At 51.1% G+C, this 57,671-nt stretch carries 55 protein-coding genes, 3 tRNA genes and 2 pseudogenes (1 of these 60 running past the window's edge); 49 read left to right on the top strand and 11 right to left on the bottom strand.

Annotation, left to right across the window (positions count from 1 at the left end; translation table 11 throughout):
• From Q3F21_RS05690 to Q3F21_RS05585, 22 genes are all read left to right on the top strand, one after another.
• Positions 1 to 366, top strand: the end of a protein-coding gene (locus Q3F21_RS05690) for a hydantoinase/carbamoylase family amidase (protein ID WP_340250496.1). It extends 894 nt beyond the left edge of the window; the window shows 366 of its 1,260 coding nt (coding positions 895-1,260); its start codon lies beyond the left edge, outside the window; it ends in the stop codon at positions 364 to 366.
• A gap of 232 nt (positions 367 to 598) precedes the next feature.
• A complete protein-coding gene (locus Q3F21_RS05685; RefSeq protein WP_340250495.1) occupies positions 599 to 1,456 on the top strand; it encodes a carbon-nitrogen hydrolase family protein in 858 nt (285 codons plus the stop codon).
• 10 nt (positions 1,457 to 1,466) lie between these two features.
• Positions 1,467 to 2,156 (top strand): GNAT family N-acetyltransferase, encoded by a 690-nt coding sequence (locus Q3F21_RS05680; protein WP_340250494.1) that lies wholly within the window; start codon positions 1,467 to 1,469, stop codon positions 2,154 to 2,156.
• Positions 2,157 to 2,180: 24 nt separating this feature from the next.
• On the top strand, positions 2,181 to 2,852 hold the full coding sequence (locus tag Q3F21_RS05675) for a GNAT family N-acetyltransferase (RefSeq protein ID WP_340250493.1): 672 nt from the start codon (positions 2,181 to 2,183) through the stop codon (positions 2,850 to 2,852).
• Positions 2,853 to 2,948: 96 nt separating this feature from the next.
• Positions 2,949 to 3,194 carry a hypothetical protein gene (locus Q3F21_RS05670; protein ID WP_340250492.1) on the top strand — a complete coding sequence of 82 codons (246 nt, stop codon included), beginning with the start codon at positions 2,949 to 2,951 and terminating at the stop codon, positions 3,192 to 3,194.
• Positions 3,191 to 4,501: a sigma-54 interaction domain-containing protein gene (locus Q3F21_RS05665; protein WP_340250491.1), complete on the top strand. Its 1,311-nt coding sequence runs from the start codon at positions 3,191 to 3,193 to the stop codon at positions 4,499 to 4,501. Before Q3F21_RS05670 ends, Q3F21_RS05665 begins: the two co-directional genes overlap by 4 nt.
• A gap of 196 nt (positions 4,502 to 4,697) precedes the next feature.
• Entirely contained in the window at positions 4,698 to 5,774 is a 1,077-nt protein-coding gene (locus Q3F21_RS05660) for a tartrate dehydrogenase (protein WP_340250490.1), read from the top strand.
• Positions 5,775 to 5,777: 3 nt separating this feature from the next.
• Positions 5,778 to 7,223: an aldehyde dehydrogenase family protein gene (locus Q3F21_RS05655; RefSeq protein WP_340250489.1), complete on the top strand. Its 1,446-nt coding sequence runs from the start codon at positions 5,778 to 5,780 to the stop codon at positions 7,221 to 7,223.
• 13 nt (positions 7,224 to 7,236) lie between these two features.
• Complete coding sequence (locus tag Q3F21_RS05650; protein ID WP_340250488.1) at positions 7,237 to 7,995, top strand: glucose 1-dehydrogenase; 759 nt, start codon at positions 7,237 to 7,239, stop codon at positions 7,993 to 7,995.
• Positions 7,996 to 8,021: 26 nt separating this feature from the next.
• Positions 8,022 to 8,885 carry an energy-coupling factor transporter ATPase gene (locus Q3F21_RS05645; protein WP_425341217.1) on the top strand — a complete coding sequence of 288 codons (864 nt, stop codon included), beginning with the start codon at positions 8,022 to 8,024 and terminating at the stop codon, positions 8,883 to 8,885.
• Complete coding sequence (locus tag Q3F21_RS05640) at positions 8,882 to 9,742, top strand: energy-coupling factor transporter ATPase (protein ID WP_340250486.1); 861 nt, start codon at positions 8,882 to 8,884, stop codon at positions 9,740 to 9,742. Before Q3F21_RS05645 ends, Q3F21_RS05640 begins: the two co-directional genes overlap by 4 nt.
• Before the next feature lie 15 nt (positions 9,743 to 9,757).
• On the top strand, positions 9,758 to 10,594 hold the full coding sequence (locus Q3F21_RS05635) for an energy-coupling factor transporter transmembrane component T family protein (protein ID WP_340250485.1): 837 nt from the start codon (positions 9,758 to 9,760) through the stop codon (positions 10,592 to 10,594).
• Between the two features lie 125 nt (positions 10,595 to 10,719).
• The gene (locus tag Q3F21_RS05630; protein ID WP_340250483.1) at positions 10,720 to 11,277 is read left to right on the top strand and encodes an ECF transporter S component; all 558 of its coding nucleotides are present in this window, start codon (positions 10,720 to 10,722) and stop codon (positions 11,275 to 11,277) included.
• 2 nt (positions 11,278 to 11,279) lie between these two features.
• A complete protein-coding gene (locus Q3F21_RS05625) occupies positions 11,280 to 12,242 on the top strand; it encodes a P1 family peptidase (protein ID WP_340250482.1) in 963 nt (320 codons plus the stop codon).
• Positions 12,243 to 12,260: 18 nt separating this feature from the next.
• Entirely contained in the window at positions 12,261 to 13,478 is a 1,218-nt protein-coding gene (locus tag Q3F21_RS05620) for an ArgE/DapE family deacylase (RefSeq protein ID WP_340250481.1), read from the top strand.
• Positions 13,479 to 13,746: 268 nt separating this feature from the next.
• Complete coding sequence (locus Q3F21_RS05615) at positions 13,747 to 15,531, top strand: M3 family oligoendopeptidase (protein ID WP_340250480.1); 1,785 nt, start codon at positions 13,747 to 13,749, stop codon at positions 15,529 to 15,531.
• A 121-nt stretch (positions 15,532 to 15,652) separates the two neighbouring features.
• On the top strand, positions 15,653 to 15,892 hold the full coding sequence (locus Q3F21_RS05610; RefSeq protein WP_340250479.1) for a hypothetical protein: 240 nt from the start codon (positions 15,653 to 15,655) through the stop codon (positions 15,890 to 15,892).
• A gap of 317 nt (positions 15,893 to 16,209) precedes the next feature.
• Positions 16,210 to 18,417 (top strand): hypothetical protein, encoded by a 2,208-nt coding sequence (locus Q3F21_RS05605; protein WP_340250478.1) that lies wholly within the window; start codon positions 16,210 to 16,212, stop codon positions 18,415 to 18,417.
• Between the two features lie 26 nt (positions 18,418 to 18,443).
• Positions 18,444 to 19,607 (top strand): HEAT repeat domain-containing protein, encoded by a 1,164-nt coding sequence (locus Q3F21_RS05600; RefSeq protein WP_340250477.1) that lies wholly within the window; start codon positions 18,444 to 18,446, stop codon positions 19,605 to 19,607.
• Between the two features lie 19 nt (positions 19,608 to 19,626).
• Positions 19,627 to 21,042 (top strand): glycosyltransferase, encoded by a 1,416-nt coding sequence (locus tag Q3F21_RS05595; protein ID WP_340250475.1) that lies wholly within the window; start codon positions 19,627 to 19,629, stop codon positions 21,040 to 21,042.
• Between the two features lie 19 nt (positions 21,043 to 21,061).
• Positions 21,062 to 21,856, top strand: coding sequence for a response regulator transcription factor (locus Q3F21_RS05590; protein WP_340250715.1), 795 nt, complete (start codon positions 21,062 to 21,064; stop codon positions 21,854 to 21,856).
• 25 nt (positions 21,857 to 21,881) lie between these two features.
• On the top strand, positions 21,882 to 23,240 hold the full coding sequence (locus Q3F21_RS05585; RefSeq protein ID WP_340250474.1) for a nucleotide sugar dehydrogenase: 1,359 nt from the start codon (positions 21,882 to 21,884) through the stop codon (positions 23,238 to 23,240).
• Positions 23,241 to 23,366: 126 nt separating this feature from the next.
• On the opposite strand, the gene Q3F21_RS05580 is transcribed toward Q3F21_RS05585, so the two are convergent.
• Positions 23,367 to 24,287 carry a C40 family peptidase gene (locus Q3F21_RS05580; protein WP_340250473.1) on the bottom strand — a complete coding sequence of 307 codons (921 nt, stop codon included), beginning with the start codon at positions 24,285 to 24,287 and terminating at the stop codon, positions 23,367 to 23,369.
• Positions 24,288 to 24,467: 180 nt separating this feature from the next.
• Between Q3F21_RS05580 and Q3F21_RS05575 the strand changes: the two genes are divergently transcribed.
• From Q3F21_RS05575 to Q3F21_RS05565, 3 genes are all read left to right on the top strand, one after another.
• A tRNA-Asp gene (locus tag Q3F21_RS05575) sits at positions 24,468 to 24,544 on the top strand.
• A 165-nt stretch (positions 24,545 to 24,709) separates the two neighbouring features.
• Positions 24,710 to 24,785 (top strand) — tRNA-Thr (locus Q3F21_RS05570).
• A gap of 16 nt (positions 24,786 to 24,801) precedes the next feature.
• Positions 24,802 to 24,888 (top strand) — tRNA-Leu (locus Q3F21_RS05565).
• Here Q3F21_RS05565 and Q3F21_RS05560 read toward each other — a convergent pair.
• A complete protein-coding gene (locus tag Q3F21_RS05560) occupies positions 24,842 to 25,144 on the bottom strand; it encodes a tyrosine-type recombinase/integrase (protein WP_340250714.1) in 303 nt (100 codons plus the stop codon). The two genes, Q3F21_RS05565 and Q3F21_RS05560, sit on opposite strands and share 47 nt — an antisense overlap.
• Positions 25,145 to 25,324: 180 nt before the next feature.
• Here Q3F21_RS05560 and Q3F21_RS05555 point away from each other — a divergent pair.
• Positions 25,325 to 25,640 (top strand): annotated as a pseudogene (locus tag Q3F21_RS05555) (transposase); the annotation flags it as partial.
• A 244-nt stretch (positions 25,641 to 25,884) separates the two neighbouring features.
• Here the strand turns inward: Q3F21_RS05555 and Q3F21_RS05550 are convergent.
• Positions 25,885 to 27,387 carry a monooxygenase gene (locus Q3F21_RS05550; RefSeq protein ID WP_340250472.1) on the bottom strand — a complete coding sequence of 501 codons (1,503 nt, stop codon included), beginning with the start codon at positions 27,385 to 27,387 and terminating at the stop codon, positions 25,885 to 25,887.
• Between the two features lie 24 nt (positions 27,388 to 27,411).
• Entirely contained in the window at positions 27,412 to 27,813 is a 402-nt protein-coding gene (locus tag Q3F21_RS05545) for a RidA family protein (RefSeq protein ID WP_340250471.1), read from the bottom strand.
• 805 nt (positions 27,814 to 28,618) lie between these two features.
• Between Q3F21_RS05545 and Q3F21_RS05540 the strand changes: the two genes are divergently transcribed.
• On the top strand, positions 28,619 to 29,095 hold the full coding sequence (locus tag Q3F21_RS05540) for a MarR family transcriptional regulator (protein ID WP_340250470.1): 477 nt from the start codon (positions 28,619 to 28,621) through the stop codon (positions 29,093 to 29,095).
• Positions 29,096 to 29,508: 413 nt separating this feature from the next.
• On the opposite strand, the gene Q3F21_RS05535 is transcribed toward Q3F21_RS05540, so the two are convergent.
• Positions 29,509 to 29,700: a tyrosine-type recombinase/integrase gene (locus Q3F21_RS05535; RefSeq protein ID WP_340250469.1), complete on the bottom strand. Its 192-nt coding sequence runs from the start codon at positions 29,698 to 29,700 to the stop codon at positions 29,509 to 29,511.
• A gap of 388 nt (positions 29,701 to 30,088) precedes the next feature.
• Between Q3F21_RS05535 and Q3F21_RS05530 the strand changes: the two genes are divergently transcribed.
• The 3 genes from Q3F21_RS05530 (at position 30,089) to Q3F21_RS05520 (ending at position 33,863) form a co-directional block, all read left to right on the top strand.
• Entirely contained in the window at positions 30,089 to 31,576 is a 1,488-nt protein-coding gene (locus Q3F21_RS05530) for a DHA2 family efflux MFS transporter permease subunit (RefSeq protein WP_340250468.1), read from the top strand.
• A gap of 108 nt (positions 31,577 to 31,684) precedes the next feature.
• A complete protein-coding gene (locus tag Q3F21_RS05525; RefSeq protein WP_340250467.1) occupies positions 31,685 to 32,176 on the top strand; it encodes a MarR family transcriptional regulator in 492 nt (163 codons plus the stop codon).
• 670 nt (positions 32,177 to 32,846) lie between these two features.
• Complete coding sequence (locus Q3F21_RS05520; protein ID WP_340250466.1) at positions 32,847 to 33,863, top strand: pyridoxamine 5'-phosphate oxidase family protein; 1,017 nt, start codon at positions 32,847 to 32,849, stop codon at positions 33,861 to 33,863.
• Positions 33,864 to 33,885: 22 nt separating this feature from the next.
• Here the strand turns inward: Q3F21_RS05520 and Q3F21_RS27400 are convergent, their stop codons facing one another.
• Positions 33,886 to 34,137, bottom strand: a complete 252-nt coding sequence (locus Q3F21_RS27400; protein WP_425341215.1) for a ParA family protein — start codon at positions 34,135 to 34,137, stop codon at positions 33,886 to 33,888.
• A 561-nt stretch (positions 34,138 to 34,698) separates the two neighbouring features.
• Here Q3F21_RS27400 and Q3F21_RS05510 point away from each other — a divergent pair.
• From Q3F21_RS05510 to Q3F21_RS05495, 4 genes are all read left to right on the top strand, one after another.
• A complete protein-coding gene (locus tag Q3F21_RS05510; RefSeq protein WP_340250465.1) occupies positions 34,699 to 35,418 on the top strand; it encodes a PadR family transcriptional regulator in 720 nt (239 codons plus the stop codon).
• Complete coding sequence (locus Q3F21_RS05505) at positions 35,411 to 37,048, top strand: FAD-dependent monooxygenase (protein ID WP_340250464.1); 1,638 nt, start codon at positions 35,411 to 35,413, stop codon at positions 37,046 to 37,048. Before Q3F21_RS05510 ends, Q3F21_RS05505 begins: the two co-directional genes overlap by 8 nt.
• 33 nt (positions 37,049 to 37,081) lie before the next feature.
• Entirely contained in the window at positions 37,082 to 37,513 is a 432-nt protein-coding gene (locus Q3F21_RS05500; protein ID WP_340250463.1) for an SRPBCC family protein, read from the top strand.
• A 248-nt stretch (positions 37,514 to 37,761) separates the two neighbouring features.
• The gene (locus Q3F21_RS05495; RefSeq protein ID WP_340250462.1) at positions 37,762 to 39,015 is read left to right on the top strand and encodes an FAD-dependent oxidoreductase; all 1,254 of its coding nucleotides are present in this window, start codon (positions 37,762 to 37,764) and stop codon (positions 39,013 to 39,015) included.
• Between the two features lie 63 nt (positions 39,016 to 39,078).
• On the opposite strand, the gene Q3F21_RS05490 is transcribed toward Q3F21_RS05495, so the two are convergent.
• Both Q3F21_RS05490 and Q3F21_RS05485 read right to left on the bottom strand, forming a co-directional pair.
• Positions 39,079 to 39,549, bottom strand: a complete 471-nt coding sequence (locus Q3F21_RS05490; protein WP_340250461.1) for a MarR family winged helix-turn-helix transcriptional regulator — start codon at positions 39,547 to 39,549, stop codon at positions 39,079 to 39,081.
• Between the two features lie 338 nt (positions 39,550 to 39,887).
• Positions 39,888 to 40,484, bottom strand: coding sequence for a hypothetical protein (locus Q3F21_RS05485; protein ID WP_340250460.1), 597 nt, complete (start codon positions 40,482 to 40,484; stop codon positions 39,888 to 39,890).
• A 347-nt stretch (positions 40,485 to 40,831) separates the two neighbouring features.
• Here Q3F21_RS05485 and Q3F21_RS05480 point away from each other — a divergent pair.
• Positions 40,832 to 40,969 (top strand): annotated as a pseudogene (locus Q3F21_RS05480) (polyketide cyclase); the annotation flags it as partial.
• 29 nt (positions 40,970 to 40,998) lie between these two features.
• Complete coding sequence (locus Q3F21_RS05475) at positions 40,999 to 41,940, top strand: aminoglycoside phosphotransferase family protein (RefSeq protein ID WP_340250459.1); 942 nt, start codon at positions 40,999 to 41,001, stop codon at positions 41,938 to 41,940.
• 65 nt (positions 41,941 to 42,005) lie between these two features.
• Here Q3F21_RS05475 and Q3F21_RS05470 read toward each other — a convergent pair whose 3' ends face one another.
• Both Q3F21_RS05470 and Q3F21_RS05465 read right to left on the bottom strand, forming a co-directional pair.
• Positions 42,006 to 43,397, bottom strand: coding sequence for a sensor histidine kinase (locus Q3F21_RS05470; protein ID WP_340250458.1), 1,392 nt, complete (start codon positions 43,395 to 43,397; stop codon positions 42,006 to 42,008).
• Entirely contained in the window at positions 43,394 to 44,110 is a 717-nt protein-coding gene (locus Q3F21_RS05465) for a response regulator transcription factor (RefSeq protein WP_340250457.1), read from the bottom strand. The genes Q3F21_RS05470 and Q3F21_RS05465 overlap by 4 nt, the downstream gene beginning before the upstream one ends.
• Before the next feature lie 175 nt (positions 44,111 to 44,285).
• Between Q3F21_RS05465 and Q3F21_RS05460 the strand changes: the two genes are divergently transcribed.
• From Q3F21_RS05460 to Q3F21_RS05405, 12 genes are all read left to right on the top strand, one after another.
• On the top strand, positions 44,286 to 45,197 hold the full coding sequence (locus Q3F21_RS05460) for an ABC transporter ATP-binding protein (protein WP_340250456.1): 912 nt from the start codon (positions 44,286 to 44,288) through the stop codon (positions 45,195 to 45,197).
• Positions 45,197 to 45,946 carry an ABC transporter permease gene (locus Q3F21_RS05455; protein ID WP_340250712.1) on the top strand — a complete coding sequence of 250 codons (750 nt, stop codon included), beginning with the start codon at positions 45,197 to 45,199 and terminating at the stop codon, positions 45,944 to 45,946. Before Q3F21_RS05460 ends, Q3F21_RS05455 begins: the two co-directional genes overlap by 1 nt.
• An 11-nt stretch (positions 45,947 to 45,957) precedes the next feature.
• Positions 45,958 to 46,689, top strand: coding sequence for an ABC transporter permease (locus Q3F21_RS05450; protein ID WP_340250455.1), 732 nt, complete (start codon positions 45,958 to 45,960; stop codon positions 46,687 to 46,689).
• A gap of 208 nt (positions 46,690 to 46,897) precedes the next feature.
• On the top strand, positions 46,898 to 47,524 hold the full coding sequence (locus Q3F21_RS05445; RefSeq protein WP_340250454.1) for a DsbA family oxidoreductase: 627 nt from the start codon (positions 46,898 to 46,900) through the stop codon (positions 47,522 to 47,524).
• A 218-nt stretch (positions 47,525 to 47,742) separates the two neighbouring features.
• The gene (locus Q3F21_RS05440) at positions 47,743 to 48,390 is read left to right on the top strand and encodes a VanW family protein (RefSeq protein WP_340250453.1); all 648 of its coding nucleotides are present in this window, start codon (positions 47,743 to 47,745) and stop codon (positions 48,388 to 48,390) included.
• 181 nt (positions 48,391 to 48,571) lie between these two features.
• Entirely contained in the window at positions 48,572 to 49,114 is a 543-nt protein-coding gene (locus tag Q3F21_RS05435; RefSeq protein WP_340250452.1) for a hypothetical protein, read from the top strand.
• Between the two features lie 55 nt (positions 49,115 to 49,169).
• Positions 49,170 to 49,796 carry a fumarylacetoacetate hydrolase family protein gene (locus Q3F21_RS05430; protein ID WP_340250451.1) on the top strand — a complete coding sequence of 209 codons (627 nt, stop codon included), beginning with the start codon at positions 49,170 to 49,172 and terminating at the stop codon, positions 49,794 to 49,796.
• A gap of 260 nt (positions 49,797 to 50,056) precedes the next feature.
• Positions 50,057 to 50,971, top strand: coding sequence for a C40 family peptidase (locus Q3F21_RS05425; RefSeq protein ID WP_340250450.1), 915 nt, complete (start codon positions 50,057 to 50,059; stop codon positions 50,969 to 50,971).
• A 192-nt stretch (positions 50,972 to 51,163) separates the two neighbouring features.
• On the top strand, positions 51,164 to 51,712 hold the full coding sequence (locus Q3F21_RS05420; RefSeq protein ID WP_340250449.1) for a TlpA family protein disulfide reductase: 549 nt from the start codon (positions 51,164 to 51,166) through the stop codon (positions 51,710 to 51,712).
• Positions 51,712 to 52,419, top strand: a complete 708-nt coding sequence (locus Q3F21_RS05415; RefSeq protein ID WP_340250448.1) for a hypothetical protein — start codon at positions 51,712 to 51,714, stop codon at positions 52,417 to 52,419. Before Q3F21_RS05420 ends, Q3F21_RS05415 begins: the two co-directional genes overlap by 1 nt.
• A gap of 87 nt (positions 52,420 to 52,506) precedes the next feature.
• Complete coding sequence (locus Q3F21_RS05410; RefSeq protein WP_340250447.1) at positions 52,507 to 54,093, top strand: acyl-CoA synthetase; 1,587 nt, start codon at positions 52,507 to 52,509, stop codon at positions 54,091 to 54,093.
• A gap of 150 nt (positions 54,094 to 54,243) precedes the next feature.
• On the top strand, positions 54,244 to 55,050 hold the full coding sequence (locus tag Q3F21_RS05405) for a transglycosylase domain-containing protein (protein ID WP_340250446.1): 807 nt from the start codon (positions 54,244 to 54,246) through the stop codon (positions 55,048 to 55,050).
• A 551-nt stretch (positions 55,051 to 55,601) separates the two neighbouring features.
• On the opposite strand, the gene xerS is transcribed toward Q3F21_RS05405, so the two are convergent.
• Positions 55,602 to 56,714: a tyrosine recombinase XerS gene (gene xerS, locus Q3F21_RS05400; RefSeq protein ID WP_340250445.1), complete on the bottom strand. Its 1,113-nt coding sequence runs from the start codon at positions 56,712 to 56,714 to the stop codon at positions 55,602 to 55,604.
• 182 nt (positions 56,715 to 56,896) lie between these two features.
• Here xerS and Q3F21_RS05395 point away from each other — a divergent pair.
• The coding region (locus Q3F21_RS05395) for a hypothetical protein (protein ID WP_340250444.1) at positions 56,897 to 57,671 on the top strand (775 nt) is incomplete at its 3' end.

The raw sequence follows: 57,671 nt of genomic DNA, 5'->3' as shown, positions 1-57,671 counted from the left end.
GATCTGGATAGGCGCAATCAACGGGAGCGGGAACTCCGTGCCGCGATTGAACAGGCAGCGACAGAAGGCGGGCTCAGCTATACGATCACGGAGGATACCAACAGCGAGCCGCGGTACTGTGCGGACTGGATCAAAGCGTTTATGCGGGAAGAGAGCGGCCTATTGGGACTCAATCCCCCTGAGCTGATGAGCGGCCCCTTCCACGATGCCTTGGCGCTTTCGTACGTCTGTGATTACGGCATGATTTTCGTCCGCTGCAAAGACGGTATCAGTCACAATCCACAGGAGTTTTCGACGTATGAGGATATTGCGCTGGGCACCGAGCTGCTGTACCGGACCGTTCTACGGATAGCGACAAACAAATAACGATTTGACTCAAACGGTCTTCTGACTCTAAAGAAGGCCGTTTCTGCTGGAAGACAAGGTGTGTCTTTTTTGTGAAACTGTCACAATGGAAAACCAGAGAACCGATCTCCGAAAGTTCCAGTAGGGGTATCCGTCCGCGCTTCTCCTCGAATTAAGAGAGACTTTATCCGCTTTTTTTGCTATCATTTACCGTATATCTACGACTAAGCTGCGTGCTGCAAGGAGGTTTCCCATGAAGATGCGCGTTTCTGCCGTGCAGTATCACCTGCATACCATTCATAGCTTTGAGGAGTTTGCCAGTCAGGTTGAGCATTACGTGAAGACGGCTGAGGAATACGAAACCGAATTTTTGCTGTTTCCCGAGCTGTTCACGACCCAGTTGATGTCCATCGGAGACGCGCAAGGAAACGCGCTCACGATCAATGACCTCCCGTCATTTACGGAGGCGTATACAGATTTGTTTACCACGCTGGCAAAGTGCCACCAGATGCATATCGTCGGGGGTACGCACATTACCCGGGAAAACGGGCGGCTGTACAATACGGCGTTCCTGTTTTACCCCGATGGCCGCGTCGGTCAGCAGAAAAAGATTCATATCACTCCCTGGGAGATCAAAGGCTGGAATATGGGCGCCGGCGACGACCTGCAAATTTTTGAGACAGACAAGGGCAAAGTGGCGATGATCATCTGCTACGACATCGAGTTTCCCGAGCTGGTGCGGATGGCGAAAGCCCGCGGCGCCGACGTGATCTTCTGTCCATCCTGCACGGACGACCGCCACGCTTTTCATCGCGTCCGTTACACAAGCCATGCCCGCACCATCGAGAACCAGGTGTACGTGGTCGTGACAGGGACCGTAGGATCGCTGCCGACAGTCGATTTCATGCGGGCGAATTTTGGCCAGGCGGCCGTGCTCACGCCAAACGACATTCCGTTCCCGCCGCGCGGGGTTCTTGTCGAGGGCGAGATCAACAACGATATGCTGGTAACAGCGGATTTGGACCTGCAGCTGTTGTACGACGTCAGGGAGAAGGGCTCAGTCACGACCTGGCGCGACCGCAGGATCGATTTGTATCCCGATTGGAAATAGAGGTGCCGCCGTGTATCGGAAAGAACTGTTCGTGTTTCACGAGGACAAGCCGGCCAAAGCCGTTATCCGCAACTACACGCGCGAGGATTTCGCGGAGCTGATCCGCATCCAGCAGGAGAGTTTTCCTCCGCCGTTTCCCTCCGAGCTGTGGTGGAACGAAGAGCAGCTGACCAATCATGTCACACTGTTTCCGGAAGGTGCGATCTGTATCGAGGTGGAAGGCGTACTGGCCGGCTCGATGACGAGTCTGCTCGTTTCCTACGATCCGGAGCATCCGGACCACACTTGGGAGGAAGTGACCGACTCCGGGTACATCCGCAATCACGATCCCGACGGAAATACGCTTTACGTCGTGGACATTTGCATACGCCCGGCTTACCGCAAATGGCGGCTTGGCATGAGCATGATGCAGGCGATGTACGAATTGGTCGTACACAGGGGATTGGAGCGGCTCCTAGGGGGAGGCCGCATGCCCGGATACGGGCGTCATGCATCTATGATGTCGGCGGAAGCGTACCTGGAAAAAGTGGTGAAGGGCGAGCTGAAGGACCCCGTGACCAGCTTTTTGATGCGCTGCGGCCGTACGCCTGTAAAAGTGGCGGCTAATTATTTGGAAGACGAGGAATCGCATAACTATGCCGCGTTGATGGAATGGAAAAATCCATTTCGTTCTCGGCCAGCGGACCCGTTCATAAAATAGGAGAGAAATTGGGAGGAAGCACACATGCAGTATGTTCGCATTCAAAACATTTCGGACCCGCTATTCGCAAGCATGCACCGGCTCATGCAGGAAGTATTTCCGCCGGAGGAAGTGCTGGACTTTGACTTGTGGAAGGAGCCGCTTGAGGACCCGGGCATCCGTGTGTTTGTCGCTGTAGAGAACGGAGAAGTGGTCGGTGCAACCGAATACCGTTACTATACGGACCTGAACGTAGCAATGACCGACTTCACAATCATCGGCCGTGAAGGTTTGGGAATTGGCCGTTTCCTCGCCCGCGAGCGCCAGAAGGATTTGATGAATCTGGCAAAGGAAAATGGAAAAGAGCTGTACGGCATGTTTGCCGAAATTTACGATCCGTATCGGGTGCAAGAGCATGCGTTTGGCGGAATCAAGCCGATGGACCCGTTCGTACGCCGGGAGGTGCTCTCCCACCTGGGCTACAAGCGGATTGATTTCCCTTATGTTCACCCGTCCTGGCAAAACGATGGCGAAGCCGTTGCAGGCCTGGACTTGTGCTTCATGCCGACAAATGAGGACCAGCAGGAGTTAGAAGCGTCTCTCGTGAAGACCTTCCTGACGAGATACTACGCTGTGCTGCCGCAAAAACCGAAAGCTTGGCTGGATATGGTGGAAGACTTGGCCGGACACGAAACTCTGGCGCTTCGTCCGATTTAGCCAACGCGCTGCATCGACTCCTGGAAAGCGATCATGCTTCCCGGGAGTCTTTTTCCATAAACATGCGGTATTCTAGCTGATAGAAGGGGAAAAACGGTGAAAAAGCAAAATTGGGCATCGATTATACTTTATCTGGCGGTCCTTTTCCAATTGCTCGGGATGAGCGGGTGGCTGGACGCTTCCCTGACACAGCCTGTACAGCTGGCCACGCTTGTGCTCATGCTGACCGCTATCCTGACCCTGCGCAAAAAGAAACGGAAACGCAAAAAAGCTGCCAGGAAGCCTCCGGCAGAAGTAGACTTGATGCTGGATCGGGCGCAGGAAGGAGGTATTGAAAAATGAAGGATCAGATGCTGATACAGGCGATTCTGGACGCCTCTCATGACGGAATTATCGCGGTAGACCAAAACTCGACGGTCATCTGGGTGAACAAGAACGCCCTGGAAATTCTCGGCCTGCCGCCGCATATCGTCGGGGAAAAGATCACGCGCTACATTCCCCATTCCGACATGCTCCGCATTCTGGCTACAGGAAAGCGGGAGATCGGCGATATCGCAACCGTGTTGAACCGTCAAATCATCATCAACCGTTTGCCCATTTCCATAGACGGTGACATTGTCGGGGCTGTCAGCACGTTTAAAGAAATCACCGATATTCAGAAAATGGAGCTCCGCATCCGCAAGCAGAGCATGGAAAGCGGTCTGGAAGCGAAATACCGGCTGGAAGACATCGTCGGCCAGTCCAGCGCGATCCGAGAAGCGAGGGAGCTGGCAGAGACCTTCGGAATGACTGATGCGACCGTTCTGATACTCGGTGAGACCGGAACCGGGAAGGAACTCTTTGCACAAGGAATGCACCTCTGCAGCCAGCGGGCAGCCGGTCCGTTCGTCGCCGTCAACTGTGCGGCGCTGCCGGGGAACCTCTTGGAGAGCGAGCTCTTCGGCTATGAGGACGGGGCCTTTACAGGAGCGCGCAAAGGCGGCAAGCCGGGACTGTTTGAGCTGGCTCACGGAGGAACGCTCTTTTTGGACGAAATCGGCGAGATGTCCCTGCCCATCCAGGCGCTGCTGTTGCGTGTGCTGCAGGAAAAAAAGGTGCGCCGGATCGGGGGAGAGCGAATTTTTCCCGTAGATGTCCGGATTATTGCCGCGACAAACCGCGACCTGGAGGAGCTGATCGGCAGGATGGAATTTCGCTCTGACCTGTACTACCGGCTCAATGTCTTGACCCTGGAGCTCCCGCCTCTGCGCGAGAGGCCCCATGACATTCCCGCCCTAGTCTGGTCGATTATTCGCGAGATCGAAGAGAGAGATGACAGATGCATCGTAGAAGTGAGCGAGCAGGTTTTTGAGCTGTTTGCCAAACACGATTGGCCGGGTAACGTCCGGGAGTTGCGCAATGTGGTGGAGAGAATGGTGCTGCTCTGCAAGGGAGGCCGCCTGGATTTATCTGATGCTGCTTTTTTTGCGAAGAAAGTGCATCACGGCAGGAAGACGCAGGACCTCCCGCCTGACATTGACGAAGCCGATTTGATCCGCCGCGTTTTGCAGGAGACAAAAGGAAATCGGGCGGAAGCGGCGAAAATACTGGGAATGGATCGGACAACGCTTTGGCGGAAGCAAAAAAAATACGGGGTGACGCTGCCATAGTGAGTAAGAGTCGGGAAAACCAGTTTATGGAATTTGACTGTTGCACTTGCAACAAACTTGCAACACAAGTCAATGGCGTGAAACAGCGATGAAACTTTCCGGCTTATAATTGACGGAATATTTGAAATGTACTGATTTGGCATGAGCCTTGCAAGAAGTTAGTGTAACAAAACTTCATTGCAAAGGAGTCGCTTTCATGAAACATTACTCGGCTGCGGTCATTCCAGGAGACGGAATTGGACCTGAAGTAATGGAGGTAGGATTGTCGCTGCTGCAATCCATCGCTGACATTCATGGCGGCATCTCGTTTCAGACGGAGTCTTTTCCGTGGAATTGCCAGTACTATCGGGAGCACGGCCGGATGATGCCTGAGGATGGCTTGCAAAAATTGCGGCCATTTGACGTGATCCTGCTGGGAGCGATCGGGGCCCCGGGCGTGCCCGACCACATCTCCGTCTGGGAGCTGATCCTGCCGATACGCCGAAGCTTTCAACAGTACGTCAATCTTCGCCCGATCAAGCTGCTACGTGGTTTGGAAAGCCCGCTGCGCTACAAGCAGCACGACGATCTGGATTTTGTCGTAGTCAGGGAAAATACGGAAGGCGAATATTCGAACATGGGAGGACGCCTCCATATCGGCACGCCGTATGAACTGGCAGTGCAAAACAATGTCTTCACCCGCTACGGGATCGAGAGGATCGTCCGCTTTTCGTTTGAGTTGGCCAAAGCAACCGGAAAGACGAGGCTGACGGCGGCCACTAAATCAAACGGAATCAATCACTCCATGCCGTTTTGGGATGAGATCGTCAAAGAGATCAGCAGCGACTATCCGGGTATCGAAACCCAGCTAACGCATATTGATGCGCTGTCGGCGTTTTTTGTCAGCAGGCCTGAATCCTTTGATGTCGTAGTCGCCAGCAATCTGTTTGGCGATATACTGACAGACCTGGGGGCAGCGGTTGTCGGCGGATTGGGTCTGGCACCTTCCGGCAATATCAATCCGGAAAAGCAGTATCCGTCCATGTTTGAACCGATTCACGGGTCTGCGCCTGACATCGCCGGAAAAGGCATCGCCAATCCGATCGCGACGCTGTGGAGCATCAGCATGATGCTTGACCACCTGGGAGAGCGGGAGCTGGGCAAACTGGTGCTGGACAGCATCGAGGATGTCCTGATCGCCGGAGAGGTCCGTACCCCGGACATCGGGGGGAAGGCCACGACGAGAGAGCTTGGCGATGCGATCCGTGAACAATTGTACAGAAGGGGAGGATGACAGATGGAAGGGACGACAGCACAAGTGCAGCACTATCGTTTGTATATCAACGGCGAGTGGATCGAGACAGAGGAAAGCATTCCCGTCACCCATAAATACACCGGCAAGGTGATCGCCACGATTGCGAAAGCGGGCAAGCAGCACGTGGAGGATGCCGTCACCCACGCGCTGCAGACGTTCCGTACCAGTACGCTGACACCCTCCGAGCGCAGCGATATATTGCTCGCGGCAAGTCAGATCGCCGAGAAGAGAAGGGAAGAGCTGGAGCTTTCCCTCGTCTGGGAGGTCGGAAAAACGAGAAAGGACGCCCGGGGGGAGCTGGATCGGGTAATCAACACGCTCCGCCTGTCGTCTGAGGAAGTCAAACGGCTTTCCGGCGAGATGGTCCCGCTGGCTGCCACGCCAGGTTCTGAAAATCGACTGGGCTTCGCCATTCGCGTGCCCAAAGGTGTGATCGGCGCCATTACTCCCTTCAACTATCCGCTGCTGCTCAGTACACACAAGGTAGCGCCCGCGCTAGCAGGTGGAAATACCGTTGTCCTGAAGCCGGCCACTTCAACCCCGATCTCTGCCTTTTTGCTGGTGGAGATACTGGAACAAGCGGGCCTGCCAAAGGGACACGTCAACATCGTAACAGGCTCAGGCAGCCAGGTAGGCGACTGGATGCTCGACGATCCCCGGATCGCCATGTACACCTTTACCGGCTCGGCAGAGGTCGGCACGTATATCAAGCAGCGCAGCGGATTGCGCCCGGTCTCTCTGGAGCTGGGAAACAACTCGCCCAACATCGTCCACGAAGATGCCGATCTTGAGCTGGCGGCAAGACAGATCGCTCAACGCAGTTTTCACAATGCGGGGCAGGCATGCATCGCGGTGCAACGCATATTTGTAGCAGAAACGCTCCGCGAAGCGTTTACGCAAAAATTCCTGGAAGAGGTGCGGGCCTTGCGGGCTGGCGATCCTGAGGACGCCGAAACAGACGTTGGCCCGATGATCAGCGAGGCGGAAGCGATTCGGGCCGAGAGCTGGGTAAAGGAAGCTGTCGAGCAAGGGGCCGAGCTTTTGCACGGCGGAGTTCGCGAAGGCGCACTCGTTTATCCGACTGTCCTCGCGAGAACTCGGCCAGAAATGAAAGTAAACTGTCTGGAAGTGTTCGCTCCTGTCGTGACGATTATTCCCTATCAGACGATCGAGGAAGCGTTTGCCGCCGCCAATGACTCTTCGTACGGCTTGCAGGCCGGCATTTTCACCAATGACCTCAATCTGGCGATGCGAGCGGCCAGGGTATTGGAGTACGGCGGCGTCATTATCAACGACGTCTCCACGTACCGCAACGACGCGATGCCGTACGGGGGAATCAAGAACAGCGGGCTCGGCAAGGAAGGACCGCATTATGCCGTCGAAGAGATGACCGATCTGAAGATGATCGTGATGAATTTGAAGCCGTAAAGGAGAGAAGCAGATGCTGTTAAATGGGAAAACGGCGTTCGTCACCGGGGGCGGTTCAGGGATGGGAAAGGCAATCTGCCGCCTTTTTGCCAAAGAGGGAGCACAGGTAGCCGTCGTTGACTTGAACAGGGAGGCCGCCGAGGCTGCAGCAAAGGAGTGCGGCTCTCCGGCAATGGCTGTCCAGGCCAACGCAGCCGATGCGGGTTCCGTCGAAGCGGCGGTCACCCGTACCGTGGATCAATTCGGTTCGCTGGATATTGTTGTCAATTGTGCAGGTGTGCCCATGGCGTTCACGCCGGTTGAGGAAGTATCGGAGGAACAGTGGCAACGGACAATGGATGTAAACGTAAAATCGATCTATCTCACGTCAAAGTACGCTGTGCCGAGAATGAAGCAGCAGGGGAGTGGTTCTATTCTGAATATTTGCTCGATTGCGGGCGTACGTGCTCGTCCGGGACTGAATGCGTACTGTGCGTCCAAAGGGGCGGCGATCATGTTGACGAAAGCATTGGCGATCGAGCTTGCGCCCTATCGGATTCGCGTGAATGGGATCAACCCGGGGCCTGCCGAGACTCCCATGCTAAGCAAATTTATGCACGGCGATGAGGAACAGATCGAGAAGGATACGAAGGATATCTTTTTGAGCAGCGTTCCTCTGGGCGCATTGATTCAACCGGACGACATTGCACAGGCGGCTCTCTATTTGTGCAGCGATCTGGCCAAGATCGTTACCGGCGAGATCGTCAACGTCGATGGAGGACGCGGAATCTAACGGGTAAAGGAGGGGACGGCGTGTCGATGGAAGAAATCATTCGTGTAGAGAACGTCTCGTTTTCCTATCAAATGAATCAGGAACAGGTCATCCCTGTCTTGCATGGCGTCTCTTTTGAGGTGTATTCAGGGGAGTATTTGGCGATCATCGGCCATAACGGGTCTGGCAAATCCACGATTTCCAAGCATCTAAACGGCATTTTGACACCGAGTGAGGGAGATGTCTGGGTACACGGGATCAATACGCGGGAAAAAGCCCGCATTCACGAGATTCGCAGCCGGGTCGGAATGGTTTTTCAGCACCCTGACAACCAGATCGTCGCAACGATTGTGGAGGACGATGTGGCGTTCGGCCTGGAAAATATCGGCGTCGCTCCGGCTGAGATGAAGGAACGGGTTGATTTTGCTCTGGAAGCGGTTGGGATGAGTGCGTTTCGACACCGCCCTCCCCATCATTTGTCAGGGGGCCAGAAGCAACGGGTGGCCATCGCCGGCATATTGGCGATGAAGCCGCAGTGCCTCGTCATGGATGAGGCGACGAGCATGCTCGACAGCTACGGAAGGCAGGAAATTTTAGGTGTTGTCCGCAAGCTGCACAGGCAAGGAATGACGATCGTAACGGTTACCCACCACATGTCAGAGGTGGCGGAAGCGGATCGAGTGCTCGTCATGGAGGGCGGGCAAATCGTGATGGAAGGCACTCCCCGGGAGGTATTCGCCCATCAGCAGCGGCTGCAGGAGCTTCATCTGGACGTCCCGGATGCCAGCAGAATCGCCCATCTGGTCCATAGGCAGCATCCCGCTTTTTCCTCTTCGCTCATCCACAACCATGAGATCGTCGAGGAAGTAAAGCGGTTGCACATCAGAACGGCGGAGGCGAGCGGATCTTGAAACAGCCCATCCTGATTACCGAACATCTGTCACATGTGTACATGCAGGGAACGCCCATGGAACACCGGGCTCTGGATGACGTCAGCATTCAGATTGATCGAGGGGAATGCATCGCGATCATCGGACATACCGGGTCCGGCAAATCTACATTGATTCAGCACTTTAATGGTTTGATGCGACCACAGTCAGGGTCTGTGATCATAAACGGCATGAACGTCTCCGATCCAAAACTGGATGTGAAAGCTTTGCGCAGGCAAGTCGGACTCGTCTTTCAAAATCCGGAAGACCAGATTTTCGAAAAGCTGGTCGGCGACGATGTAGCCTACGGTCCGTTTAAAATGGGGCTGCCGCTCGAAGAGGTTCGGCGGCGCGTCGAGTGGGCGATGGAGCTGGTAGGACTCTCTTTTGAAGAGATGAAGGACCGCCCGACATTTGCCCTCAGCGGCGGCCAGAAGCGAAAGGTCGCTTTGGCCGGCGTGCTGTCTCTCCAGCCCAAAATACTCGTTCTGGATGAACCGACAGCAGGTCTGGACCCGCGCTCGCGCAACGAGCTGCTGGAGAGGATCAAACGGTTGAACACAGAAGAGCGCCTTACGGTTATTTTTGTTTCTCACAATATGGAGGAAGTGGCCCATCTGGCGGATCGCGTCTATGTGATGGCAAATGGGCAAGCGGTCTGCGAAGGCACTCCGCGGTCAATTTTCAGCAATCAGGAGCTTCTACACACTCACCATATCGGGACGCCCGAGAGTGTCGATATCTTGTATCGGCTTCGTGCAGAGGGCTATCAGGTCGACCCGGGCGGATACACGGTGGACGAGGCAGCAGACCAGATTGCCAATCTGATCGGGCGATGAGAGGAGGGGAGCAGGATGTCAGCAGAATTCGAACTGACGCGCAATATAACGATCGGCCAGTACCTTCCTACGGGATCAGTCATTCACCGTCTCGATCCCAGATACAAACTGGCAGCGTTTGTCATCATGATCTTGGCGATTGCGGTGTGCAATACGTACATCGGCAACCTGTTTGCGCTGGCGGTTTGCCTGATCATGTTCCGGCTTTCCCATATTCCGCTTCACTACGGGATCTCCGGGGTCAAGCCAGCGGTGCCGTTCATCATTATTCTGGCGATCATGCAGCTGCTGTTTTACGGTGAAATAGCCCGTGGCGGGACCATTTACTTCCAATACGGCTTCATCACCATATCCAGCGAGGTCATCCGGTTGGTCGTCGTTTCCGCCATGCGCTTTGTGGAAGTCATTTTTCTGTCCAGCGTCCTTACATTGAGCACCTCGACAACGGAACTTACCCATGGGATGGAGCGGCTTTTGGGGCCGCTGGAGAAGGTGAAATTCCCCGTGCATGCGTTTGCTTTGATCATCACTATCGCGATCCGCTTTGTTCCTACCTTTGCGATGGAAATGGAAAAGATGATGAAAGCGCAAGCCTCCAGAGGAGCCGATTTTGGCACAGGCGAGTGGTGGAGGATCGTGAAACGGACAAAAGACATGTTCCCGATTATCATCCCGCTCTTTAACGTGGCTCTTTCCCGGGCAGAAGACCTCATTCTCGCTATGGAAGCGCGTTGCTATACGCCTGGGGCCGCTCGTACACGCTATGCTCATTACAGAGCGACGCCAAAGGACTTTGCGGCCATCGGCATCTGTATGATTCTCGCTTTTGTCATGCTCATCATTCCGTGGTGAGGAACAAATTGGGCTGGCCCGTCTTCTGCGGGTGAAGTGTGCGGGGAAGCAGGTTTCAGCCTGCTGCGATGGGAGTCCTCCCTACTGGGGAATCCAATAAAAAAACGAACGAAGGAGGAAAAAGCATGGAAAAAGGGTTGACGGTGCGAAAGATTGTCATCGCTGGTGTGCTCGGAGCCATCGCAATTCTGCTCGGAGTCACCCGTCTCGGCTTCATCCCTGTACCGACAGCTGCCGGGAACGCGACAATCCTGCACATTCCGGCGATTATCGGCGGAATCATGGAAGGCTGGGGCGTCGGTCTGATCATTGGCCTCATTTTTGGTGTCTCATCATTTTTAAACGCAACCGTCCCTCTGTTCAAAGATCCGTTGGTAGCTATCCTGCCGCGCCTGTTCATCGGCGTAGTCGCGTACTTCACCTACGTGGGCTTGCGACAGTTTAACCAGTATGCGGCGATTGGCGTTGCAGGCTTCGTTGGTTCCATGGCCAATACCATCCTCGTCCTGTTGATGGCGGTCATCCGCGGTTACATGCCCGCGGGTGTGGCTGCGACAGTCGCCGTGACCAGCGGTATTCCGGAGGCAATCGTCTCCGTGATCGTCACCTTGGCAGTCGTGGTGGCATGGAAAAAGATTGGCTCATCAGGCAAGCAAAAGTCGAAAATTTCTGGAGATTACTGACGATGAATGGAACGATTACAGATGTTCCCGGCATTTTGGTCGGGCACGCGGAAGATACAGAAGCATTGACAGGCTGCACGGTTATTTTGGCAGAACGTCCTGCCGTTTGCGGGGTGGATGTCCGGGGCTCAGCTCCGGGCACCCGCGAAACCGATTTGCTCGATCCGATCAACCTCGTAAACAATGTGCATGCCGTTTGCTTGGCAGGCGGGAGCGCCTACGGCCTGGATGCGGCAAGCGGGGTGATGCAGTACCTGGAGGAGAAGGGAGTGGGACTTGATGTAGGCTTTGGGATTGTGCCGATTGTCCCTGCGGCTGTCTTGTTTGATTTGTCTGTCGGCAACCCGCGGATAAGGCCTGCTCGGGAGATGGGCTATCTGGCTGCATCACGGGCGAGCGGGCAGCCTCCTAAAGAGGGAAACGTCGGTGCGGGCACAGGCGCCACTGTCGGCAAGCTGAACGGCTTTGCCAAAGCGATGAAAAGCGGGATCGGCTCGGCTTCACGTACATTCCCGGGCGGACTCGTGATCGGCGCGATTGTCGCTGTGAATGCGGTAGGCCATGTCAGAGAGCCGGAGACAGGGCTCATTCTGGCGGGGCCGCGGGATGACGAAGGAAACATCCTCGACAGCCTCGATGTCATGCAAACACAAGCCTTTTCCCTCATACCGCCGGGTACGAATACGACGATCGGTGTCGTCGCCAGCAACGCAGTCCTCACGAAAGCGGAAGCGACCAAAATCGCGCAAATGGCGCATGACGGGCTGGCCCGGACCATTTGTCCCATCCACACCATGCATGACGGGGATACGCTCTTCGCGATGGGAACCGGGCAGGTAGAAGCATCAGCAGACATGGTCGGAGCGCTGTCGGCCGAGATTTTGGCTGAGGCGGTCATCCGCGCGGTTCGGGCGGCAAAGCCAGCAGGCGGGCTGCCTTCCTGCGATTCGATCAGCAGTGAATAGGAAAGGGGCGTAATCTGGATGAATCGAGTCATATCGAGTGTCGATGAAAAAGAAGTAGTGCGCTTGACGCAGGAATTGATCCGCATCCCCAGCGTCTATCGACCGGGGCAGGCGGACGGCAATGAAGAACGTGTCGCCCGGTTTGTGGCTGATTATTTGCGCCAGATGGGGCTTCAGGTTTTTTACGAGGAAGTGGTGCCGGGACGGCCCAATGTGATCGCCTTTTACGACTCCGGCCGTCCGGGCAAAACGCTCCTCTTTGAAGCCCATACGGATGTCGTTACGGAAGGTGACCGCGATGCGTGGAGCTATGATCCGTTTGGCGGCCAGATTTCAGGAAACCGCATCTATGGCCGGGGGTCCTGTGATACAAAAGGCAATCTGGCGGCTGCCATTTGCGCGGTAAAGGCCATCCAGCGATCGGAGCTCCCTTTTTATGGAAAAATCCTGCTTTGCATCCCCTGTGACGAAGAAGGCATGATGATTGGCATCAAGAATTTTATTCGGAGGGGATGGGCAAAGGGCGTCGACGCCGCGATCATTTGCGAGCCGGAGGAAAATCAGCTCTGCATTACGCAAAAAGGAGCCATGCGAGCGATCCTCCGCACCTACGGGAAAATGGCTCACGGCGCCATGCCGCTTACCGGTATCAATCCGAACACGCGAATGGCCAGGGCGATCGTGGCGTTGGAGGAGCTGGAGAGAAAAGAAATGGCGCGATTGGGCAACCATCCCATGTTAGGATGGCCCAGTATTACACCTACCATTTTGCAGGCTCCTGTCCGGGGAGAGGCACAGATCAACGTCGTTCCCGATCAATGCATGACGACGCTGGATATCCGCACAGTTCCGGGGCAGGATCACCAAACCCTGCAGCGGGAAATGAATGACATACTGGAGCGACTTGCTCGCGACGATCACAGCTTCAAAGCGACACTGGAGGTAATCGAGGAACGGCCGTGGACGCTGACTTCCATGGATGAGGAGGTAGTGACTGCTGTCAGCGGAGCATATCGGGAGCTTACGGGAAAGGAACCGGTCTACAATGGCGTTCCCGGCGCGACGGATGGCACATTCCTGCATCAGGCGGGCATTCCGATTCTGACGACAGGGGCGGGGGACCGTCACATTCCGCACCATGCCGATGAGTACGTCGATATGGATCAACTGGTCGAATCGACACAATTATTCGCCTTGTCCGCACTGATGTTTTTAAGACAGCCAGTCCGTGCATGAATTTCCGATGCAAAGAACCTTGCTTGTTCAAAGAGCAAGGTTCTTTCATCGTGTCGGAAAGGTTGGCGACTTTGAACGATCAGGCTTCTTTGAACGCATATAGCTTCCCTTCGCGAAGAACCAGCTGCTGCGAAAGGGCTTTTTAAATCGAGCTTTTCGACAGCTCAGGAGAATCGCGCTGAAAAAAGAATTTGGTAAAACTTGCTCTTCCTATAAGATTTTTTTTACAATAGTGAGAAGGCTGACATGACAAAGGGGGCGCGTCCGCATGGATATGCGTTGGAATCTGGACGTATTGTATACGTCTTTCGAAGCACCTGAATTGAAGCAAGACTGGGAGAAGCTTTCCCGGGCGATTGAAGAACTGCAAAATTGGACGAAGCAAAACCTGCAATCTCAGGCCGACGCCGTAGAGAAGATGGAAGCGTACATAACCAAGCTGACCGCGATCCTGCAGATACAGTCCCGTCTTTACAGCTTCGCCGAGCTGACGGCAAGCGTGGATGCGAAAAATGAAAAGGCGTTGCAGCTGGTGGAACGGATTCAAAACCAAGCTGTCGAGCTGGTGGAGCCAGGGGTGCTCTTTCAGAAATGGCTGGGTGGACTTGACCAGCTGGAGACTTTGATCGCAAAATCTCCCTTGCTGGAAACCCATCGCTATTTCCTTGCTGAGACGGCAGAGAAGAGCAAATATTTGCTAAGTGAAAAAGAAGAAATCGTTTTGGCCAAGATGAAAAACACGGGCTCCAATGCCTGGGCAAAGCTGCAGGAATTGCTCACCTCCACACTCTTGGTCGACATTGCGGTAGACGGGGAACAAAAACAGCTGCCTCTGCCGGTCGTCCGCAATATGGCGTTTGAAAAAGATCCGCAGGCACGGAAAACGGCATACGAAGCGGAGCTTGCCGCCTATAAGAAAATCGAGGAATCATCCGCTGCCAGTCTGAACGGGATCAAAGGCGAAGTGATCACGGTAGCCAAGCTGCGCGGCTACGAGTCTGCCTTGGACAAGACACTGCAAGACTCCCGTATGGACAAAGTGACGCTGGATGCGATGCTGACGGCAATGCGCGAGAGCTTGCCTGCCTTCCATAAATACTATCGGGCCAAAGCCAAGCTGCTGGGGCATGAAAACGGACTTCCGTTCTATGATATGTTCGCTCCCGTTGGCGAAGCCGACATGCGATTCACGTATCAAGAAGCGCGCGACTTCATCGTCAAGCACTTTGGCAGCTTTAGCGACAAGCTGGCACAGTACGCAGCGCGTGCCTTTGACAACCGCTGGATTGACGCCGAGCCGAGGGAAGGAAAGCGCGGCGGAGCGTTTTGCTACAACCTTCACGTAGTCAAGGAAAGCCGGATCATGGCCAACTTTACTGGCAGCTACAACGACGTCAGCACGCTCGCCCACGAGCTGGGCCACGGCTATCACGGAGAATGCCTCGTTGAAGAAGCCTTCCTCAATAGCGATTATCCGATGCCGATCGCCGAGACCGCGTCCATCCTCTGCGAAACGATCATTGCCAAGGCGGCTTTGGAGCAAGCTTCTGAAGAAGAGGCGTTTACAATCCTGGAAAACGATCTTTCCGGAGCGGGCCAGGTCATCGTCGACATTTACAGCCGGTACCTGTTTGAGACTGAGCTGTTTACACGCCGCGAAGAAGGCTCGCTCTCTGTCAATGAGCTGAAAGCGATCATGCTGCAGGCCCAGAAGGATGCGTACGGAGACTGCTTGGATCACGATGTGCTGCATCCCTACATGTGGGTGTGCAAGCCTCACTATTACTATGGAGACTACAATTTCTACAACTTCCCCTACGCATTCGGCCTGTTGTTTGCGAAAGGGCTGTACGCCGAGTATCGCAAGCGCGGCCAGTCTTTCGTCCAGCAGTACGACGAGCTTTTGGCTGTAACCGGCAAAGAAAAAATCGAGGATGTGGCGGCCATCATGGATGTCGATGTGCGCTCGGCTGATTTTTGGCGCGGCTCCCTCCAATTGATTGCGGAGGATATCGAGCAATTCGTCAGCCTGGCTGCATCCCGGAACAAATGACAAGATAGGAAAGAAGAGCCTGATTGATCGGGCTTTTCTTTTTTTGTATAGCAGAGAGGTCGTCAGGAGAGCATAAGAGAAGCAACGGGAATCATCAAAGAATTGTTGACGAGGTGATACTGTGTTGAACGGATTGCAGTTATTGGACCTGTTACGGGAAACGGAAAACAAAATGCTGCATTTACATAGAGCGATCGACCGAATCAGCAGCGAGCCGGACTTTAAAGAAACGGTCAGCGTGTTAACGGTTGTAGTGCGCGATTATCAGATGCAGCTGGACAAAATGAAGCATGCACTGAGAAATATCGAAATCAATCAGCAGCAAAACCATGCTGTGCAGCATGAAAACACGCAGCACTAGTTGTGAAAAGCCTTCCAATCGGAATTGGAAGGCAATTTTTTTTGGGAGCAACCTACTAATTTCGAGGGGGTTTCCGGTCCCATTTTTTGATCCGGTTTTCTCGAAAGCTATGCTTTTTTTCCGAACAGTTCTGACAATGTTGCAGGACTTGCAACAAAAAATCATGGGAGGATGGGTATAAATTTGCCGTTTGATTACATTTTCTTTACGAAGGCCAACGGAAGCATGCAGGTATGGGCGACTATGGCCGCTGGCGATATTCTTGCTTATAATGACCGACAAGCGCGTTTGACAATAACAGGAATGGAGCAATCGAAATGGGGAAGACAGTGATTCGCAGACGGATCGGGTGGCTCTTTCTCACGATTTTGGCGGGCTTGTTATGCGGGTACTTCATTTGGGGGGATCCTATCTTCGCCCGTGTGGAAACAAAGCAAACAGAGGAAGGGTACAGCCTGAAATTCCGTACGAACAAGGATCAGTTCCAGATGTACGAGGATGGTGCGTGGAAGCCCTACTTTGTAAAAGGGATCAATCTGGGGGCGTCCCTCCCCGGCCACTACCCCGGCGAGCTGCCGATCCAAAAAGCGGATTATCTTCGCTGGTTTGGCATGATGCATGAACTGGGTGTAAGGGCGGTCCGTATTTACACGATCCACCAGCCTGTCTTCTATGAAGCGCTGGTCGAGTTCAACCGAAAGCACGCGGATGACCCGCTTTATTTTATCCAGGGAATCTGGTCTCCAGAAGAAGCGCTGATCGAAAAAAAGGACGCGTTTTTGCCGGAAATACGAAAAGAATTCCGCGATGAAATTGAAGCTGCTGTGGGAGCTGTATACGGCGATACGACATTGCCTGAGAAAAGGGGGAAGGCAAGCGGAGCCTATACGGCAAACGCCGGGCAATACCTGATGGCCTGGCATATCGGAACGGAGTGGGACCCGGAGATGGTCAAGAATACCAACGGGATTCGGAAAGCGGAACCGCGTTACCAGGGGAAGCATTTTCAAGCGACAGAGAAGGCGGCTCCCTTTGAATACTGGCTGGCGGAAATGCTCGACTATGCAGCCGAACTCGAATCCAAACGCGGCTGGCAGCATCCGTTGACCTTTACCAATTGGGTGACGACAGATCCGCTGGAGCATCCAGGCGAGCCAATGATTCACGAAGACATGGTGAGCGTTGATCCGACGCACATCCAGCCAGTGAAGTGGGATGCCGGTTATTTCGCAGCCTATCACGTATATCCGTATTACCCGGACCTCTTCCGGTACGACGACACCCTGAAAAACGTCCGTAACGAAAAAGGGGAAATCGATACATACAAAGCGTATTTGCGAAAGCTGAAGGCCCACCATCCAAACATCCCGGTCATGGTGACCGAGTTCGGCGTCCCTTCGTCCGTCGGAGTCGCGCATCTGGGGACACTCGGGCGAGACCAGGGCGGGCACGATGAACGGGAACAGGGCCGCATCAATGGAGAATTGTTGCGGGAAATTTCCACAGAAGGATATGCCGGCGCCATTTTGTTTACGTGGCAGGATGAATGGTTTAAGCGCACCTGGAACACGATGCGCTTCGAGATCCCCGACGACAGCCGGGCCTATTGGAAGAATGAGCTGACGAACGAATCCTTCTTTGGCTTGCTCGCGATGGACGCGGGGCTGGAGAATGTGATCAAGATCGATGGCAGCCCAGACGATTGGGACAAGCTGAAAGAGGGAGAAAAGACGAAGCTGAATGGGGGCTTGGCGGGTGTCCGCGACATCTGGGCTGCACATGATGAGGCATATGTCTACTTTCTGGTTCACCTTGATCAAGCGCTGCAGCCAGGTCGCGAAAGCCTGGTCATCGGAATCGACACGCTGCCGGGCGGCAACAAAACATCGCCAGAGCTGCCGGGGCTGCGTCTGGATGAAGGGTTGGAAGCGATCATCCGCCTGGGAGACGACAAGGAAAGCGAAGTCAAAATCGCATCCGGCTACGATTTCCATAAAAGGCTGTACGGACAGCGCTACGGCATGATTCCGTACACAGACGCCGAGCGAAAAGGAGATTCGGGGCTGTTCGTTCCGTGGAAGCTGGCTGTCGGACTGGAAATGAGTCCGCCTGATACGAAAGGGACGCATCCTTTTGAGGATGTTGCCGTAGGCCGGATGAAACGGGGAACCAATGTACCCGGAAGAGCAGGATACAGCTCGCAAGCGAACTGGGAAACGAGCGGCGAATGGGTAGAAATCCGAATTCCCTGGATGCTGCTCGGATACACCGACCCGAGCACAAAGCAGGTGATGAGTTACAAGGACTTGATCTCAACCGCCTCGGAGGGCATCCGTGTCATCGCCATGCGGCAGGAAAAAACAAGCGGAAAAATTCTGGGTCTTACACCCGAACAAAACGTAAAGCTGACCTCCCACGGGAGCTATACATGGTCCCAGTGGAGTCTGCCCCGGTACTCGGAGCGGAAAAAGGAGAGCTACTCCATCTATCAAAAAGCGCTGGAGTCTATTCCCACTTACCGCTAGTCAAGGGAGAAAGAGGTGATTAAAAAATGTTTCAGCAATTGCAAACCGCATATCTGTTTCTAATCGTTTCATCGGTGTTGATCGCTGCGGGGATCATCGCGCTTCTGTGTTTGAAATGCAGACACTTGTACGTGACCAGGGAAAAGCAGAAATCGGCAGCAAGACTTCAGGATTACATCGCCTATGTTCTTTCTCATCTCGATGACGATCAGCCGCTGGAGTCCCCCGCATTCCAATTGGCTAAGAGAGATGTGCAGGTTTTGGAAGAAAAGCTGATTGAAATTGCCGAGCGCGTAAAAGGCAAACATCGGGAGCAGCTGACGGCCCTTTTCGAAAAGCTGGGGCTGCCCGAGCTGGAAATCAGCCGATTGAAACAGCTGCCGGGGCCGCTTCGCACCGATGCCGCCTACAAGCTGGGAGCGATGGGCCACGAAAAGGCGACGCCGGCGCTGCTTTCGATGCTCCGGGCGGAGAACGACGAAGCGGGACGGTATATCATCGCGAGGGCCATCGCCCGTTGTACGCGAAATATCTCCGACTTGCGCGAGATGGTCGAAGCGATGATCAAGTCCTCTCATGATTCGCCGAAGCTGTTGGCGGAGGTGCTGGGAGACTCGCGCCTTGATCTTTTGCCATTGCTGCGCGAGTGGATCAAGAGCGGCGACTCCCGCTTCACGTTGGTCGCTTTGGCCAGCCTGCCGGCGACGTCTCTCGATGAATCGTTGATCGACAGCTTGTGGCAGCTGCTCGACGCAGAGGAGAAAGAAGTGAGAATCCAGGCAGCCAGACTCGTCTTGTCAGATGTAAAGAGTTCGTCAGAGCAGATTCACTCCCTTATGGCAAACGAAGACTGGGAGGTTCGCGCACTCGCCGTCAAAGCAATCGGGACCTGGCAGGATGCAGCAAAGATTCCCGTCCTTCTCAAGGCGCTGGATGATCAGAATTGGTGGGTGAAATACCACGCCGCTCGCAGTCTGGTCAAGGTGGGGGCAGAAGGCTTCCAGGCTCTGTGCGAGGTCGCTTCCCGCACTACCCATAAAGAAACGGCCGATCTGGCGATGCAGCAGCTGCGGGAAGTACTGCGCGAGGAAAGGCTCGCCGGGCAGGGGCTGTCTGGCTCTGATGAGCGGGATCACAAGCTGACGATCTACGACTCCTATTTCAACCGCCAAAAAGAGCGGGTGATCTGATGAGAGGAGAGGAGGAACTATGCGCGATTTATTGCTCGGATACGGGTTGTTCGCGATGTACTACGTCTTCGTGGTCAATTCGATCTACCTGGTTATCAACATTTTTTCGCACTTGAATATTTCGACGATCATGAAGCGCTCCCGATTTTCCCGCTTTGAATCGCTGGCGGGCTCGGAAAGGGTGCCCCCAGTGTCGATTTTGGTGCCAGCCTACAATGAGGAGCTGACCATTATTGAAAATGTACGTTCCCTGCTGGCTTTGCATTACCCTCAGTACGAGGTCATTGTCATCAACGATGGATCAAAGGATGAAACGCTGAATGTGCTGATTCGCGAATTCGGGCTGAAACGGCAATCACACGTCTATGTCCGCAATGTCGTGCATTCCTCCCCGATTGCGGGGATTTACCACAACCCGCAGTATCCGCAGCTGTTCGTGATTGACAAAAACAATGGGGGCAAAGCGGACTCGCTCAATGCCGGGATCAACTTCTCCCATTATCCGCTGATCGCATCGATCGACGCGGACTCCTTGCTGGAGCGGGACGCGCTGATCAGGATGGCACAGGTCTACATGGAAAATCCGGATGAAACGGTAGCGATCGGCGGCAATGTGCGGATTGCCAATGGCTGCAAAATTGAGGACGGGATCGTCAAGGAAGTGAATCTGCCGAAGAAAATTTTGCCGATGTTTCAGACCATCGAGTACATGAAAGCCTTTCTCGGCGGTCGGATTGGATGGAGCGCGCTCAACGGGCTGATTATCGTTTCCGGGGCCTTCGGCCTTTTCCGCAAGGACGCTGTCATCGATGTCGGCGGCTACCGCGAAGGCTACCCCGGCGAAGACATGAACATCATCATCAAGCTGCACAAGCACATGCTGGAGAACAAAAAGAAATACCGCATCGCGTTCTGTCCGGATGCCGTTTGCTGGACACAAGCCCCCGACACCTTGCACATTTTGGCGAGCCAGAGGAAGCGATGGGGGCGCGGAAATCTGAAAAACATGATCGAATACCGCCACATGCTGTTTAATCCGAGATACAAGATCATGGGCTTGTTGACGATGCCCTACAACGTGTTGTTTGAGACGCTGAATCCGTACTTCAAGCTAACCGGCTTTCTCGCGCTGATCGGGTACAGCTTTTACGATATGACCCATGCCTACATTGTGCTTGTCTTCCTGGCGATCAATCTGCTGTATGGGTACTTGCTTACGATCAGCGGCATTTTGCTGGAAGAACTGGCCTTCCGACGATACACGAAGGTCAGTGACCTGATCAAGCTGCTCGGGTACGGTTTGCTGATGTTCTTCGGATACTATCAAGTGGGCGCGATTTGGCGTGTCCTTGGACATATCGATTTTCTCAGGAACAACAACACCTGGGGTGTCATGACGCGCCAAAGCTGGAAGGTAGAGACACGTCAGTCATAAGGAAGAAGGGGTGGACGAAATGCATGATGAAAAGCTGGCGTACTTTTTTCGTTACTACGAAGCAAGTGATTTGTCCTGCGGCATGATTGCTGTACGCTGCCGGGAGAGGGGAGACTCGGACTGGAAAGAACTGCAGCCGTTTCTGGCAGACAAGGAGCCAGAGCATGCCGCACAGCTTTTTTACGACGAAAAGTCAAAGCGGCTCGTCATTCTTTTGGACGGTGCCAGCCTGGCGCAAACCCATTACCTGGCCCTGTCGATGAAAGAACACCTTCAGAAAAATGAACAGCTTGCCGGTGGAATCTGCGTAGCCGGGTATCCGGAGAGCGGTGCTTCCATGGGCGAAATCCTAATGGAGATGACAGCTAGACTGACGCATTCTGTTTCATTTGCATCCGCCATTCAGGTGGTTGCCCGCCACGAGCACAAATGGGAGCGAAGGCCCCGGCTTTTGCTGGTAGAAAATGATCCTGTCATCCAGCAAATCCTGGTTGTTCGTCTCGCTCGAAACGGCTACGAAATATTTCTGGCGGGGGACGGGATGGAGGGAAAGGAAAAAGTCCAGCAGGTACAGCCGGACCTGGTTATCACCGAGCTTACGCTTCCGGTCATGAATGGCTATCAGCTGATCGATTGGCTGAAAGCGCAGCATGAGCCGGCAGCGACAGACCGCTGCAAAATCGTGGTATTGACGGACAAGCGCCTGGAAGAGGATATGTCGCAGTGCTTCCGAAAAGGAGTCGCTGACTTTTTGACAAAACCGTTTTCTCCTGTCGAATTGGATTGGCGTATCAAACGCTTGCTTGTTTCCTAGATAAATACAACCGGAGGGATGCCAGATGGATAGATTTACCGCATTGCAACAGAAAATCGAAGCGAAAACGGCAAAAGTCGGGGTCATTGGACTTGGGTATGTGGGACTCCCCTTGGCCATCGAGATGGCCAGTAGCGGATTCACTGTATTTGGGGTTGACCTGGATCTGAAAAAAATCGAGGCCTTGCAGCGTGGAGAGTCTTACATACGGGATGTGCCAAACGAACCTGTTGACCAACTGGTCAAAGAAGGAAAATTTATACCGACCAGCGATTATCGGGTGCTGAAGGAGCTGGATGCGATCAGCATCTGCGTACCTACTCCCTTGAGCGAAAATCAGGACCCGGATACATCGTACATCTCTCGCGTCGTCGACCAGATCAAGCATCATATCCAAAATGGACCGCTGATCACACTCGAAAGCACTACCTACCCGGGTACGACGGAAGAGCTGATCCAGTGGGAGCTGGAACGCATGGGCTATCAGGTCGGGAGCGACTTCTTTCTGTGCTTCTCCCCGGAGCGTGTAGACCCGGGAAACAGCCGTTTTTCCACGACGAATACGCCAAAGGTGATCGGCGGAACGACAGAAAGATGCTTGGCGCTCGGCGTGTTGTTGTACAGCAACTTCATCAGCCAAGTCGTGCCGGTGTCGTCGACCAAGGTAGCCGAAATGTCAAAGCTTTTGGAAAACACCTTCCGCAGCATCAACATCGCGTTTATCAACGAAATGGCTTTAATGTGCGAGCGGATGGGCATCGACGTATGGGAAGTAATCAAAGCGTCCTCCACAAAGCCGTTCGGTTTCATGCCGTTTTATCCCGGACCGGGTATCGGCGGTCACTGCATCCCGCTGGACCCGATGTATTTGTCCTGGAAAGCAAAAGGCTATCGCTTCTTTAGCAAATTCATCGATCTGGCACAGTCGATCAACAACAGCATGCCGGATCATGTCGTTTACAAGACGTCTGTGATCCTCAACATGTACGCCAAGTCCATCCGCAACTCGCGCGTGCTGCTGCTCGGCATGGCTTACAAACCCGATATTGACGATTTGCGCGAATCGCCATCCTTGCAGGTCTATGAGCTGTTTAAAGAAGCTGGAGCGCTCGTCGAATACTACGATCCTTATGCCAAAACATTCATAGACAAGAGTGGGAAAGAAGTCAAAAGCGTGTCATATGACCCGAAAGCGTGGAGAAATTATGACTGCATGGTGCTGCTGACGAATCATCGGGTATTCAACTACCAGGAATTCGCGGAGCTGGGTGTCGCGATTCTGGATACCCGCAACGCCTTTGACGGTGTACACCCGCCGCATCTGTTCAAGCTCGGCAATGCGGTCAAAATGGTACACGCTCCGGAAGCCTCACTGGCTATCTGAAAAACGAAAGGTCTGGCTGGAACCGCACGCAACGAGACGTGGGGCTTCCAGACAGACCTTTCTGCCTTTGTACAAGAAAAACGGCAATCGCGCATCGCTCTTGCCGTTTTCGTCCCTTGCTTGTGCTTATTCGCTAACATAACGCTTGACGCCGAAGAACGGATAAAGCTTGTGCATGTTTTCCAGCTTCTCGTAGCGAACCTCGTCGCCATTGGCATGTACCATCATGCCGTCGCCAAGGTAGATCGCGACGTGGGACACGCGTCCGTTTTTCATCGTGTCGTAGAAAATGAGGTCGCCAGGGACCGCTTTTTCCAGGGGGACGGCTTGTCCGCCGCGGAACTGCTCTTCTGAGGTGCGAGGCAAGGCAATCCCCAATTTTTTGAATACGTAGAAAGTAAACCCGCTGCAGTCAAAGCCGCCGTCTGGAGTCGTACCGCCCGTTACGTAAGGGGTGTGTAATAGGGGTTCGAAGACACGGTGCAGCTTTTTGCTAGAGAAAGAAGGGGCTTCAAGCTCCTCAGATTCATCGGAAGAGAAGGAAGACGCTTCATTCAAAAAAGCGGTGGACACAAATAATTCTCTTTGATCAAAACTGATTTTTGTCCATTCTACTCCTGGCTCCAAGACTTCTACAACCGCTCCCATTGGGAGCTTGCCGACGACTTCCGCCTCCAGGGAAGGCGACTTGCGTACATTCACGACGTCTCCCGTAATCCGGGCTTTCATGCCGGGGCGGATCGCGGATGAATGCGTAGAAGCGATGATATCCGCAGGCGCTTCGTTTTCCGATGCAGTCACATCCGCAACCGTTTGAGCAGGGGGAGCCGCTGTTCCCGGCAATGTGAGGCTTTGACCGATCGACAGCCGGTCAGAAGTCAACTGATTTGCTTGCATGAGGTCTTCAACCGTTGTCTGATTCTCCCTGGCAATTTTCATCAGTGTGTCGCCCGCCTGAACAACATACGCAGGGGAAGACGCGTGGGCGGTCATCGGCATGAGCGAACAAACGGAGAGGATGGTGAGTATTCTTGTCGTTTTTTTCATTCAGGATCGTCTCCATTTTTTACAGAATTCCGCAATGTGCTACATTAATTGTAGCGAAAAATGACTGGTAAATCTATGAAAACTTTTTAAAAGAGCTTGGAAAAATAGTTCTTGTTTTCTTTTGGAAGACATGCTATATTACAAGAGTCGCCGCCAGAAAGCGGGACTTTGTCGGAAAATGGAGCTGTGGTGAAGTTGGAGTTCACGCCGGTCTGTCACACCGGAGGTCGCGGGTTCGAGTCCCGTCAGCTCCGCCATTTTCACGAAGATGCAACGGGCCTCTCACACGTAAACGGGTTTACCCTTGCAGAATGGACAGGAAGTGTTGCTCGGGCACTTCAGATCTGGCTCGCTCGAAGCTTTTCGAGGTAGCATCGCCAGTGGAAGCGAGTCCCGTCAGCTCCGCCATTTTCTCTCAAAGCGCCGGTGTAGCTCAATTGGTAGAGCACCTGACTTGTAATCAGGGGGTTGTGGGTTCAAGTCCTATCGCCGGCACCACTTAACAGCATAACTTGCGGTCGTGGCGGAATTGGCAGACGCGCTAGATTCAGGTTCTAGTGGTGGCAACACCGTGGAGGTTCAAGTCCTCTCGACCGCACCACTTCATCAATGACAGGTTTCTGATCTGCTTTTTCTGGCAGAGCAGGAACCTTTTTGTTATTCAATATCTTTAAGCTGGTGCTCATTACCTGGGCAGAAGAAATCTTGGAACTGTAATCCAAATGAGCGTAAATATAGGCTGTAGTGGAGAAATGATTATGACTGAGCCATTCTTGAATTTCCTTCATGCTTACGCCGTTTGCGAGCAATAGGCTAGCGCAACTGTGCCGAAGATCGTGAAAACGAATCCGGCGCATTTCATGTTTCTCCAGTACAAGCGGAAAGTGCTGAGTAATATATTCCTTTAATCTGTTGCCCCAGCTTATCCAAGTAGATGTAATCTTTGTACTCGTTGCTATAAGAACTTTTGTAAAGTTCACGGTTTTTCTGCTGCTCCTGCTGAATCCGTTGCAGTAATTCCTGAAAAACCGGAACGAGAGAGTTGTCCACTTAAAGAAGCTTGCACCAAAGCTAAAGGGAATCGGGAAATCAGCGTAAGTATGGAATACCTGCGGTACAAGCAGCAAGCCCGCGAGAAACTCCGAAGCGAGGAAGGATACGCGCTGTCGGTTCGAAGGATGATTGAACCGGAGAGTGTATTTGGGCAATTGCAGAACAACCGAGGATTCAGACGTTTTCTGCTTCGAGGCTTGTCGAAAGTGAGCCTAAGAGGTCGGGTTGCTTTCGCTCGCCCATAACCTGCTAAAGAAAGCGGCGATAGACCAAAATAAAGAAATGACGGTGCCGGGATGACCTCCCTGACACCGCCATTTCTTTATTTTTGCCGATTTTTTCATCAAACGAGCTGTCTCGTCAAGTGAGCAGACTTACTTTTGGGACAGCCCCATTGAGTTTTGTCTGTTGACATGGTATACCTTGTTAACGAAACAATATTATACCAGATGATGTAATCCCATCCTCTTCTCTTCGTATGTCCTCATTTGGCACAGGTGGATCACTGAACTTTCGTATGCTCCGACGCTCTTTGATAATGGACTCAACCTTCATTTTCAATACTCCCGCACCAGCGTGCAATTCCTTCTTTGATTGTTTGCACCGGAACTGAATTAGAGAGGGATACCGCCCAAGCAATATGGCCGTCCGGTCGAATAAGTGCTGTGTGAACATCACTCCAAGCCGGTTCAAATTCAGCAAGAGTTGCATATACCACCTGAAGCGGGCTATTCGTTTTCCATGAAAGGGTATGTTGTTCATTACCGTTTAAATGCAACAGTACAAATTCACCGTGGTGCAGAAGCTGATAGGCGTCAATCGTATGTCCTTCTCTTAGCTTCAATCTTAAATCTTTGAAACGTTGCCCGTTCAAAGGATGGGAAGGTGATTTTGCATCTGAAGCATAATGCACATCCAGTGCTGAGATTTGAGCAGCGAGTTGAACATTAGCCTCCGGTATTCGAATCAGTTGGGCCAGCATCTTCCGAAGTTCCATGATAGGAGGAGTGACGTCCATAAGCAGAGTTTGAACCTCGGTGTTTCGAAGCAACGCCGTATTCCAAGGGAAGCGTTCGGTATGGTAACTATCCAGTAGCCAGTCTGGAGCCCAACCTTTGATGGCACCTGCTAGTTTCCACCCTAAGTTCATGGCTTCTTGTAAACCAACGTTCATTCCTTGTCCACCAGCAGGGAAGTGGATGTGCGCTGAATCTCCTGCCAAAAGTAGTCGATTGTTTCTATAATGTCCGGCTTGACGCGTCGCATTCCCAAATCGGGATAACCATCTCACATCGCTCAAACCTAGATCGCTTCCTGTCATGCGAATAATCGAAGAACGGAACTCCTCCAACGTCACCGCCTCATCTTTAGAGACGTTGCGCCGCTCCATATCAATCATCAACACTCGGTAGAATTGCTCGTTGATCGGCATAATGCTGATCAAGCCTTGATCCGTAATTTGCGAAATAACACTCATTGGAGATAAATCGGACAACACTGCATCTCCCAGGATGGCTGTAAAGGTGGCATCTGAACCTTCAAACGTGATACCGGCATGTTTTCGAACCATGCTTCTCGCTCCATCTGTGCCCACTACATACAAGGCTCTTAAAGTTGACTTGCCATCCGGTCCCTCAATAATAACGTCAACTCCATCTTCATCCTGGTTCAAAGCCACTGCTTCAAACCCTCGAAGTACAGTCACTTCTTGCTCATCTGCCCATGCTTCCAACACTTTTTCTGTTTCGGTTTGTGGTAGGAAAAGCGTGTAATTAGAGGTTGAATCAAGCATGGAGAAATCCAAAGGGGTATCCAATCCAGCAAAGTGACCTCGAGACAACGGGCGTCCTTTGCTCATAAGGTTTGCTTTCAGCCCGCGCATATCCAAGATTTCCAGTGTGCGAGGATGTACGGTAAGCGCTCGGGAATAAGGGTTGGTTTCTTTCAAGCGTTCAATAACGCAGGCTTTTACGCCGGCTAACGCTAGCTCTCCGGCTAACATCATGCCAACGGGTCCTCCGCCGATGAGAATGACTTCATAATTCATGTCCATTACCTCTTTTCTTTGTCATTATGGGAAAATTACGATCGCGTCTATTTCGATGAGCCACTCAGGATCTGCTAGCGATTGAACGCCAATATAAGTGCTTGCTGACTTCGACCATTTTGTACCAAACACCTGATAACCGGCATTGAAAACGATCGGAATCAATTCCGGCTTGTGGTTGACCACGTAAATATTCATCTTTGCGATGCTTAAAGGCTCGGCCCCTATAGCTCGTAATGCATGCATAAGATTAGTAAACGTTTGGATCGCTTGAGCATGATAGTCACCAGGGCCGATGAGTGCTCCTGTATCATCTACCGCGACCTGTCCAGAAATAAAGGCCAGTTTAGAAGCAGTGGTGACCACCACCTGGGAAATGACGGAGGTCATTTTATCTGTTAATGTTGTTGGATTTACGATTTCCATTTCACACATCTCCATTTCCACGTGTATTAAAGATTGAGATAATTGCTGTTATAGACCACTCCAATTCGAAATTATTGTTTCATATGAAAACGTAAATAAAACTATTTCTTACAAAGTTCATCTCGTTTTGATTAATTAAATTGATTCATGTGAAACAATTTAATTGTACTGTGTGTTATTTGGTATGTCAACAAGGGACAGCTGTGGCGGAAGAGCTGATGGTTCTGATCAAACCGAAGTGAAGAGGGCAGAGAGAAAGTATAAAGAAACCATCTTGAACTGTTCGGTAAGACTCCAGTTTAAGGTGGTCTTTTGGGTGCTTACTATAATTACGAACGTTCATGCTTGTCATTCCGGATACCGAATCGGGAAGGCATTTTTTTAGCCGAACGCCGGTCTGATTTAGTTTCGAGAACTCTACGCAGAGGTAAACGCTGGTCATATCCTCTTCATCACGTGGCAAACATCCTAAATCCGACGCTCGACCAGTCTCGCCCTCCGCCAACAGAATCCGGTTGAACGACTACAAAGCGTCAGTTACCAGGCGTACCGTGAAGAGCGTGCCAGGTGGTCAAGCCGATTGGAAGAAACAAGAAGTACCTTTTAGCAAGATCGTTACATATGAATAAATGAGAGATTCTTTTGAGATAGGGTTTATTCAAAATGTCATAATATAAATATTATCACATGAAACAAATTAGAAATATTTAGTGTCGTGAAACTTATCAATCCTAGTTGTTATCATTGTTTCTTTGGAAAACATATGATGATATAATGAGTAAAAAACCAAGGGGCGATCTGACTTATGGGGATTTCAAATAAAAATAAGGCTGCAATATATGAAAATTTCATTCAATTTCTTCAGCAAAAAGAACAATACGAAACCCGAATAACGGCATCCTATCTCGAAGGGCTTCGAAAGCATATTGACGTGGAGTTCAACTTGAACATGACCGAACTGCATACGATTGCGTGTATCGGAGAACAAGAGCCGATCAACATCACGTCCATTGCCGAGAAAATTCAGGTAAGCAAGGGGAACACTTCCAAGATCGCCACCAAGTTGCTTAAGGCAGGTTGGGTGAGAAAGACTCAGCTCAACGATAACAAAAAAGAAGTCTATTTTCGTTTGACGCCTGCCGGGAAAAAGCTGTTTGCCGCTCACGATGAGCTTCATGCAAAAGAAGAGCAGCGGATGTACGATTTTCTGGATCAATATAACAATGCTGAGCTTGAGTTTATTAATAAGTTGTTTAATGACATGATTTCCTTTTATCAATAAACAAAGAGCAATCATAGGATGGGGCTAGTAAATAACACTATGAGTATTTTCATAATATTGGTCTCACCCATAAGTGTCTACTTTTGCCTTTTACTATTTATTTCTTGAGTAGGTATCACCTATTACCCTGAAAAATCTTAAAAGTAAGACCACACGAAAAGGAGGTCGACCAATTAAGTTCTGGTGACCTCACAATGACCGACGAGACGGTATCGACAGGATTATTCATGCCGGCACACTTTTTTATATTGCTCTTAACAAATAGCAGACAACCTGATTAGCCGTTTACTGCTTAACATTGCGGATGCCAATATCCTTAATCAATAATTTACCTTTAGAGGCTTGGTCGAAGATAAAGCTGATCTTGCTAATTTGCCCCGCCATTAAACTTGGGTTAGCTTCAATAAATTCAGCTAAATCTGGGTATTGCTCATCACTTGAGCTGAAGAAAGCTTTGAGCTATGGTCAAGATGCGCAGAAATGTTCGCCGTAGTGGAATAATGGCTATGCCCCAGCCATTCCTGAATTTCCTTTAAGCTGACACCGTTAGCAAGAAGCAAGCTGGCACAACTGTGCCGAAGATCGTGGAAACGAATCCGTCGCAAGTTATACTTTTTAGGACAAGCGGAAAGTGCTGAGTAATATAACCCGGCTTGATTCGCTCTCCCGGCTTATTAATGTAAATGTAGTCCTGATATTGGTTTCTATAAGAGTCCTTATACAGGCTCCATAACGTAAGTTTAATTCGGTAATTGACAATTCATTGAACAGTGAGATCATCAAAAATGTAATTGATATTGATTTTCATTATTACATAAGCTATAATCATTATTGTTTACCGGTAAACAATAATGATTATTTGGACATTGTTATACGGCTTACACGTATATCGATCGGGCCGAAATTAAACTCTGTTTCACTTTATCTGATGCGTCAGAATCAATATTTTATTAACTATTAAACAAAATGGAGAAACGAATGGTGGAACCTGCTATGAAAAATAAGAATGTAACCAACATGGAAGAGCAACAAACTCAGAAGCCCATGAAGTTTATGCCAATAATTGTAGCGATCTTCATGGGAAACTTCCTGTCGCTGCTGAACAGCAATACGATTAATATAGCTTTGCCAGTCTTGCAGAAAGAATTTGCTTCCGACTTGAGCGTCGTGCAATGGACATTAACCGGCTTCATGTTGGCGCTCGGCACCTTCGCGCCTACATCTGGCTATTTCGGCGAACGCTTCAGTTACAAGCGATTGTATATTTTCGCCTTGCTCGGCATGACGGTTGCTTCCGTGCTGTGCGCCTTGTCTTGGAACGCGCCGATGCTGATCGCCTTCCGCATTGTTCAGGGCGCGTTCTGCGGTATTATAGTGCCGGCGTCGATGACCATGATATTCCAGATCATACCGCGACACCAGCAGTCTGCCGCCATGAGCATCTGGATCGCCGCTTCGATAGTGGCGCCAGCCATTGGACCGACTTACGCGGGCTGGCTTATCCAGCACGGCTCCTGGAAGTGGCTCTTCTGGACCAATGTGCCGTTGGGGCTGCTTGCGATCGTTGTTGCCTTTTTCTTCATTCCTTACTATCGTCTGAAAGTACCGAAGGGATTCGATTTATGGGGGCTTCTGACGGTCATCGCCGCAAGCTCGCTGCTGCTGATCACGTTGTCGCAAGGCTCTAGTTGGGGATGGAGTTCTGCCAGTACGCTGCTTTGTCTGGGAGGCGGGCTGTTGGCGCTGGCGCTGTTTCTTTGGCGCGAGATGTCAATTGAGTCGCCGCTTCTACAGCTCAAAGTGTTTCTGAACCGGCGCTTCACGTCGACAGTGATATTGCTGTGTATCGTGATGATCAACTTTTTTTCGGGCATGCTCCTTGTTCCCGTCTTCCTGCAAGATGTTCAGGGACATTCGCCACTTGATACGGGGATGATTCTGCTACCGTCTACACTTGCCATGGCGATTATGTCCTTGGTTGTCGGTCGGCTGTACAAAGTGGTTGGCCCCATGCCGCTGCTGCTTGTTGGCGTACTGTTGATGGCCGCAGGAAATTTGCCGCTCGCGTGGCTGCAGATCGACAGCTCATCCGCTTATACGCTCTTGTGGATGACCGTCCGCAGTCTAGGTCTGGCCCTGGTGCTGATGCCGGCGACGACGGCAGGGATGGAGGAGATTTCCCGCGAGTACACCGGCCACGCCTCCTCCATTCAGAACTGGCTGCGGAATGTGTTCGTATCGTTCGGTGTAGCTCTTTTCACCACTCTGCTGGCTTCACGTACTGCTGATCACGCCGCTAGGCTGACGGATGGGGACGGCGGACCGCACCTGGCTCAGTTGTCCACAACGATGGGCATCAACGATTTGAACATTTTATCAACGCTCATTGTAGTGCTGGCTCTACCATTTGTTTTTGCAATTCGCTCAAAGCGGAAGAAGGAACGGGGAACGGACGGCGCCTTGAGCAATCCCGTGCGTTAACCATCAACCATCACGTATCTTTGGTAGAGGAACGTTGCTCTCCGGCGTCGGAATGTGATACGATCGTTTCGCGGTTAACCATAAATAATGTGACTGAGGTGCGAGATGATGAATACATCGGAGACGATCAAATGGCTGGTCTATGCGCAGGTCGTTCATTTTGCGCATCTGAGCGAGCAACTGATCGAATCGGAGCAAGACAAGCTTCTTCGTTATGCGCAGGAACAGCAATTGGAGTCGATCCCGCGTCATTTGACCAGCGTGCACGTGATCGACTGCATCGGCAACAACGAGCCGATCAACAACACGGCACTTGCGGAAAAGATGGACTTGTCCAAGGCCAGCATTACGAAAATCAGCGCGAAGCTGTTGGAGGAAGGATATATAAAGCGAAGGCAACTGAATGACAATAAGAAGGAAATCTACTTCAGTCTGACGGCGAAGGGCAGACAGGTTTTTGAGCTGCATCAACAGCTTCACAAATTGAAGGAGGAGCGGTTTATGCAGTTGCTCAAGCCGTTTACGGAAGCGGAATTGCACGCTATTCTGCGATTTCTGCAGAGCGTATCCGCGCATTGGACTAAGAAAGAGCCGGAGTAGGCGAGCGGCCCGGCGTTGGCAAGCGCCAATCGCGGCCGGAAGCTTCGGCCACTGAACATTGCAATGGGAGCGTGAACGCCCCGCTACGGATTGTCCAGGTCGACTTTTTTTATTTCTAGGTTAATAATTTTAGAGCTAGTCCTAAAAAGCGCTTTTAATATGCGTTCAAAACGCTTTTTACTGCAAGTGGTCTAATCTCTACCCCCTGTCTCCAATAGGGTTGATTATTGCATGTGAAATGAAAAAAATTGACAGAACACGCACTCTACATTAATATTGTTCATAGGTAAACAATATTGGAGAAAAATTGGCCTGAATGCTGCAAAATGCCATTTAAATCTGATTCATGCACTAGAATGGTTTACAGACACGGAAATTGACGCTTTTATTCAGCAAGCAACACATGGAGCGATCGAAGACGTTTATATTCAGTTCGACGGAAAAAGGGCGAGAGGTCTTTCAACTCCGTGATCCCTTGCACCGCGTGGAAGAAGAAAAATTCTGAGGAGGGATTTAAAAAAAAGCGAACCATTTCTTCAAAGGATTAATCGCTTATGTCAACGGATGCATCGGTGATCTATAATCGGGAAGCATTCCCATGCCATAACTTGCAGGCATTCGATCCAGTAGGAAATCGTTCGAGAAAACATGATTATAAGGAGTGGTCGTAATGGAATTATTCGATCCCAAAACCGTGATCAACACGGTTGAAGCACTTGAGGCGGTCGCGGGTAGGATTCTACCTTCGATGAAGTTAAAGGTAATCAACCATCTTGATGAAGGCGCGATACGTTGGATTGCTGCATCACCACTTTTATTCGCCGGGTTCGGTGATGGTGAAACGATCGGAATCACCTTAGGCGGTGGTGATTCCGGATTTGCAACTGCCGATACGCACGAGCTTCGCGTGCCGACCGCGATGCTCGACGACCCGACGCTAGCTCGACCCGGCACGGGTTTCGGTTCACTGTTCCTGCTTCCCGGCATCAGGGAGACAATGCGCGTCAATGGTCGAGTCGTAGATGTAATTGACGGTGTGATTCGCATTCGCGTTGAGGAGTGCTATGGTCATTGCGGCAAGTCGCTGATCCGCTCCGATTTCTGGAACGCCACACCCGACGATAGAGCGCCGCAGGACGACTTTAGCTTCGTTTGCGCCAGCCGCTTTATGGCATTGGCGACAATGGACGCAAACGGCTGTGCCGACCTTAGTCCGAAGGGCGATCCAGCCGAAAAAATGGCGCTTGTTGAGAAAGGCTGCGTTTGGTTCTCCGATCGCCCGGGAAATCACCGCACTGACAGCTTCCATAACATCATCACGCAACCGCATGTCTCGGCAGTGTTTTTGATCCCAGGGTCGACGTATGTTGCCTCCGTCTCGGGAACCGCCCGTATTACGACTGACGAGGCAATACGTACACGCTTCGCCGTTCAGGGAAAGACACCGGCGCTGGCTACCGCCATCGAAAGCAATAATTTCGAGTTGAGCCAGAGCCCTGCTCTCTTGCGTGCCAAACTCTGGCCGATGTCAGAGCCTACTCACGGTATCCAGCCCACAAAGATATTCATCGAGCATATGAACATGAACAAGAACAAGGGCTTAGAAGGGGGATACGCGAACGCAGAACTGTCGATGTCCGGGTTGCAGGATCTGCTGAAGAAGGAATACAAGGAGAACCTCTACTAAATCCGGCGGATATTGGTTGCCATTATTCCGCACTATCAGGGAATAATAATTTTCCTACGAAGGCTCGCTCATTCGCAGGAGCGGGTATTAGTGAAAAATAGTTCTGTAACTGCCTGCTGCCCGAGCGGCTATTCATGATCGCATTCATGATATTGAACATGCTGATGTCCAGCTTGTAGGGCTGCTCGATACCGAAACATAAGGTCAGATTGCCCTGCGGGTCGAAATCCACCAGCAGAACCTTTTTTTCTTCATTGGATAGGGCATAAGCCAAGCTGCAGGCGGTGGTTGTTTTTCCGGTGCCACCTTTTGATTAGCAATGGTAATAGTCGTTGTCGTTTCTCATATTAACCCTCCCCGAAGCTGTCGCTTCGCTAATTTGTCAATGGCAGGGAGCAGGCTGGGTTCTTGTATCGTTCTCTCAGAGTTCTCGCAAACGTCCAAAATCAGCCGCATTTTACGGCATTTGCCGGGAACCCTTGCGGCGCTTGGATTAGAACGAAAAACCCGCAAAAAACCTTGATTTTACAAGGCTTTTGACGGGTTGTACCAATCGCGTGCGCGTTTCAGGTTCTAGTGGGCAACATCGTGGAGGTTCAAGTCCTCTCGACCGCACCACCTTTGCAATGAACAAGCTCTTGAATTTGTCCTTGTGGCGATTCAGGAGCTTTTTGCATGATTGGGAGTTGCAATGTATAGCTTATCACTTAAGCTGAAGAAATCTTCGAGCTGTAGTCGAGAGGAGCATACGGGTTAAAACAAAGCATGATGAAGACGAATGAAAATGAGTTGCAAAGTCTTATCATTGGCTCATTAACCAAAGCGGGGGGATGGGGTGAATAGGGCAGCTTTTGATTTCTTGACACGTCATATCATTAATAGTAATATTATGACTATGAAAAACACAATTAAAAAATCACCTGTCGCTTTAGCCATCCTTTGTTTTCTTATTGAGGAGCCAATGCATCCTTATCGTATGCAGCAGCTTATTAAAGAGAGGGGGAAAGACGAGGTTATTAACGTTCGCCATCGAACGAGTATTTACCAAACGATTGATCGTTTGCATCGAGACAAAGCCATTGCCATCCAAGGAAAGAAAAAGAATGAAGGGAGACCGGATTTCATTGTTTATGAAATCACGGAGCTTGGACGAAATGCTGCATACTCATGGATCCGGGAGATGATCTCTACACCGGCTCAGGAATTTTTAGAGTTCCCCGCCGCGGTTTCTTTTCTGGCCCTGTTAACGCCTGAAGATGCCTCATTGCTCTTCAAACAGAGAGTAAGCGCTCTTGAAAACACACTTGCTCGACTTGAAGATCAATTTCAGCAAGGAGCATCGATGGGTCTGCCGCGCTTAGTTTTACTTGAAGCCGAATATCAACGAGCGGTACTTGCGGCTGAAGTGGAATGGATCCATTCCGTCATCGCGGATATACAAGCTAAAAAGCTGACATGGAGCATGGAAGAGCTGCGCGAGATAGCCGAGCATCTGGATAACCGCTTGGATGGAAAACAAACTTCATATACGAAAGGGCGTAATATTGATGAATAAGCCACGACATAACTTCTCATCATTCGATGAAACGGTTCCTGTGCTTGTTGTTGGAGGGAGTCTGGTAGGCCTGTCTTCCTCCCTTTTTCTGGCCCGGCAGGGAATTAAGCCATTGGTCGTTGAGCGCCATCCAGGAACGGCCATTCACCCACGCGTTTCGAGCCTAACTGCCCGAACGATGGAAATATTCCGTTCGGCCGGGATCGAGGAGGAGATTCGCCGTGAAGAGCCCCCCTTCCCGCAGGAGTTTGGCGTCATGTTTGTAGAGAGTTTGGCCGGGCAAGTGTTTGACAACCTGATGGAAGATATGAGTGCTTACTTTACGGATGCTAGTCCTGTTGAAGGAAACGGCATCGCACAAGATCTGCTTGAGCCGGTTCTTCGGGCACAGGCCGAGCAAGCCGGTGCCGATTTGCGCTACAGCACGGAGTTGATCGAGTTTGAAGCCGACGAGGATGGTATCTCAGCCCTAATTCGTGATCGAATCAGCGGCGAAACGCGCCGTGTTCGAGCCAAGTATATGGTCGGAGCGGATGGGAGTAAGAGTGGAACCCGCACACAATTAGGTATTGGTCAACATGGAGAAGGAACGCTCTGTCATCTGATCAGCGTAATTTTCGATGCAGAAATTCATAGGCTGTTTAGAAGCCAAAGCGCGCATATGTGTTTTTTTGCCAATGATACCGCAAGCGGAAGTCTTGTACTGTACCCTGGAACTTTCAGGCGACCTCATATATACCGGTTGGACGTTATCTATGATCCCGAAGAGGAAACCATTGACGATTATCCGGAGGAACGCTGTATTGCATTAGTTAGGGCAGCAATCGGAATTCCTGACATCCCTGTTACGATCAAAAAGGTATTAACCTGGGAAATGGCCGCCCGCATAGCTGACCGCTTCCAACAAGGCCGCATTTTTTTAGTTGGCGATTCCGCGCGGGTGCAACCTCCAAGCGGCGGTTTGGGAGGCAACACCGGCATTGCCGAGGCGCAGAACCTCGCTTGGAAGCTGGCCGCCGTCTTGCGCGGTGAAGCCGGTCAGAATTTGCTTGCCACTTACGATGCGGAGCGGAGGCCCATAGCGGATTACACGGTAGAGCAGGTCGTCATGCTTTCCCAGCAGCGCGAACATGAAGGATCGGATGGGATTACTGTAAATCCCCTGCATATCAATATGGGTTATCGTTACCAAGACGGCGCCATCGTACCGGAAAGAGGCGGGCAGAAGCTCCCCTTTGTACAGTCGCCCGAGTTATGGACGGGCCAGCCGGGAACCCGCGCGGCACACATCGTTCTCGAACGGGATGGTCAAAACATTTCCGCATTAGATTTATTTGGTTCTCGATTCGTCTTGCTCGTTGGCCCCGACGGACAAAACTGGTTGGAGGCTGCACAACATGTTAAAGATGCACTCCATCTTCCAATGGATATGTATCAGATTGGCGGTCACAAAGGCGATTTCAGCAATCCCGGGAACGATTTTCTTGACGCATACGGAATCACTTCCACGGGGATTATCATCGTGAGGCCAGACGGGTACATCGGATGGCGAAAAACGGTTGCCGGGGAGAATAAGGAAGAAATGGAACAGGTCTTAACCCATGCGCTGTCAACAATCCTCTTTCGCTAAACCAACCACATCAAAAAGGAAAGGAAATTAATCATGCTTACATTTGAATACACCGAAACCTATGACCATCCTGCGTCTATCGTGTTTTTACGCCTCATTGATCTAAAGGGGCGAGCTTCCTGGATGAAAGGCATTATTGAGAATCGAGTCACCCCTGAAGGACCGGCCCAGTTGGGGACGAAATATTTCGAAAGCGGAAAATATTCGGGCTTCAAAAGCGAAAAAAACATGATCGTGACCGAGCTTGTTCAGGATCATTTGTTGACAATCGAGACAGCTCCTGATGAAAAACAATCATTTCGCGAAAGCTATCGTATTGAGCCGATCTCCGAAAAATCTTGCCGTGTTCATTTCACCATTCAAGTTGGCAACGTTCCGAAGGTAGCTGAATTTTTCATGCGTCAATCGATGAAGAAAGAGCAGCCGCAAACAGCTGCCAGATTGAAGGAGGTGCTTAAGAGCTAATTTCCATACTGCTTGCTGCCGCGAGTGCAATTCCTCATTTTAGTAGTATAAAGGCAATATATTTTTTGTTATTTATCTTAATAATTAAGATAAATAAGGATTGGACAGTTACGGTTGAAGGCGGTACAACAGGTTGGCGTAAATGTCTCGCGGCTTGAGAAAGACATGAGCTAACGAATAGGCTTAAAAGTAAGCATCTTGCAGGGGATGAAGTGATTATGTTCTGTAAAGAAAGGAATGGATAACAAATGTCTAAGATCTCAGTAGCTATTGCTGGCGCCGGATTAAGTGGATTGTGCCTAGCACATTCATTGCTTCGGGAAGGTATTGATGTACAAATCTATGAACGCGACCAGGCAGTGGACAGCCGGCGTCAGGGATATCGGATAACGGTGGATAAACATGGCATCACAGCATTGCAGCAATGTCTTCCTTCACGGTTGTTTGATCTGTTCCTTGCCACTGCTTCACCAACGGATCAGGATAGCTACTTTCGCTTAACGAACCAGAAGCTTGGTGAGGTATTCAAGTTTTCTTTTAAAGGAGATCCGAGCGGTTCCGACTTGCGGATACCGCGCCAGGCGGATCGCCAGACACTACGGACCATTATGTTAGAAGGTCTTCACCATAGAATTCATTTCGGCAAACAAGTTATTCGTGCTGAAGTAACCTCCAAAGATGCGTTTTTACACTTCTCCGATGGAGACTCGGCCCATGCCTCACTCTTAGTATGCGCTGAAGGGGTTCATTCGGCCCTTCGTAAACAGCTCCTACCGGAATGTGAACCGGAAGATACTAATTATTGGGCGATTTATGGCCGGTCACTCCTTGTTCAAAAAGACAGGATATTAGTGCCGGATTGGCTAAAAACGAGCGGAGTGCATGCTATCGGTCCTCCAGGTAGAGGGTTCTTCTTTACGACGATGGCCTTTCGTGAGGCTCCGCAGAAAGCTTTTGCTCGATTTGGAATGGAGCAATCGCCCCCAATTTTGGACGATTATGTCATGTGGGCAGTTCTTTTGCCTAAGGAACAGTTTGTTGAATTTCAGAATAACCTTCGTTCGGAGGAGTTGCTTCAATTAGCGAGGAAGACTACACAAGACTTTCACCCGGATCTCCAAAGTATTGTGGAGTCTGCTGACGTGAATTACACCATGGGGGTAAACCTCAGAGTCGCGAGGAAGCCTGTATCGTGGCCGATCTCCCGGGTAACATTCATGGGGGATGCAGTCCACGTTATGCCCCCGACCGGATCACATGGAGGCAACACAGCTCTGTGTGATACGGCACTGCTCTCTGAAAAGCTTAAAGCCGTATCATTTCATGAAGCATCGCTAGATCAAGCTATTGGCTCTTATCAAAAGGACATGATCAAGTATTCGTTTCGTCAGGTGGAAGCCTCGAAAGTGATGATGAAGCGCCTTACCATTAAAAATCCGTTGATGCGCTGGGCCATGTTGTCCGCAGTACCATGGATTCGTTCAATGACAAACAAAAATTAATCTATAATATGCGCTGATGCAAGGACAGCTGTTTGGATGCCCCAACGACACGGGCTCTGACGATTACTCGATCGTTGCCTTACGAAGCTCCTCCGTAAGATTCCGAAGAATTAGACGGGAGTGAACCAAGTAATCGAGAATGGTCTGCAGCTCTTCCTGGCTGTACTTCGAGTACAGCTCAAGCATGGCATCGTTTAACGGAGCAAAGACCTTTTTAATCGCATGCAATTGCGAATAGATTGGTTCGGCATAGACCACCCTGAGATCGCCGGCATCTTTGGCCCTGCGGATATACCCCGCTTTTTCCAAGCGATTTAGAACGCTTGTAATGGCACCGGTGGTTAGCCCGGTCCATTCGGCAAGTTGTCCCGCAGTGGCTCTCCCTCTGCTTAGAATCAAATCCATGCACTTATGATCCGTAATGTTCAGACCAAGATGACCGGCGACCGCCTGGTGGAACATGACGGTTTGAGTGGACAACTGTTTAGAAGCCTCGAGAAGGGACTGCTGAAGGTCTTCTTGTGTCGGTTTCATTTACCATACCACCTTTATACGTATCGACATATGAAGTATACCATAACCGTTCCGATTCACTTAAAAGTGATATGTGTTGTGGCAGCCCCAACCAGGGTCTGGGAGCAAAATCAGCCTTAGGGCCGTGGCAGCAACGAGTCATTTTTGTAGAATGGACATAACGATTTTTTTATTCATATATCTTAATAATTAAGATAAATTTCAGGAAAGGAGGGAACAGCGATAGGAAGCGAAACGGGCAATAGTCCGGAATAAGGATTGGAGCAAAATTTACGGGCCCGTAACGTCAGAGAGGTTAAAAAGAAGCCATCGGCATGTGCTCTTGGCTTCTTTTATTATTAAGAATTGTTGTCGCGGCTTTGCAGCCATCGCTCGAATTCGGCGGGTGTGCACACATTATTGTCTAATACAGCAGTATAGATATCGAAGCTTTTCACTTGCTTCCCATACTCGGCTCGTGCGGCCCAAACGGTTTTAATGCTTAAAATAGAGACAACCGCTGCCGGAGTAAGACGATCAGGCATCGTGCGAATATGCTGCAGATCGGGCTGTTTTTCAGGCTCGTCTACGAACCAAATATCCAGTTCCCATTTCTTTCCGCTTTTGGACTCGTACGTCATACCGAGAAAATAACCGTCGGGGTAGGCCGGATCGATGTTCCAGTTGCCAGTATCGTTGATGAATTTCAAATCCCGAACTTGAGGATTGGACATTAATCGCACAGCAATTCCGGAAATTGCAGCGATGTTCAACTTGGAACAAACGACTGTAATATCGAGATCTCTCCAAGCCATTAAACCAAGCGCCGCACTCCCTACTTTTACTGGTGTACCGGCTGCTGCCAGCAATTTGTTAAGGTGCATCTCTTCCGCAATCGCGGCTGCTTCAGCTTGCAGCTGAAGTTGGCGGGCAAGCAGATCCTCCTGATCTATCATTTTTCCGCCCTCCCTTTTCATATCCGTATTTTGGCATTTTACAGTATAACCAATAAATCGCCGTGTTGTCTATGAAATAAAAAGGAGCTGTCGTTCGTCGATGATGGTGTAACTGTTCTGAGGTTTTGGTCCTCTGCACTTCATTCAGAATCTTGGATGCCGCGCTCTTGTTATAGGTGTACCGCCAATTGACGAAGGTGAACTGTCCATCTCCATCGAATAAAAAAATATGCTGATCAATTCTTGCTTGTTTCCGTTCATGAAATAAACAGTAAACTTCGACGATCGGTTTTTTCTTGCTGAACAAACAGGAGGAGAACGTTAGGACAACGAAAGGAGTAACCAAGATGACAACTCTGAATCATATACCCGTTGTTAAAGCTGAAATGCTTATTAGAAAACCTGTTGAAGAGGTTTTTGAAGCTTTTATCAACCCGGAAATTACCACACAATTCTGGTTCGCAAAAAGCAGTGGCAGATTAGAAGTGGAATCTGATAATAATAGAGGGCTAATATGGACGAGATAAAAACAATGCTAAAGGAGCAGTACGGCATCGATTGCACAAACGTTTTGCCGCAGCAGGGTGGATGGTCTGCTTTGGCATATAAAGTGCTTGATGATCAGCGTGCCTATTTCTTGAAGGTTTATGAAAAAAGCAGGGCTTCCACTTCCAAATGGACAGCCCTTATTGATATGTATATGCCTGTCACAGTTTGGCTTCAGCAAAATAGCAGCTTGAAGGGTAAAATTCCTGTACCGCTATTCACAACGAATGGCGATTATAAATGCGAAAGCGAAGATGCCATCTATCTTCTCTTCCAATATATTGACGGAGAAACGATTGGCAATCGTGAATTAAGCAAGGAGCAGCTTTACCAGCTCTCGGAAATCGTTGCGGAGCTTCATTCGTATGGGGAGGAAATCTCTGTTAAAACAGAAGAGCTCCGGGAAGATTTTGAAGTTCCGTTTTTGCAGGAGCTGAGGAACGCATTGGATAACGATTTGAACAAGCTGTCAACCGATGTCGCGGAAATGATAGAACCTTGGGTTGAGCGTATCAAGGGCTTGTCCGAAAGCGTTCGAAGGCTATCTGCGAGCTTGAAAAACAATCAGTTAAGAACAGCTTTATGCCATACCGATCTTCACAATTGGAATCTGATGCAGGCAGAAGGGAAGCTGGTCCTGATTGACTGGGAAGGTCTTACATTGGCCCCCGTTGAAGCCGATCTGATGTTTTTGGTTGATCATCCACATTTCGACACATTTTTAAGCATCTATCGGAAACGCCATAAAGCCTATGCCCTAAACCGCGATGCCCTACAGTTTTATCAGGAGAAACGGAAATTGGAAGACATTTGGGAATTTATTCAGCAACTTTTATTTGATGAGCAAGATGCGCAGGAAAGAGCCGAAACGATAAGCTTGTTGGCGAAAGAGTTAAAAACTCTTGTGTAGATATTTGATTACTACGAAAACCAATTCGGTAGGAGAAGGGTAATATGGAGCTGCACTGGCAAAAATCAAGCTTCTGCCATGGCCGGAAGCTCGATCTTGGCTCTCAGCCCTTTCCCCGTATCGCTCGTCAGGATCAGCCGTCCCTGATGCGCTTTGGCAATCCGTGCGACCATCGGGAGGCCGAGCCCGTGACCGCTCCGCGCAGGGCGCTTTCGCTGGGACGAATACGGCGGCTCCAGCAAGTCGGCAAGCTCGCCTTGCGGTATCCCTTTTCCGTTGTCCGAGACAATGAAGCGGCAAGCTTTTTTGTCGGGGGAGCGCATGATTTGCAAGCGAATCCGGCAGCCTTCCCGATTGTGAATCATGCAATTTTGCACGAGGTTGGAAATGGCCCGGAGCAGCAGCTTTTCATCGCCATTGACTCTGATGTTCTCCTCCTGAACGTCCAGTTCAAGCGTGAATCTCTCATCGACATCATTGTTGTTGAGAAATTCCGATACGGCCTGCCGGGCAAGCACTGACATCCTTACAGCCTTCCAGCTTACCGGCTGCATCTCATATTCGAGCATAGAGACCAAATTCAAATCGCTGACTAGGGAACGGAGCTTTTCCCCCTGCCGCCGGATAATCGCGGCTTTTTTTCGTTGTTCGGCCAAAATGGACTCGCTTTCCTCCAGTTGGCTTGCATAACCCAGCACCATCGAAAGCGGTGTGCGGATGTCATGGGAGATGCCGGCAATCCAGTTGGATCGCGCTTCATCCCTTGCTTTCAGCTTTGTATTTTTTTCCTGCAGCAACGCCGATGTATGATTGATGCTCTTTGCCAGGCTGCGCAGCAATCCCTTCGGCTCGACATGGGCAGGCTGCTCGTGGGCGAGACCGTGAATCCCGTCGATCAGCGGCGCTATGGCTTTGATCAGGCGGGTGCCGATCATCAGCGACAGAAGCAAGGCAAGCGCGATGTTTCCAATGATCATGCCGACGAGCCGGAAAGGAACGTCGCTGATCCAGTCGACGGGAAAGCTGAATTGGTATTTTGCCAGGCTGTCCTTCGGATAACCGACAACCACGAGGCCATCGACATGCTCCCATATAAAAACGGGATAATCCATGATGTAATGCCGGGAGAGCTTGGCCACATCGGTAAGCGAATACAAACGGGGCAGTTCGTCCGGCAGCGCATAGTCCCATGCCACCTGACCGGTGTTGTCGACGAGCATGGCCCAGGCACTGTGTTGCATCAGCAGTTTTTCCGCCTTTGCACCCAGCGCATAGCTGCCGCTGGTTCTGTGCAGTTCTCCTGAAGTCGCCCGTACGACATCCATAGGCGATTTACTCGCATTCATCCCATTAAATACCCACGCGCCGAGAAAAACGTAATTCAGAATAAGCAGAAAAGCTGCGATCAAGATGGTCGCGCTGATGAAACGCCGCAATATATGAACAGCCCCGCTCATGCCAGGTCCTCGCTTGCCATCAGTTTGTAACCGAGTCCTCTTACAGTGAGCAAATGTGCGGGTGCGGAGGGGTCCGATTCGATTTTTTCCCTGATGCGGCGGATGTGCACCATCAGCGTGTTTTCATACCCGAAGCTGTCGTCGCCCCACACCGCATGGCATAAAGCATCGCTCGTGACAATTCGCCCCCGGTGTTCATACAGCTTTTTCAGCAGCGCATGTTCTTTGGCCGTCAGCGGCTGTTCTCCTTTCGCGCCGCGTACCACAGCTGCTTCCAGATCCACAGTAAAGTTCCCCAGCCTAAAAACAGGCAGCCGCTCTTGCTTTGGCGGGGCGTACACACGTCTCAATATGGCTCCCAGGCGCAGCGTAAGCTCACGCGGCAAAAACGGCTTGACGATGTAATCGTCAGCGCCAAGGCCGAGTCCGAGGATCCGGTCTTCATCCTTGTTTCTGGCCGAGAGAAAAAGCACCGGAATGTCTGAAATTCTGCGCAGGGAAGAAAACAGGGCAAAGCCGTCGCCATCCGGCAGCATGACATCCAAAATGGCGATGTCCGGCTTGTCCGACAGGCAGACCTCGATAGCCTCGCTGCAGCTGGCTGCATGAAATATGCGAAAGAAGCCGTCTTTCCGCAAAAAACTGTCGATCATCTCCCGTATCTCATGCTCGTCATCCACGATGAGCACCTTCTTTTGCTTGATCTGCTCCATTCGTCATCACCTGTTTACAAATATACAGCAAAATTTCGGGGATTTCGCAAAAAACCGAATCGCTCTCGGCGATTTAAGGTCGCTGTAAGGTTGCCGTCATGGCCAGGTAAGGCAACGCTGTTATGTTCTGATAGCGATCAAAAAATCAGCAGAAAACAGAGTGGAGTGAAGAAGGATGAATGCGATCGTCTCGACGCATAACCTTTCCAAGCGCTATGGAGACGCTTATCGAGTCAACGAAGTGAATCTCAAGGTGCTTGAAGGAGAGGTATACGGCTTTTTGGGGCCGAACGGCGCGGGAAAGTCGACAACGCTCAAAATGCTTTTGGGGCTTGTCAAACCGACGAGCGGTAAGGTTGTTGTGTTCGGAAAGGAGTTTTCCAAAAACCGGCTGTCCATTTTACGTCAGACCGGTTCGCTCATCGAGTCGCCTTCGTATTACGGACATTTGACCGGTCTGGAGAACATGCGGATCATGCAGCGCCTGCACGGTGTTCCGGACAAGAATGTGTTCGAGGCACTCAAAATTGTTCGTTTGGAAAATCAGAAGGACAAAAAGGCCGGGCAGTATTCTCTCGGAATGAAGCAGCGTCTCGGCATTGCGATGGCCTTGATCGCTTTTCCACGGCTCCTGATACTCGACGAGCCCACAAATGGGCTTGATCCTGCAGGGATCGGTGAAATCCGGGAGCTGATCAAATCGTTGCCGCAGCGCTACGGCATCACCGTTTTGCTTTCCAGCCACCTGCTTTCGGAAATCGAGCAAATCGCCACTTCCGTCGGCATCATCAGCGATGGAAAACTGCTGTTCCAGGGCAGCATGGAATCATTGCAAAGCAAAAGCCAATCCTCTATCGCGATAAAAACGCGAGACAACGAGACTGCGAAACGACAACTGGACAGGGAAGGCTTCAACCCGAGTATCAAGGGCGATGCCCTGATTTTGACAGAAATGAACGACGAGCAGGTCGCTTTGGCAAACCGAATGCTTACGCATGGGGGCATCGATGTGATCCGGATTGAGGAGCGCAAAAAAAGCCTGGAGAGCATCTTCCTGGAACTTACGGGAAGGGAGAAGAGCCTGTGATGAAAGCAGTTGGCCTTGAATTTTATAAACTGCGCCGCAAACGGGTATTGCTCATGATCGTGCTGTTTTTAACGGTAGAACTGGGCTGGGCTTTCGTGTCCGCCGGCATGGCCATATCCAGGAATCCGGAAAAAGCCGGGTGGGAGGGGGTCCTTGTCACGATCGCCTCCATGAACGGACTATTTCTGCCGATTCTTTCAGCGGTGGTCGTGTCCCGAATCTGCGATATGGAGCATACGGGAAACACGTGGAAGCTCCTGATGGCGGCATCGTTTAAACGGAGCGGCATTTATGCCGCAAAATATGCTTGCGCGTGTTTATTGCTCCTGCTTTTCATCATTTTGCAGAGCATGGCCATCCTCTGTTTTGGGATCGCAAACGGATTTGAGCAGTCGTTTCCGCTCTCTTTGCTGCTTAGATTTGCGGCTGGCACCATGCTGGCCAGCCTGGCGGTTATCGCTTTGCAGCAATGGATCTCCTTTTCCGTCAAAAATCAAGCTTTTGGCCTTGGCCTGGGGATGATCGGCGGCTTTATCGGGATGGCGGCCGATCTGTTTCCGGAAGCGGTTCGCCGTATCTTTATTTGGTCCTATTATACGGGGCTGAGTCCGATATCGTACAAATACGAAAACGAGACGATGGAGTTTGTCACCCGCGGCTTCGAGCCGTATTTGCCGGCTGCCGCTCTTTTGATCGGAGCAGCCGTTTATCTCATCGGGAGTATTCACGCATCCCGGCAGGAAGAATAAGGAGGGAGAACATGTTGCGAACATGTATTGGTGCCGAGTGGTTGAAAATACGCCGCTCGTACCTTGGGATCATCTTACTGGCGCTTCCCGTCGTCAGCATTATGATTGGCGGTGCCAATTACTATTTCAACCAGGGGACGCTCACCAATGGATGGTACAGTCTTTGGACACAAGCAAGCCTGTTTTACGGGGAGTTTTTCCTGCCGGTTCTCATCGCCATTTGCTGTGCGTACATATGCCGGCTCGAGCATCTGAACAAAAATTGGTACCAGGTGATGACAGCGCCGGTTTCCCCAACAGCTATTTTCCTTTCAAAGCTGGCCATCGCCGGGATTCTCATGCTCGCCGTTCAGTTGTTTTTCTTGTTGCTTTATTTTTGTACGGGAATGCTGTTGAAGGTTCCGTCGCCCTTTCCGCCCGAGACCTTCGGTTGGGTGATGCGCGGCTTGCTTGCGGCCCTCTCGATCAGTGCGGTACAGCTCGCGCTTTCGATCCGTATCCGCAGCTTTGCCGTCCCGATTGGCATCAGCATTTGCGCCGTTTTTTTCGGACTGGGCATGTATGTGATGAAGCTCGGCATGCTTTTCCCGTATTCTCTTTTGACGATCGGGATGGGCGTGTTGAGCCAGGAAAGTCTGACGAACGTGGAGAGCGGTCTGTTTTTTGTGATGAACAGCTTGTTTATCATCATCGTTTCGGCCATTGCAATCCGGCAGCTTTCCAAAAAGGATATCATCGCTTGACTGTAAAGCGGGGCCCCTATACGTCGGAGCCACTACGAAGCCGGACAGCGCTCGCTTGGAGGAAGGACGAGTCGAATCTACAGCCAACCGCTGTTGGTAACCAGAGATAAACATAAAGTACGAATACTTACAAAAGATTATTTACTTACATTTTGCGCGGTTCTGCGATACAATAGGGGTACCGCATAAACGAAAAGGAGCTTTTTTGATGATCATCGACATTTTTCAAGACACCATCTGCCCGTGGTGCCGGATCGGCAAAAAAAATCTTTTTGACGCGATCAACCAGTGGGATGGAGAACCGATCACACTCCGGTATCGCAGTTTCCAGCTAAATCCGGAAACGCCCGAGGAAGGCATTCCGTTTTGGGAGTACATGGGGGCGATGAAGGGTGGAGCCGAAGGGGCCAAGCAAATGGTGCAGCACGCCGCCAATGCTGGCGAGGCAGCGGGGATACCGTTTCGCTTTGACAAGGTTTCCATGTGGCCGAATACGCTTGCTTCCCATCAGCTGATCAAGCTGGCATCTGCAGAAATGCAGACGGAGATGGTGGATGCCCTATACCGGGCTTATTTCGAAGAAGGCAAGGATATCGGACAGTTGGATACCCTGGTCAGCATTGCAGGCCAGCACGGCATGGACGAAGAGGAAACGCGCCGCCTCATCGAAAACGGCGAGAAGCAGGACGAAATACGCGAAGACCTCAACTATGCAAGGCAGCTGCAAATTACCGGCGTTCCCTTTTTCGTCGTCGACGGGAAATTGGCGCTATCCGGCGCCCACCCCATCGAGAATTTCCTCAAAGCTTTCCGCCAGGTGTCGGAAACTCTATAGTCCAGTGAGTGCCGCCTGTTTTTGAACTGCATCCCGATTGTTAGACGAGACATGCCTGACAATTGGTGGTGCAGTTTTTTTATGCGCGAACACGAATCATGCTCCAATATTTACAGATTGAGTCTCGGTCATAACCCTGCTAAAGTGGTCATGGGAACCGGCTGCTTGTCGTGCAAAGCCGGCTTTCTTACTTTTAGAAGAAATGCGGGGGAGAGCTTGTGAACAATCGATCTCATTCATGCCTGCTGGCTCTACTGGCAGGTCTTGTCCTGACTATCATGAACGTCCCGGTGGCGAGCGCGGCAGGTACGGCTGAGCCATCCACACCGGGTCAATTGTCACCGGTTGGAGCTGCTGCTGTTGTGCCAGGCTTTGACCGCCAAAAATTAATCGAGCAATTGGGCGTGGATGAAGAGGATGTCGTAGGGCTGTATTACACCTCTATGGCTGGCAGCTCCGAGAGTCGCATTCACAATATCAAAAAAGCCGTGAGAAGGATTAACGGAGAAAAGATAGAGCCCGGTGAAGAGTTTTCCTATAATAAGGAAGTAGGCAATTCCAATCTGGCGGAAGAAGGCTGGAAGGAAGCTCATGTGATCGTGAATGGTCAGCTCACCGACGGATACGGCGGGGGCATCTGTCAGGTCTCTTCAACGCTGTACAACGCCGTCATGGAAGCGCAGCTGCCGATCGTGGAGCGGCATAGTCACAGCAAGAAAGTCGGTTACGTCCCGGTTGGGCAGGATGCGACGGTAGCGTTTGGGCTTCTCGACTTCCGGTTTGCGAATCCGTACGACTACACCTTGAAGATCAAGGCCAAAACCTACGACGATACCGATGTGGTGATTGCCATTTTGAAAAAGTAAAACCGTTTTCTGGCGGGCAAAGATAGCTATGGCGTGTAGACAGACGTTTGGTCTGTGCACGTCTTTTTTTTTATCTCATAACAGCAGAAATGGAATTTTGCTATGTAACGCAAAAGAAAGGCGGCTTGCTCGTTTTGGACACCCTCCGAGCGAACATACTGTTTGGTAAGGAGGGATTTGCATGTATGTGCTAGTTCGAGAGGAAGCTGGGGAAGTTTTTGTGCACGTAATGGGAGAAAAGCTTGCTTTCGGGAATGATGGATCCTTTCTGCTGCCCGGTCGCCTGATCAATGCGCTGAAACCGGAAGACCTGCCAGGCGGCATGGCCTTTTCCGTCGAAGATGCTCTTCCCTGCGGTACGGGCTTCTATCAGGAAGATCACGTCATTTTTCGCCGGGAAGAGAATTCTCTTGCTTTTCAGATTGACGTGACTTCTCGCTACGATCCGGAAACATGGGACGGATTCTTTCCCCTCGGAGCTACCCTGCGGGAGCGTTATCATGTGCTGCAGTCAGCACGGGATATTGAGGTGAGCGAAGTCCGTCTGGATGAGAATGCACATCTGCTCGCTTATCGATTGCGTTGGCAGGCCCGGGAGGAAGAGGACCTGGACAGTATGCTTTTGGCTGTATGCACAGCGATCGGCATGCTGGAAGACAGGGGCAATGAACGACTGTGGTACGGCGGAAGAAGCGATCCCGAGAGGAATGATTTCTGTCCGTAAAAGACAAACAGTGATATAGTAAAAGAAGAAAAATGGGCAAGAGGGGTGCAAGGAAATGCAATCGATCCGGAATATTTACTGTGTAGGACGCAACTACAAGCTTCATGCCGCTGAGCTGGGAAATGAGGTACCATCGGCCCCGATGCTTTTCGGCAAACCGACTCATGCCCTGGCGGAGGCAAACGGACAGGAGATTGAGCTTCCGGGTGGTCGCGGTGAGCTGCATTATGAAGCAGAGCTTGTGATCCATATCGCCAGGCCATATGCCGAAGGCGCAAAGCTGGAGGATATGGTCGACAAAATGGCTCTGGGAATCGACTTTACGCTGCGCGACGTACAGAGCGAGCTGAAGAAAAAAGGGTATCCCTGGATGCTGGCAAAAGGCTTCCAAAATTCTGCCGTGGTCACTGCTTTTCGTCCGTTCCCTGGCTTGGAAGCGTGCCTTCGGACAGATTTTTCATTAGTAAGGAATGGCGAGCTGGCCCAGAAGGGGAACATTGGCGACGTCATCTTCGATTTGATGACCATTATCCGCTATACGCACGAGCATTTTGGTCTTGGCGCGGGAGATATCATCTACACGGGTACTCCTGCGGGGGTCGCGCCTACAAAAAATGGAGATCATTTTGCCTTCCTGTGGGGGACCGAAAACTGGGGAGAATTTACTGCAAGACTTGTCTAAATCCGCACAATGAAAGCCATCTTCTGACATGATCAGGCAGAAGATGGCTTTTTTTCGCACGGCCGCGCATGTTTTTCGCCTTCTGGGTCCAGGGGACTAAAAGGCATTCATGGCAATGTTTGAGACTCTTTTTTCGTGTAGGGCCATGTAACCAAAAAACGTATTGGTAAATTTTACGGTCTTATCCTCCCGTTTCCTCCTGCGGTAACCTGTGCATGTACCCAATTATGGGATCACAACATGACAAGGAGGAAAAGAGAGTGACGAAAAGAGATTGGGTGATGAGATCGACTATCGCCGTCATGCTGAGTACGTCCCTGTTAATGGGTGGTCAAGTTGGACAAGCGGCCGCTTATTCGCAAGATTCCGGGAAGTCTGAACAAATCGCAAGTTTGACAAAATCGCTCGTAGGCAAAGATTACAAATTTGGTGCCGAAGGACCGAACAGCTTCGGTTCAGCTGGCTTGGCTACGTATGTGTACGGCAAAGCGGGTATCAAAATTGAGGATACGATCGGAGAACTGTACCGCGGCGGGACCAAAGTAAGCCGGACAAGCGTCAAGGCGGGGGATCTCGTATTCTTCTCCTCCAATGGGAAAGGCAACCCTTCCTTCATGGGGATTTATGTGGGCAACGACCAGTTTATCTACTCTTCGCAGAGTCAAGATGAAGTGGTGGTGAAAAAGTTCTCTGCAAACGAAAAGAAATTCCTGGGCGCCCGACGCTACCTGAAAGAAGAGTCCACCTCCAAACCGAGCGTGCCTGACAAAAGTTCGGAAGCTTCAGCCATTGCCGACAAGGTAATCAAGAACGGTGAAAAATATCTCGGTACGCCGTACAAGTTCGGTTCGAGCAAGAACACAACAAAGACGTTTGACTGCTCGTCATTTACCCAACGCGTGTTTAAAGAAGCGGGAATTACGCTGCCGCGCGACTCTCGCCAGCAATCCACGGTAGGGAAAAGCGTCTCTTTGAAAAACGTGAAAAAAGGCGATCTGATTTTTATGAAAGCATCGGTCAATGCATCTTCTGACCGAATCACGCATGTCGCCATTTACGCAGGGAATGGCAAGATTTTGCACACGTACGGCAAACCCGGAGTTACATACTCGAAGTTTGACGGTACAAACTGGGAACGCCGTGTGGTAAAAGTGAAACGGGTTATTTCTGAATAAAACCGACTCCAAAATCACAGAAGACGATCAGGCTCTCATGCATAATGCGTGAGGGTCTTTTTTGTTCTTCGTTTCTCTTACGCTGTTTCTATATTAAGTAGGACGAAAGCAGAACGCTTTTGTTACAATAGAATGGTTGACAAATGGTGGAAAGCTCTCGTGTGGAAGAGAGCAGGAGGTGTTTCGCAACCGATGAAAATACGTTACATGCTGGTTCTGGCGGTTGTCGCTATGGCTACTTACTTGGTCTTGGTCGTGGGGACAGGCGGCAGCCAGAAGGAAACAATGGAAGAGCTGCTGACAAAGCCGGAAGTCCGCTATCAGGCGCCGGATTTTAAAGGGATATCCTTGCAGGGGGAAGAGATGTCGCTTGCGCAGCACGAAGGAAAACCGGTTTTTCTTAATTTCTGGGCCAGCTGGTGCCCTCCTTGTCAAGCAGAGATGCCCGACTTGAATGCCTTATACAAAACCTACGGGGAGCAGGTTGCCTTTTTCGGAATCAATACGACCCTGAACGACTCGGAGGAAGCGGCGCGTGATTTTGCGGGGCTGTATCAGGTCGAGTACCCCATCGTCATAGACCCCAAGGGAGAAATCAGCAAGGAATACCAGATCATTGCGATGCCTACGAGCTTTATCCTTGATGCAAAGGGAAAGATCGTCTACAAAAAAATAGGTCCGGTGACGATCGAAGAATTTGAACGGGTTGTGCAGCCTCTGCTGCAGAAAGGAAATCCGTAATGCTGGAGCCAGGGGCAATTCTGCCCATCGGTCCTTTGAACTTGTCTGTCAATGTCCTATCTATCATCCTTGCGCTGATTCTTTTTGGCATTTGGATCAAACGGGTCGAATTTGACAAAGCGGGAGTGCAGCCATTTTTGCACGCGGGCAGCAGCGCCTTATTGGCTGCACTCCTCTTATACAAGCTGTGGCCCGTGCTGGAAGCCGGAAAAGAGGTGTGGCTGCAGCCTGCCCGTTGGCTTTTGTACAGCGGCGGGGCATACGGACTTGAAGCGGCCGTGATCGGCGGAGTGATGGTTTTTGGCCTGCACGGCATTCGGGGAAAATGGCTGGGTGCGAGCACGGTCGAATGGACACTCACTGCCATGGCCTTTCTGGCCGCTGCGTACGCTCTCGTCGTCAAACAGTACGGGGTGGCGACCGGGGGCTGGGGGTGGGAGCTGAACGGAAGCTGCTACCTCCCGGTCAATGTCCTGGAAGCCGGAGTGATGCTAATCCTTATCGCCATCCTTACTTTCGCTCGTTCGCATTTTGAGCGAGGTGAACGGATTGGGCTGCTGCTGATGGGATTGGGGCTGTGGACAGTTCTTCATATTACGTTGTCACCGATCGAAAGGATGCAAGAAGGCTGGATGTCTTACCGGGAGGAAGTGGGTCTTGCGGCCGTTTATACGGGGGCGTGGCTGCTTCTCAGACGCAAAGGATAAGCAGTCTCCAATATTTTTGAAAAAGGAAAAATTGAAAAAATGGAGAATGTTCATACTATACCTGATGATAAAAATGGGGGAATGTACATGCAGCTACAGATGCCGGAGCGCTATAATTTTGCCGCACAGGTGGATCAGTGGGCAGACCGTGATCCCGAAAGACGGGCTGTCTGGGAAGTAAGGGATGACGGGACAGAAAAAGTCCTGACGTACCAAGAACTGCGCCACTATTCCAATCGTGTCGCCAATGGCCTTCAGTCATTGGGGATTGGAGCAGGAGATAAAGTACTCGTACTGGTTCCGAGAGGGATCGAGGCTTACGCTATATACTTGGGCCTGATGAAGCTGGGGGCTGTCATCATGCCAGGATCCGAGATGCTGCGCAGCAAGGATATCGAGTATCGTGCCGTTCATGCGGAGGCAAAAGCGATTATCGGCTTCGATGCGGTGCTGCCCGAAGTGGAGGCGATCCGTCAAAACTGTCCGTCGCTTTCGCGTTTTGTCACGATCGGTCAAAGCTGTGAAGGCTGGATTGCCTTGCAAGAGCTGCTGGCTGAACAGTCTGACGATTTTGTCTGTGCCGACACGCGGTCAGATGATCTCGCATTTCTCTCCTATACATCCGGTACGACCGGCGGACCGAAAGGCGTCATGCATGTGCACGGTTGGCCTTTTGCCCATCTGGCTGTAGCCGCCAAGCTTTGGCTGGACGTGCGGGAAGGTGATCTGGTCTGGGCAACAGCGGGACCCGGCTGGGCGAAATGGGTGTGGAGTCCTTTCGTGGCGACGCTGGGCATGGGCGCGACGGCGTTCGTCTACAAGGGACGCTTTGATCCGGATATGTATTTGAGCAACCTGCAGGCGCACCCAATCACGGTGCTGTGCGCTACCCCGACGGAGTACCGCCTGATGGCCAAAGTATCGGGCCTGGAGAATTATTCGCTGCAAACGTTGCGTAGCGCATGTTCCGCTGGCGAGCCGCTGAATCGGGAAGTGATCGAAACATTCCGCCGCGTATTCGGGCTGACTGTACGCGATGGATACGGGCAGACGGAGAACACGCTTCTCGTCGGCACATTTGTCGGCATGGAGCCAAAGCCAGGATCGATGGGCAGACCGTCTCCTGTCGTTCGCGTCGCCATTATCGACGAAGAGGGGGCAGAGCTTCCCCAAGGCAAGGTAGGCGACATCGCGATAGACCGGGAAATGATCGCGCTTTTCCGCGGGTATTTGAACGATCCGGAGCGTACGGCTCGGGCTTTCCGCGGCAACTGGTACGTCACCGGCGATCAGGGGCGGATGGATGAAGAAGGATATATCTGGTTTGAAGGCCGAGCGGACGATATCATTATTTCCGGCGGTTACACGATCGGACCGTTTGAGGTCGAAGATGCGCTTGTCAAGCATCCGGCAGTCGCGGAATGTGCCGCCGTCGCCAGTCCTGATCCGGAGCGAGGACAGGTGGTCAAAGCCTTTGTCGTTGTGAAAAAAGGAATCGAGCCTTCCAATGAACTGGTTCAGGAGCTGCAGGACCACGTGAAAAACATGACGGCCCCGTACAAATATCCGAGAAAAATTGAATTTGTCACCGACCTGCCGAAGACCACATCGGGTAAAATTCGACGGGTGGAGCTTCGGCATATGGAAAAAGAAAAGGCGCAGCATCGCCCGTAACTCCATTCATACCCGGCTGGTGGAAGCCGGGCTTTTTGTTGGCCCGCTGAAACATTACGGAAATGTAAGGAATGTGTAAGTGGATTCGATGGGAACAAAACCCCTTCGTTCGTATGATAGAGATAGAAACGAGAGAAGGGGTGATTCAACATGAACGATGTTACCCTCACGACAAACGAAATCAATCCGCTTCCACGCGTTGAAACAAAGCGAATCCGCCCAGCAGGCAATTGGAAAAAATGGATAACGGTTCTTTCGCTATGCATCATTTGCTTGACCTACCTAATCCCGTCTCTGATGACGACAGCAGGCGGCGTCTGGATCGATGAAACGAAATTGCAAGCTTTGAAAGAAAGCTCGCCCGGATACATTCCAATAGAAGAAATGCCCGAGCATCTGTGGAAAGCGTTCGTCGCCATTGAGGATCACCGGTTCATGCAGCACGGCGGGGTAGATCCGGCAGCATTGGCGCGGGCGGTCTGGATTGACCTTCAAGCAGGGTCCTATGTCCAAGGCGGGAGTACCATTACGATGCAGCTGGCCCGCAACCTGTTTTTGACGCATGATAAAACGATGTGGCGCAAGCTGAAAGAAATGGCCATCGCGATGGAGCTGGAGCGCCGTTACAGCAAGCGTGAGATTCTGGAGATGTACCTGAACGTCATCTACTTTGGACACGGCCAGTACGGGATCGGAAATGCGGCCCAGTTTTATTTTGGGAAAGGAAATCCACAAGCGATCGAAACGATGACGGTTGGCGAATCCGCTATTCTCGCGTCGCTGCCGAAAGCGCCCGAAGCCTACTCGCCCCTCAAGCACAGCGAAAAGGCGATAGCAAGGCAGCACGTGGTGCTGGAGAGAATGGCGGAGCTGAAGATCCTGTCCCAAAAAGAGAAGGAAGAGGCCCTTGCGGAGAAAATCCAGGTGAAACAGCCTGAAAAAGCGCGAGCTCTCTGAAAGACGGGAAAAAGCGAGTCTATCAGCTTTGACCATCCTGCTTTTACAGGCCAAAGCTCTACAGTGATCTCCATGCATAAATAATGGCATGAACAACGAAGCTCCGCCTATATCGGCTCATGGGTCGGCATGAGAAAAATTAGTTTGGAGCCGATTCAAAGCTTCTTTTATGATTGGCCAAGAAACTTTTTCATTGCATTCTGGGCTGAAGTATTGATTGCACAGCCGATAGCAAGATTTGCAATGAAAAAATTACATGCCAGACAGGCTCGTAAAGCAGAATGCGTTAATTCTTAATTATTAATTGTTAATTGATGAGGCTCAACCGATATATTTATGTCCGGCAGTATCTTCTCTAAAACCAAATAAGATTACATGTAGCCGATTGGTTTTATCAAGAGCCAATCGGCTTTCTCACAACACTTTATTTCGTGTTTAGACAGGTTTTTTCGTATTGAATAGTCTAATGTGCATTGCTCTAAAGCAAGAACTTCTGGGCAAGATTGGGTCCAATCAAAAATACTGGTCCAATCCTTCCATTTGTTTGATCATTATGTCGTTCGGTTGACGGCTTTGCTCAGGGCGTCCTCCAGTACATGAGCGTACTGCATGGTCGTTTCGATCTTGGAATGACCGAGTTGAGCCTGGAGCTGGTGAGCGTCCGGATTGAGCCGCAAAAATTGGGTGGCAAAGCTGTGGCGAAGCTTGTGAACCGATAAATCCGGAATGCCGAATGCCTGTGCGTACTTTTTGACAAGCTTCTGCACGGAACGGACCTCGATCCGATGGCCGTGCGGCTTGGCGGGAGAGACCGCCAAAAAAACGGCTTGTTCCCTTTCCGCTGGTTTATAGGTGTGGCGGACAGCCAGATAGCGCTGCAAATAGGCTTTTCCCCAGTCACTGAAGAAGGGGGCGTCCTCTTTTTTGCCTTTTCGGACCATCCTTAACTGGTTTTTCTCAAGGACCACGTCTGACAAATCGAGATTGACAATTTCCGAGACGCGGAACCCGCCGGACAAAATCAAGGCGATCAGGGCTGTATCCCGATCCCGGTTTTGGAGGTAGTACTGCATTTTTTTCGTCGTGTCACAGTGCGCTTGATAACCGTTCTGAACGAAATCGACAAATTGGTGGATCTCATCGTCGATCAGGATTTTTGCCCGGATGGCATGTGCGCGTCCGAGCGGCGTCGCTTCAGCCGTATCCAGCTCGATTTTGGCCATGACATTGCGGGAAAGATACGACTCTCCATTCTCGTCCTCTGCGAGCGCGGAAAGATACGTAAACAGGGACTTCAGACTGGAGATTTTGCGGTGAATCGTCCGGTCGCTGTATTCACGCTTTGCGCTCCTCGTCGGCTTTTTCAAAAGCCCGGCCCGCTCGAATAAATGCGATTCCTGCAGGTAAAGCATGTAGCTTTCAACGGTTTCCTTCTTGAGATCATTCAAGGTCTCCAAGGGGATATCTTTCATTTCTTTGGCCGTCGTCAAGCCTTCAGCCATCAACCAGCGGAAGAAAAAGGAAAAATCGCGCAAGTACCCAACCAATGTGGACGGCGAACTTTTTTTGCTCTTTTTGTGTTCTACGAATTTTTCCACGTACCAGGGAAAATCCGGGATCATCTGAAGCAATTGGATAGAATCTCGTTTTTTTATGACAGACATCTGACGGTCCCCCTTTACATCTCAATCAATAAATATCCCGAACATACATTCTATCAAAAAAACAGCAAAATGGGAATTTTTGTTCGTCTTTTTGGGGAGTCGGAAGGAAATGACTGAATCGGCATGTTGTGGGATAGTGGTAAGTGAACAACATCGTTCAACGAAAAAAAGGAGAAGAGTGGATGAACAGCGAACTGAAGCGATTGTTCGAAGAGGACCAAAATGATTTGCGGGTTCTGACAGAAGGGAGAAAAGAGAGAGACGGGGAGAGGCGAAGAAGAGTTAACGAAATTCTTTCTGAAGGGAAAATGACAGAAGGGGCAGACTTCTTTTTTGCAGCCATCATCTTTCAGCATGGGGAAGAGCTGAGCGAATGGTTCCTCGCCCATGAATTGGCGAAAAAGGCGGCAGAATTAGGCTTTGAACAAGGAAAATGGCTGGCCGCTGTCGCTCTGGACAGATGGCTTGTTCGTCAGGGAAGGCCCGCAAAATTCGGAAATCAACTGATCCCGTTCGGGGGAGTCTACAGACTTCCTGCGGTTGACCCGCTGACGACGGACGAAGAAAGAGCAGCCTCGGATATAGCACCGCTAGATGACCTGTACGCCTTCCGAAGACATCATGGGATCGCGTGGGAGGACGCAAACGTATTGGGAACTTCCGCTGCAGACAGTATGCGAATCAATGTTGTGCGGCTGACCAGACATCCTGCACACAGTCCAGCGCTGCCGGGAAGCATTTGCGGTCATGATAAACAGGGACGGGCGGTCAGGGAAAATTCATACGGATGGAGCTGGATCGGGGAAAAGGGCGGTGCAGTCGACACATACTGGCTGTCTATGCCAGCCGTTCCGACGATAGCGCACATAGTAGCCGAGGGAGAGCTGTCTGAAATTCGGGTTGTCACATATATGCGGCGTCCTGCCATCTGGGTCGAAATGGGCGGGGTATTTACCC

This window comes from Brevibacillus borstelensis, from assembly GCF_037834415.1.
Taxonomy (GTDB): domain Bacteria; phylum Bacillota; class Bacilli; order Brevibacillales; family Brevibacillaceae; genus Brevibacillus; species Brevibacillus borstelensis_A.
This window is presented reverse-complemented; position numbering and strand designations above follow the sequence as displayed.

Excerpts from the sequence above, each read along its gene's own strand:
- Q3F21_RS05470 (WP_340250458.1), bottom strand. The coding sequence starts at position 43,397 with ATGAGCGGGGCTGTTCATATATTGCGGCGTTTCATCAGCGCGACCATC.
- Q3F21_RS05655 (WP_340250489.1), top strand. The coding sequence starts at position 5,778 with ATGGAAGGGACGACAGCACAAGTGCAGCACTATCGTTTGTATATCAAC.
- Q3F21_RS05540 (WP_340250470.1), top strand. The coding sequence starts at position 28,619 with ATGGGGATTTCAAATAAAAATAAGGCTGCAATATATGAAAATTTCATT.
- Q3F21_RS05415 (WP_340250448.1), top strand. The coding sequence starts at position 51,712 with ATGCTGGAGCCAGGGGCAATTCTGCCCATCGGTCCTTTGAACTTGTCT.
- Q3F21_RS05500 (WP_340250463.1), top strand. The coding sequence starts at position 37,082 with ATGCTTACATTTGAATACACCGAAACCTATGACCATCCTGCGTCTATC.
- Q3F21_RS05560 (WP_340250714.1), bottom strand. The coding sequence starts at position 25,144 with ATGCGCCGGATTCGTTTTCACGATCTTCGGCACAGTTGCGCTAGCCTA.
- Q3F21_RS05615 (WP_340250480.1), top strand. The coding sequence starts at position 13,747 with ATGGATATGCGTTGGAATCTGGACGTATTGTATACGTCTTTCGAAGCA.
- Q3F21_RS05630 (WP_340250483.1), top strand. The coding sequence starts at position 10,720 with ATGGAAAAAGGGTTGACGGTGCGAAAGATTGTCATCGCTGGTGTGCTC.
- Q3F21_RS05625 (WP_340250482.1), top strand. The coding sequence starts at position 11,280 with ATGAATGGAACGATTACAGATGTTCCCGGCATTTTGGTCGGGCACGCG.
- Q3F21_RS05665 (WP_340250491.1), top strand. The coding sequence starts at position 3,191 with ATGAAGGATCAGATGCTGATACAGGCGATTCTGGACGCCTCTCATGAC.
- Q3F21_RS05520 (WP_340250466.1), top strand. The coding sequence starts at position 32,847 with ATGGAATTATTCGATCCCAAAACCGTGATCAACACGGTTGAAGCACTT.
- Q3F21_RS05460 (WP_340250456.1), top strand. The coding sequence starts at position 44,286 with ATGAATGCGATCGTCTCGACGCATAACCTTTCCAAGCGCTATGGAGAC.
- Q3F21_RS05525 (WP_340250467.1), top strand. The coding sequence starts at position 31,685 with ATGAATACATCGGAGACGATCAAATGGCTGGTCTATGCGCAGGTCGTT.
- Q3F21_RS05685 (WP_340250495.1), top strand. The coding sequence starts at position 599 with ATGAAGATGCGCGTTTCTGCCGTGCAGTATCACCTGCATACCATTCAT.
- Q3F21_RS05605 (WP_340250478.1), top strand. The coding sequence starts at position 16,210 with ATGGGGAAGACAGTGATTCGCAGACGGATCGGGTGGCTCTTTCTCACG.
- Q3F21_RS05600 (WP_340250477.1), top strand. The coding sequence starts at position 18,444 with ATGTTTCAGCAATTGCAAACCGCATATCTGTTTCTAATCGTTTCATCG.
- Q3F21_RS05530 (WP_340250468.1), top strand. The coding sequence starts at position 30,089 with ATGAAAAATAAGAATGTAACCAACATGGAAGAGCAACAAACTCAGAAG.
- Q3F21_RS05455 (WP_340250712.1), top strand. The coding sequence starts at position 45,197 with ATGAAAGCAGTTGGCCTTGAATTTTATAAACTGCGCCGCAAACGGGTA.
- Q3F21_RS05445 (WP_340250454.1), top strand. The coding sequence starts at position 46,898 with ATGATCATCGACATTTTTCAAGACACCATCTGCCCGTGGTGCCGGATC.
- Q3F21_RS05635 (WP_340250485.1), top strand. The coding sequence starts at position 9,758 with ATGTCAGCAGAATTCGAACTGACGCGCAATATAACGATCGGCCAGTAC.
- Q3F21_RS05450 (WP_340250455.1), top strand. The coding sequence starts at position 45,958 with ATGTTGCGAACATGTATTGGTGCCGAGTGGTTGAAAATACGCCGCTCG.
- Q3F21_RS05545 (WP_340250471.1), bottom strand. The coding sequence starts at position 27,813 with ATGGAAATCGTAAATCCAACAACATTAACAGATAAAATGACCTCCGTC.
- Q3F21_RS05580 (WP_340250473.1), bottom strand. The coding sequence starts at position 24,287 with ATGAAAAAAACGACAAGAATACTCACCATCCTCTCCGTTTGTTCGCTC.
- Q3F21_RS05465 (WP_340250457.1), bottom strand. The coding sequence starts at position 44,110 with ATGGAGCAGATCAAGCAAAAGAAGGTGCTCATCGTGGATGACGAGCAT.
- Q3F21_RS05435 (WP_340250452.1), top strand. The coding sequence starts at position 48,572 with ATGTATGTGCTAGTTCGAGAGGAAGCTGGGGAAGTTTTTGTGCACGTA.
- Q3F21_RS05660 (WP_340250490.1), top strand. The coding sequence starts at position 4,698 with ATGAAACATTACTCGGCTGCGGTCATTCCAGGAGACGGAATTGGACCT.
- xerS (WP_340250445.1), bottom strand. The coding sequence starts at position 56,714 with ATGTCTGTCATAAAAAAACGAGATTCTATCCAATTGCTTCAGATGATC.
- Q3F21_RS05645 (WP_425341217.1), top strand. The coding sequence starts at position 8,022 with ATGGAAGAAATCATTCGTGTAGAGAACGTCTCGTTTTCCTATCAAATG.
- Q3F21_RS05650 (WP_340250488.1), top strand. The coding sequence starts at position 7,237 with ATGCTGTTAAATGGGAAAACGGCGTTCGTCACCGGGGGCGGTTCAGGG.
- Q3F21_RS05410 (WP_340250447.1), top strand. The coding sequence starts at position 52,507 with ATGCAGCTACAGATGCCGGAGCGCTATAATTTTGCCGCACAGGTGGAT.
- Q3F21_RS05475 (WP_340250459.1), top strand. The coding sequence starts at position 40,999 with ATGGACGAGATAAAAACAATGCTAAAGGAGCAGTACGGCATCGATTGC.
- Q3F21_RS05590 (WP_340250715.1), top strand. The coding sequence starts at position 21,062 with ATGCATGATGAAAAGCTGGCGTACTTTTTTCGTTACTACGAAGCAAGT.
- Q3F21_RS05585 (WP_340250474.1), top strand. The coding sequence starts at position 21,882 with ATGGATAGATTTACCGCATTGCAACAGAAAATCGAAGCGAAAACGGCA.
- Q3F21_RS05620 (WP_340250481.1), top strand. The coding sequence starts at position 12,261 with ATGAATCGAGTCATATCGAGTGTCGATGAAAAAGAAGTAGTGCGCTTG.
- Q3F21_RS05595 (WP_340250475.1), top strand. The coding sequence starts at position 19,627 with ATGCGCGATTTATTGCTCGGATACGGGTTGTTCGCGATGTACTACGTC.
- Q3F21_RS05485 (WP_340250460.1), bottom strand. The coding sequence starts at position 40,484 with ATGATAGATCAGGAGGATCTGCTTGCCCGCCAACTTCAGCTGCAAGCT.
- Q3F21_RS05505 (WP_340250464.1), top strand. The coding sequence starts at position 35,411 with ATGAATAAGCCACGACATAACTTCTCATCATTCGATGAAACGGTTCCT.
- Q3F21_RS05420 (WP_340250449.1), top strand. The coding sequence starts at position 51,164 with ATGAAAATACGTTACATGCTGGTTCTGGCGGTTGTCGCTATGGCTACT.
- Q3F21_RS05430 (WP_340250451.1), top strand. The coding sequence starts at position 49,170 with ATGCAATCGATCCGGAATATTTACTGTGTAGGACGCAACTACAAGCTT.
- Q3F21_RS05495 (WP_340250462.1), top strand. The coding sequence starts at position 37,762 with ATGTCTAAGATCTCAGTAGCTATTGCTGGCGCCGGATTAAGTGGATTG.
- Q3F21_RS05405 (WP_340250446.1), top strand. The coding sequence starts at position 54,244 with ATGAACGATGTTACCCTCACGACAAACGAAATCAATCCGCTTCCACGC.
- Q3F21_RS05550 (WP_340250472.1), bottom strand. The coding sequence starts at position 27,387 with ATGAATTATGAAGTCATTCTCATCGGCGGAGGACCCGTTGGCATGATG.
- Q3F21_RS05675 (WP_340250493.1), top strand. The coding sequence starts at position 2,181 with ATGCAGTATGTTCGCATTCAAAACATTTCGGACCCGCTATTCGCAAGC.
- Q3F21_RS05490 (WP_340250461.1), bottom strand. The coding sequence starts at position 39,549 with ATGAAACCGACACAAGAAGACCTTCAGCAGTCCCTTCTCGAGGCTTCT.